43 protein-coding genes and 1 tRNA gene (1 of these 44 running past the window's edge) are annotated in these 57,671 nt (G+C 60.0%); 12 read left to right on the top strand and 32 right to left on the bottom strand.

Annotated features, from left to right (window positions below):
- The 4 genes from JSS95_07785 to JSS95_07770 form a co-directional block, all read right to left on the bottom strand.
- A protein-coding gene (locus JSS95_07785; GenBank protein ID MBS1799709.1) for an ABC transporter ATP-binding protein crosses the window boundary here: on the bottom strand, window positions 1–660 show its 5' portion. The gene continues 105 nt to the left of window position 1, outside the view; 660 of the gene's 765 nt are visible here — the first part of the coding sequence; the start codon lies at window positions 658–660; its stop codon lies off the left edge, out of view.
- An 8-nt stretch (window positions 661–668) separates the two neighbouring features.
- Window positions 669–1,568: an alpha/beta hydrolase gene (locus JSS95_07780; GenBank protein ID MBS1799708.1), complete on the bottom strand. Its 900-nt coding sequence runs from the start codon at window positions 1,566–1,568 to the stop codon at window positions 669–671.
- Window positions 1,569–1,732: 164 nt separating this feature from the next.
- Window positions 1,733–2,173 (bottom strand): hypothetical protein, encoded by a 441-nt coding sequence (locus JSS95_07775; GenBank protein MBS1799707.1) that lies wholly within the window; start codon window positions 2,171–2,173, stop codon window positions 1,733–1,735.
- Complete coding sequence (locus JSS95_07770; protein MBS1799706.1) at window positions 2,170–2,529, bottom strand: helix-turn-helix transcriptional regulator; 360 nt, start codon at window positions 2,527–2,529, stop codon at window positions 2,170–2,172. The genes JSS95_07775 and JSS95_07770 overlap by 4 nt, the downstream gene beginning before the upstream one ends.
- A 305-nt stretch (window positions 2,530–2,834) precedes the next feature.
- On the opposite strand from JSS95_07770, the gene JSS95_07765 reads away from it, so the two are divergent.
- Complete coding sequence (locus JSS95_07765; GenBank protein ID MBS1799705.1) at window positions 2,835–3,908, top strand: esterase family protein; 1,074 nt, start codon at window positions 2,835–2,837, stop codon at window positions 3,906–3,908.
- Between the two features lie 13 nt (window positions 3,909–3,921).
- Here the strand turns inward: JSS95_07765 and JSS95_07760 are convergent, their stop codons facing one another.
- The 3 genes from JSS95_07760 to JSS95_07750 all read right to left on the bottom strand — a co-directional run bounded on the left by JSS95_07760 (window position 3,922) and on the right by JSS95_07750 (window position 8,003).
- Window positions 3,922–7,272 (bottom strand): VCBS repeat-containing protein, encoded by a 3,351-nt coding sequence (locus tag JSS95_07760; GenBank protein MBS1799704.1) that lies wholly within the window; start codon window positions 7,270–7,272, stop codon window positions 3,922–3,924.
- Between the two features lie 98 nt (window positions 7,273–7,370).
- Window positions 7,371–7,610, bottom strand: a complete 240-nt coding sequence (gene yidD, locus JSS95_07755; GenBank protein MBS1799703.1) for a membrane protein insertion efficiency factor YidD — start codon at window positions 7,608–7,610, stop codon at window positions 7,371–7,373.
- 243 nt (window positions 7,611–7,853) lie between these two features.
- Window positions 7,854–8,003: a hypothetical protein gene (locus JSS95_07750; protein ID MBS1799702.1), complete on the bottom strand. Its 150-nt coding sequence runs from the start codon at window positions 8,001–8,003 to the stop codon at window positions 7,854–7,856.
- A 329-nt stretch (window positions 8,004–8,332) separates the two neighbouring features.
- Here JSS95_07750 and JSS95_07745 point away from each other — a divergent pair, with 329 nt between their 5' ends.
- Window positions 8,333–9,784 carry a bifunctional folylpolyglutamate synthase/dihydrofolate synthase gene (locus JSS95_07745; GenBank protein ID MBS1799701.1) on the top strand — a complete coding sequence of 484 codons (1,452 nt, stop codon included), beginning with the start codon at window positions 8,333–8,335 and terminating at the stop codon, window positions 9,782–9,784.
- Window positions 9,781–10,572 carry a 1-acyl-sn-glycerol-3-phosphate acyltransferase gene (locus JSS95_07740; GenBank protein MBS1799700.1) on the top strand — a complete coding sequence of 264 codons (792 nt, stop codon included), beginning with the start codon at window positions 9,781–9,783 and terminating at the stop codon, window positions 10,570–10,572. The genes JSS95_07745 and JSS95_07740 overlap by 4 nt, the downstream gene beginning before the upstream one ends.
- 31 nt (window positions 10,573–10,603) lie before the next feature.
- Here the strand turns inward: JSS95_07740 and JSS95_07735 are convergent, their stop codons facing one another.
- On the bottom strand, window positions 10,604–13,153 hold the full coding sequence (locus tag JSS95_07735; GenBank protein ID MBS1799699.1) for an ABC transporter permease: 2,550 nt from the start codon (window positions 13,151–13,153) through the stop codon (window positions 10,604–10,606).
- 254 nt (window positions 13,154–13,407) lie between these two features.
- On the bottom strand, window positions 13,408–14,487 hold the full coding sequence (locus JSS95_07730; GenBank protein MBS1799698.1) for a pesticidal protein Cry15Aa: 1,080 nt from the start codon (window positions 14,485–14,487) through the stop codon (window positions 13,408–13,410).
- A gap of 439 nt (window positions 14,488–14,926) precedes the next feature.
- Between JSS95_07730 and htpG the strand changes: the two genes are divergently transcribed.
- Window positions 14,927–16,828 (top strand): molecular chaperone HtpG, encoded by a 1,902-nt coding sequence (htpG, locus tag JSS95_07725; GenBank protein ID MBS1799697.1) that lies wholly within the window; start codon window positions 14,927–14,929, stop codon window positions 16,826–16,828.
- A gap of 96 nt (window positions 16,829–16,924) precedes the next feature.
- Here the strand turns inward: htpG and JSS95_07720 are convergent, their stop codons facing one another.
- Window positions 16,925–17,866 (bottom strand): alpha/beta hydrolase, encoded by a 942-nt coding sequence (locus tag JSS95_07720; GenBank protein MBS1799696.1) that lies wholly within the window; start codon window positions 17,864–17,866, stop codon window positions 16,925–16,927.
- Window positions 17,867–18,141: 275 nt separating this feature from the next.
- Here JSS95_07720 and JSS95_07715 point away from each other — a divergent pair, with 275 nt between their 5' ends.
- Window positions 18,142–19,782: an aminotransferase class V-fold PLP-dependent enzyme gene (locus JSS95_07715; protein MBS1799695.1), complete on the top strand. Its 1,641-nt coding sequence runs from the start codon at window positions 18,142–18,144 to the stop codon at window positions 19,780–19,782.
- A 338-nt stretch (window positions 19,783–20,120) separates the two neighbouring features.
- A complete protein-coding gene (locus JSS95_07710; protein MBS1799694.1) occupies window positions 20,121–20,819 on the top strand; it encodes a PEP-CTERM sorting domain-containing protein in 699 nt (232 codons plus the stop codon).
- A gap of 129 nt (window positions 20,820–20,948) precedes the next feature.
- Here JSS95_07710 and JSS95_07705 read toward each other — a convergent pair whose 3' ends face one another.
- The 8 genes from JSS95_07705 to JSS95_07670 all read right to left on the bottom strand — a co-directional run bounded on the left by JSS95_07705 (window position 20,949) and on the right by JSS95_07670 (window position 33,746).
- The gene (locus tag JSS95_07705; GenBank protein MBS1799693.1) at window positions 20,949–21,620 is read right to left on the bottom strand and encodes a DUF882 domain-containing protein; all 672 of its coding nucleotides are present in this window, start codon (window positions 21,618–21,620) and stop codon (window positions 20,949–20,951) included.
- Between the two features lie 273 nt (window positions 21,621–21,893).
- Window positions 21,894–24,086, bottom strand: coding sequence for a GH92 family glycosyl hydrolase (locus JSS95_07700; protein ID MBS1799692.1), 2,193 nt, complete (start codon window positions 24,084–24,086; stop codon window positions 21,894–21,896).
- A 693-nt stretch (window positions 24,087–24,779) separates the two neighbouring features.
- Complete coding sequence (locus JSS95_07695) at window positions 24,780–26,702, bottom strand: 2-oxo acid dehydrogenase subunit E2 (protein MBS1799691.1); 1,923 nt, start codon at window positions 26,700–26,702, stop codon at window positions 24,780–24,782.
- Between the two features lie 213 nt (window positions 26,703–26,915).
- Window positions 26,916–27,482 carry a sigma-70 family RNA polymerase sigma factor gene (locus JSS95_07690; protein ID MBS1799690.1) on the bottom strand — a complete coding sequence of 189 codons (567 nt, stop codon included), beginning with the start codon at window positions 27,480–27,482 and terminating at the stop codon, window positions 26,916–26,918.
- 215 nt (window positions 27,483–27,697) lie between these two features.
- Window positions 27,698–28,021, bottom strand: a complete 324-nt coding sequence (locus JSS95_07685) for a DUF4440 domain-containing protein (GenBank protein ID MBS1799689.1) — start codon at window positions 28,019–28,021, stop codon at window positions 27,698–27,700.
- Window positions 28,022–28,167: 146 nt separating this feature from the next.
- The gene (locus tag JSS95_07680; GenBank protein MBS1799688.1) at window positions 28,168–31,713 is read right to left on the bottom strand and encodes a TonB-dependent receptor; all 3,546 of its coding nucleotides are present in this window, start codon (window positions 31,711–31,713) and stop codon (window positions 28,168–28,170) included.
- A gap of 237 nt (window positions 31,714–31,950) precedes the next feature.
- Window positions 31,951–32,817, bottom strand: coding sequence for a peptide chain release factor N(5)-glutamine methyltransferase (prmC, locus tag JSS95_07675; protein ID MBS1799687.1), 867 nt, complete (start codon window positions 32,815–32,817; stop codon window positions 31,951–31,953).
- A gap of 116 nt (window positions 32,818–32,933) precedes the next feature.
- Entirely contained in the window at window positions 32,934–33,746 is an 813-nt protein-coding gene (locus tag JSS95_07670; GenBank protein MBS1799686.1) for a VOC family protein, read from the bottom strand.
- A gap of 306 nt (window positions 33,747–34,052) precedes the next feature.
- On the opposite strand from JSS95_07670, the gene JSS95_07665 reads away from it, so the two are divergent.
- Both JSS95_07665 and JSS95_07660 read left to right on the top strand, forming a co-directional pair.
- The gene (locus tag JSS95_07665) at window positions 34,053–35,420 is read left to right on the top strand and encodes an APC family permease (protein ID MBS1799685.1); all 1,368 of its coding nucleotides are present in this window, start codon (window positions 34,053–34,055) and stop codon (window positions 35,418–35,420) included.
- 213 nt (window positions 35,421–35,633) lie between these two features.
- A complete protein-coding gene (locus JSS95_07660) occupies window positions 35,634–36,599 on the top strand; it encodes a nucleoside hydrolase (protein ID MBS1799684.1) in 966 nt (321 codons plus the stop codon).
- Between the two features lie 168 nt (window positions 36,600–36,767).
- Here JSS95_07660 and JSS95_07655 read toward each other — a convergent pair whose 3' ends face one another.
- From JSS95_07655 to JSS95_07640, 4 genes are all read right to left on the bottom strand, one after another.
- Window positions 36,768–37,688 carry a 2-dehydropantoate 2-reductase gene (locus tag JSS95_07655; GenBank protein MBS1799683.1) on the bottom strand — a complete coding sequence of 307 codons (921 nt, stop codon included), beginning with the start codon at window positions 37,686–37,688 and terminating at the stop codon, window positions 36,768–36,770.
- Window positions 37,689–38,035: 347 nt separating this feature from the next.
- Window positions 38,036–38,842, bottom strand: a complete 807-nt coding sequence (locus JSS95_07650) for a glucose 1-dehydrogenase (GenBank protein MBS1799682.1) — start codon at window positions 38,840–38,842, stop codon at window positions 38,036–38,038.
- A gap of 77 nt (window positions 38,843–38,919) precedes the next feature.
- Window positions 38,920–39,963, bottom strand: a complete 1,044-nt coding sequence (locus tag JSS95_07645) for a galactitol-1-phosphate 5-dehydrogenase (GenBank protein ID MBS1799681.1) — start codon at window positions 39,961–39,963, stop codon at window positions 38,920–38,922.
- Between the two features lie 159 nt (window positions 39,964–40,122).
- Window positions 40,123–41,193, bottom strand: coding sequence for a methyltransferase domain-containing protein (locus JSS95_07640; GenBank protein MBS1799680.1), 1,071 nt, complete (start codon window positions 41,191–41,193; stop codon window positions 40,123–40,125).
- A gap of 319 nt (window positions 41,194–41,512) precedes the next feature.
- On the opposite strand from JSS95_07640, the gene JSS95_07635 reads away from it, so the two are divergent.
- Entirely contained in the window at window positions 41,513–42,571 is a 1,059-nt protein-coding gene (locus JSS95_07635; protein MBS1799679.1) for a radical SAM protein, read from the top strand.
- Between the two features lie 101 nt (window positions 42,572–42,672).
- Here the strand turns inward: JSS95_07635 and JSS95_07630 are convergent, their stop codons facing one another.
- On the bottom strand, window positions 42,673–43,356 hold the full coding sequence (locus JSS95_07630) for a thioredoxin domain-containing protein (GenBank protein MBS1799678.1): 684 nt from the start codon (window positions 43,354–43,356) through the stop codon (window positions 42,673–42,675).
- Between the two features lie 192 nt (window positions 43,357–43,548).
- On the opposite strand from JSS95_07630, the gene JSS95_07625 reads away from it, so the two are divergent.
- Complete coding sequence (locus tag JSS95_07625; GenBank protein ID MBS1799677.1) at window positions 43,549–44,961, top strand: TolC family protein; 1,413 nt, start codon at window positions 43,549–43,551, stop codon at window positions 44,959–44,961.
- Window positions 44,962–45,155: 194 nt separating this feature from the next.
- Here the strand turns inward: JSS95_07625 and JSS95_07620 are convergent, their stop codons facing one another.
- Window positions 45,156–45,611, bottom strand: coding sequence for a hypothetical protein (locus JSS95_07620; GenBank protein ID MBS1799676.1), 456 nt, complete (start codon window positions 45,609–45,611; stop codon window positions 45,156–45,158).
- 153 nt (window positions 45,612–45,764) lie between these two features.
- Window positions 45,765–47,078, bottom strand: coding sequence for an MFS transporter (locus tag JSS95_07615; GenBank protein ID MBS1799675.1), 1,314 nt, complete (start codon window positions 47,076–47,078; stop codon window positions 45,765–45,767).
- 402 nt (window positions 47,079–47,480) lie between these two features.
- Between JSS95_07615 and JSS95_07610 the strand changes: the two genes are divergently transcribed.
- Window positions 47,481–47,556: transfer RNA gene (locus tag JSS95_07610), tRNA-Ile, on the top strand.
- A 33-nt stretch (window positions 47,557–47,589) separates the two neighbouring features.
- On the opposite strand, the gene JSS95_07605 is transcribed toward JSS95_07610, so the two are convergent.
- From JSS95_07605 to JSS95_07585, 5 genes are all read right to left on the bottom strand, one after another.
- On the bottom strand, window positions 47,590–48,612 hold the full coding sequence (locus tag JSS95_07605; GenBank protein MBS1799674.1) for a tyrosine-type recombinase/integrase: 1,023 nt from the start codon (window positions 48,610–48,612) through the stop codon (window positions 47,590–47,592).
- Window positions 48,599–48,811 carry a helix-turn-helix domain-containing protein gene (locus tag JSS95_07600; protein ID MBS1799673.1) on the bottom strand — a complete coding sequence of 71 codons (213 nt, stop codon included), beginning with the start codon at window positions 48,809–48,811 and terminating at the stop codon, window positions 48,599–48,601. Before JSS95_07600 ends, JSS95_07605 begins: the two co-directional genes overlap by 14 nt.
- 25 nt (window positions 48,812–48,836) lie before the next feature.
- Window positions 48,837–49,235: a hypothetical protein gene (locus JSS95_07595; GenBank protein MBS1799672.1), complete on the bottom strand. Its 399-nt coding sequence runs from the start codon at window positions 49,233–49,235 to the stop codon at window positions 48,837–48,839.
- 52 nt (window positions 49,236–49,287) lie between these two features.
- Window positions 49,288–49,812 carry a hypothetical protein gene (locus tag JSS95_07590; protein ID MBS1799671.1) on the bottom strand — a complete coding sequence of 175 codons (525 nt, stop codon included), beginning with the start codon at window positions 49,810–49,812 and terminating at the stop codon, window positions 49,288–49,290.
- Window positions 49,813–50,021: 209 nt separating this feature from the next.
- Window positions 50,022–50,390, bottom strand: a complete 369-nt coding sequence (locus tag JSS95_07585) for a hypothetical protein (protein ID MBS1799670.1) — start codon at window positions 50,388–50,390, stop codon at window positions 50,022–50,024.
- Between the two features lie 98 nt (window positions 50,391–50,488).
- Here JSS95_07585 and JSS95_07580 point away from each other — a divergent pair, with 98 nt between their 5' ends.
- On the top strand, window positions 50,489–51,223 hold the full coding sequence (locus JSS95_07580) for a hypothetical protein (GenBank protein MBS1799669.1): 735 nt from the start codon (window positions 50,489–50,491) through the stop codon (window positions 51,221–51,223).
- Between the two features lie 956 nt (window positions 51,224–52,179).
- On the opposite strand, the gene JSS95_07575 is transcribed toward JSS95_07580, so the two are convergent.
- Both JSS95_07575 and JSS95_07570 read right to left on the bottom strand, forming a co-directional pair.
- Window positions 52,180–53,694 (bottom strand): hypothetical protein, encoded by a 1,515-nt coding sequence (locus JSS95_07575; protein ID MBS1799668.1) that lies wholly within the window; start codon window positions 53,692–53,694, stop codon window positions 52,180–52,182.
- A gap of 712 nt (window positions 53,695–54,406) precedes the next feature.
- The gene (locus JSS95_07570; protein MBS1799667.1) at window positions 54,407–57,622 is read right to left on the bottom strand and encodes an RHS repeat protein; all 3,216 of its coding nucleotides are present in this window, start codon (window positions 57,620–57,622) and stop codon (window positions 54,407–54,409) included.
- Window positions 57,623–57,671 lie beyond the last annotated feature (49 nt).

Genomic DNA, 57,671 nt, shown 5'->3' with positions numbered 1-57,671 from the left:
GCGCAGATGTTCGATGGAGTCGTCGGCGACGACCTTCCCGCGATGCAGGATGACGACGTGCGAACATATACGCTCCACCGTTTCGAGCTCGTGCGAGCTGAAGAGCACGACCTTGCCGCGGCGCGCGAGCTCTTCGATGAGCGAGCGCAGCACGAGTGACGATCCGACGTCGAGTCCGGAGAAAGGCTCGTCGAGCAGGACGAGGTCGGGGTTGTGCATCAGCGCGGCGGAGAGGAGAATCTTCTGCCTCATGCCCTTCGAGTACGACGACATGGGAACGTCGCGGTCGCCGTAGAGTCCGAAGAGATGCAGCAGGCCGCGGATGCGCTCACTCGCAACGTTGCGGTCCATGTCGCGAAGCTGCGCGACCATGACGAGGTACTCGATGCCGCTGAGATGCGTGTAGAGGTGCGGCTCCTCGGGGACATAGCCCATGCGCTGGCGAAAGGCCATGACGTCGTCGCGGATGGGACGCCCGTTGAAGAGGACGTCGCCCGAACTCGGCGCAATGAGGCCGGTGATGATCTTCATCGTCGTGGATTTGCCGGAGCCGTTGGGGCCGAGGTAGCCGGTGATCTCGCCGGGGCGCGCGATGAAGCTGACGCCGGTAACGACCGAGATGCTGGAGTAGCGCTTGTGAATGTCGCGAAGCTCAAGCATGAGTGACCTCAGTTTGTTGCGGGAAGCGTACTGATGAAGGCGTTCATCTCGCGGAGGACGTCGGCTTCGTTCGAGCGGAAGACATAGTGGTTAGCGTTTGGGATGCGAACGATGTGCACGGAGGGAGCCTGCGACTCGAAGGCGGCGATCTGAGTATCGGTGTTGCGTTTGTCGTTGGCTTCCATGGCGGCGCGGAACTCGGGCTTGTCCTTCATCATCTGGCCGAGATCGTGTGGAGCGGCGAAGATGACGAGTGCAGGAGCACTGATGGTAGTGAAGTGCTGCTGGCCAGTCATGATGGCGACCGCGAAAGGGGGAGCAGGGCGGCGAGGTCCGGGAGGCGGAGGCGGCATGTGCTCCATACTCTCCCGCTGCCGAATGGCATCTTTCTCGACGAGGCGAAGCTGGACGATAAATTCGTCAAGTCCCTTTTTCTGATCCTCGACAGGAGTGCCGCCAGGAAGAATCTGATTGAGCTGGTTACGCAGGTCGATGGTATCGATGAGTAAATTGCCGTTTGCCTTGTCGTACATGGCATAGGGGTAGCCAGCGTCGAGATAGATAAGGCCAGCGACTTTATCTGGGTGCCGGCTACCGAGGTAGCTGAGCTCCTCGCCAGCGACCGAGTGTCCAGCGACCACAGGTCGATCAATATGGAGCGCTTCGATCACTGCAAGAACATCTTCGCCAAGTCGTGCCGCCGTATAATTCGCAGTTACGAACTCAGGTTTGCTGGAGACGCCGAAGCCGCGTCGGGTGATTCCGTAGACATGGTAGTTAACAGCAAGCTTCGGCGCAAATTTATCGAAGACGTGCGCATTGTCGCCTAGGCCGGCAAGAAGGACGATGGGGCGTCCGGTGCCTCCCCAATCAAGCACTTCGAGCGAGACATCCTTTTCCACCTGCACCATCTGGATCTTGTGAGGCGTGGAATCGGGCGTGGAATCGGTGGATGCGCCCGGTTGCGCGTTCAAGACTGCGTGAAAGACAAACACTCCCACTGCAGCCGCAAGTCCTATGCTCGGCTTCCTCATTGCTGTCTCCGTCTTGTCGCTTGCGAATGTGTGTTGTGTTACCTGCTCATGAAGTGCTCAGGGTGGTGCTTCCATATCGTGTTGCTATGCGAGACCGTTGGCGTCGAGCTTCGGTGGACAGTGCTGTACAGCAGACGGCCGAGGGGCATGGCCACACCGGGCACCATCATGCTCATGAACATGGCGAGACTCAACGTGCAGCTTAGCGTGACGAGCCATTGCTGCGCGATGCGTTCGGCGGGAATCGTGGAGTCGATCTCGACGTAGATTCCGCCGACGGCTTCCGCGTGAGCGGTCTCCGGCCTAAACGTGTTTTGCACGACGATGGAGCGGACGCCGTCCCAAAGCAGCGGAAGCGCGTGGCCGTTTTGAGATTCTTCATCGAAGATCCAGAGCATCTCATCGGCAAACTCGGCGCGGAAGCCCGAGGGGTGCAGGCAGAGGATGACGCGATAGAGGGGACGAAGGAGGGTTTTCATGCGTTGCGCGGCCTCCTGGCCCGCAGACGTAACTGCGCTTCGACGACGATGTTGTGCAGGCGATCCACCTCGGCGGAGAGGACGGACTTCCCGGCAGGGGTAAGGCGGTAGAAGCGGCGGTCGTCTTCGTCGTCTTTGCCGCTGGTGTTGCGCGGAGCGTCGATGACGAGCTTCTGGTCCATCAGCTTTTTCAGGTTGTCGTAGAGCGTGCCGGGGCCGACACGGTAGTCTCCGTTGGTCTGGCGGGCGATCTCCTGGATGATGCCGTAGCCATGCAGGTCTTCGCTGGCCAGCGCCAGCAGGATGTACTGGGCCGCGGTGGAGAGCGGCGGCGAGGTTTTGGGGTCGTTTTTCATCGGTGCCTCTCGGTCGAAAACCGACTATATCGGATTTCGACTATGCGCGCAAGTGGATTGTCGCGTTTTTTTGAGGGGGCGACCGCAGCCCTGACGAGTCTGCGGCTGGAATGAAGAAAATGCGGGGATTCCTCGACTTCGCGCTGCGCCGCTCCGCTCGGAATGACACGCTCGCAGGTTGGTGATGCGGTGATATAACTCTCGCCGGATACAAATGGAGCATTGCGATGCGGCGAATCTTGCAGGTAGCGGTTGGAGTTGGATTGGCGGGGTGTGTTGCGTTTGCGACGGCGCAGGTCCCACAGATGGCAACGCCGACGCAGCCTGGGACGGCGCTGCATCCTCCGCGCCCCTCGATGCCGGTGCGCGACCCTCACTCTGAGGGGTATGTGGCGGCGAAGGTGCTTGCGGATGGTACGGTGCCCACCGCGAATGAAGACGGCGACTTCATCATCGGGCCGACGCACAATGCCGCACCGGCGATGCAGGTACGCGAGGGCGTGCCGCAGGGCACGGTGATCGAATTCACGATGAACTCAGCGGACAGCAAGATCTATCCCGGCATCGCGCGCGAGCCGTGGACCTTTGGCGCCCCCGACCCTAAGGACCCGGCGAAGCTGGTGGTGACGACGAGCCATCCTGCTCCCTACACGCGCAAGGTGACTGTGTATGTGCCGAAGCAGTATGTTGCGGGGACGGCCGCGCCTTTCATCGTCGGGGCCGATGGGCCGGACAAGATGCTGTTCACCGCGCTCGACAACCTGATTGCAGAGAAGAAGGTTCCGGCGATGGTGGCGATCTCGATCGCGAACGGCAGCGGCGATGCGCAGGGCTCGGAGCGTGGCCTCGAGTACGACACGATGTCGGGCCGGTACGCGGAGTTCGTCGAGACGGAGGTGTTGCCTCTCGTCGAGGCGAAGGCCCACGTGAAGCTGACACGCAACCCGGACGCCCGCGCGACGATGGGAGGAAGCTCAGGAGGATCGTGCGCGCTGATCATGGCGTGGTATCACCCGGAGTGGTATCACCGCGTGCTCACGTACTCTGGCACCTACGTGAACCAGCAGTGGCCGCCGAATGCGGAGACCCCGCACGGTGCGTGGGGGTTTCACGAGACGCTGATTCCTAACTCGCCGCCGAAGCCGATACGGCTGTGGATGGAGGTCGGCGACAGGGACCTCTACAACCCGAATGCGATGCGCGACAACATGCACGACTGGGTAGAGGCGAACGAGCGCATGGCGAAGGTGCTTAAGGCGAAGGGCTACCACTACCAGTTCGTCTTCGCGGAAAACGCAGGCCACACAGACAGAACAGTGAAGGCGCAGACTTTGCCGGAAGCGCTGGAGTATCTGTGGCGGGGGTACGCGGCGAAGTGAGTTTCCGACGCTGTTATTTGACGATCAGAGTCAGTGTGCAGGTGTGCAGGACTCCGTTAGGAATATCCGCACCTGTTATCACGAGGCTATAGGTTTTGGGTGGGTTGCCTGTCGTGCCGGAGGATGATCCGGAGCTGCTGGAAGAGGTGCCGGAAGAACATCCGGAGAACATCGTCGTGCCTAAGAACGCGCACAGCACGAAGAGGCCGATACGCATCTGCGGCGCCAGACGCAGCCGTCTTCTTCTGCCGGTCGCAAAGAGTAACAGTGCAGCGGCTGCCACAGGAGTGATACGCACGCTCGGACGGACAGCGGATGGCTTGGTGGTCTGAACCGAGTAGGTCACTGTGCCCGGAACTGTGGGGCTGACATACACCTGAGTTGTGCCGCAACTGTCTGCCTGGCATCCCATGGTGACATAGCCGGAGAAGTTATTGATGGAGGTGATGGTAACGGGCCAGGATGCCTTGTCGCCTGCGTTGACGGTAACGGTGTCGGGCGAGGCGGAGATGGTGAAGTCCGGCGGAGGGTTCGTTGTAATTGTCACTGCATCGGCAGTCGCAGGCAGGTTCGATGCGTCGCCGGGATAGCTCGCCGTGATGCTGTAGGTTCCTACGGTGGGAAAGTTATAGTTGAGCGTGGCGAATTCTGTCTGCACTGGCGCTGTGCCAATGGCATTGCCGTTCGCATAGAAGGTGACCAATGCTGTGGGGTTATACCCGTAAACGTGGGCCTTGAGCTGTGCCGGGCGCTGCGCAAGATAACTGCCCAGGAGAAGAAGGCTCATTACAGTCGGTTGTCGGGCGATGATGATTGATGTTGAAACCGGTCCTGTGGGGGCGTAATTGGAATCGCCCGAGTATGTGGCGGAGACAGAGTACGTTCCTTCAGAGGGAAAGGGCGTCTGGATCTTGGCCGTTGAATAAGCGATATCGACTGTTCCCAGAGCCTTGCCATCTTGTCCCGTAAAGGTGACCGTGCCAGTCGGAATTGGAGTGCCTGAGGAAGTTACGATAGCAGTGAATGACGCCGGAGCGAGGGGCCGCATCGGAGAAAATCCGGGGGCGAGAGTAAGGTTCGCAGTCAGGCCGCGCGTGGTGACGGGTGACGGGTTGTTCCGGTTGAACATCGGTACGGCTGCGCCGGATGTAAAGACGACGTAGTCGAGGCGCTTGCCTGAGTTTAGTGGCAGTGCAGAGTTGTTGAGCCGCGCAAATGTCGCGGTCACGGGCCGCACAGATCCGGTCGTGTATACATTCGGGTCAGTCGTGAAGTTGCCCTTTCCATCTCCGTAAGCGACCGTGAAGGTCGCAAGACTCGCCATGGACTGGATGACCAGATCAGGATTGCCGTCGCCGTCGATGTCTCCGGTGTTGGCGGTGACAAAGCTTGCTCCAGTTGGCGTAGCGATGGTGGCGATTGGCGTGGGAAGGAAGGTGCCGTCTCCCTTGCCTGCGTAAACAGCGTTGTCGATGACAATGTCGGCGAATTTGTCTCCATTGAGATCGGCGAGCAGAAGCGGAGTCCCTGTGGCGGGTAGAGGCAACGCGGTGAAGTTGTTATTGCCCTGGTTGATGTAGGCGTTGGCTCCCCAGATGAGATCGAGCTTGCCGTCGCCGTTCAGGTCGGCGGCGAAAGGACGGGAGTCGATACCAGCCGGTCCCTGCACCACGGTCGTTGAGATGGCCCAATAGGAGCCGTCCCATGCGAAGGTCCCATCGCCGTTACCTTGAATGATGACGAGAGCGCTCCGATGCTGGAGAACGGTGTCGTTGTAGGAGATGGCAACATCCATCTTGCCATCGCCATTGAAGTCACCTGCAACAATTCCCCGGGGATACGAATAGGAGCTAACCGGAGATGCGGAGCCGATATTGCCGTAGTTGGGGACCGAGGTAAAGGTGTGGTCGGCATTTCCCTTAGCGGACCTCAGCATCGAGCCGGAGCAGCAGGAGAAGGCAGGGCTCTCCGTGTCGGCCTGATTTACATACACAACATCGGGAATACCGTCGCCATTGAAGTCCGCGCGAACGGGAAGACTGCCGTAGGGCAGTACCGGAGTGCCGGTTGGAAAGGTAAATGTTCCGTCGCCGTGGCCGAAGATGGAATAGACCCCGCCTGCGCTCTCGGCCCCCGCAAGGTCCGTCAGGCCGTCTCCGTTGAAATCGCCAACGACCGGGCTGTCGGTGAAATAGATAGACGGTAAGCCATCAAAGACTCCCTTGCCATCGTTATGCAGGGTATAAAAGCCGGCGGGCGTGGCGTATACCAGGTCCATTCCCAAAGCGCCCTTGCGCGCGGTATAGAAGGTCCCGGGTGCGGCATAGGACTTTCCTACGGTAAACGCGCCTGTTCCATCGCCGAAGAGGATGGTGGCTGTATGACCGGCGAGGACGATATCGAGTTTGCCGTCTCCATTCACATCGAGGGGAAGGACGTTGGCTGTCCCCGAGCTAACGAGTGTCTTGACGGCATTTTTTCCGGAGTTTGGAAACTCGATAAGGATGTAGCCTGATCCAGAATTTATGCCGACAGCGTAACTGGCCATATCGGGCTTGCCGTCACCATCGAAATCGGCAACGGCAAGAGTGCCGGCCCCCAGGTTCACTCTTGTTGTGAAGTTTCCATTCCCGTCGCCAGACAAAACATAGGCAGCCCACGCACCAAAGTCATGATCATCTGCTCCGAGCAAAGCATCGGGCTTACCATCCATGTTGATGTCAGCGATAAGGATCTGATCGTTGCCGGCCGGAGTGGTGGGGTAGCTGGAGTAGGTGACAGGAGACGCAAAGGTGGGAATGGAAGTCCCTTTGTTAAGTACTACGACGTATTGATTCGGCTGATTGGCAAAAGGAGCAGCCTGAATGACGAGATCGTTAAATCCGTCTCCATTTAGATCGGCAGCCAGAACCTTTCGGCCGTAATAGGGAATTGCGCCCACCGCGGTAAAGGTGCCATCTCCGTTGCCGGTAAGGATGGCCACAGTGCCGATATTGTTGCTGTCGATGCAGGTGACGACGGCGTCGAGCTTCTTATCGTTGTTCAGGTCTACAAGGAGTATTGAGTTGGCCGTGGAGGCAATCGTCGTTGAGGTGGCGAGGGTGGGAGCAGCCCCTGGATTGGCGGAGCGTAAGGCTGCTGTCAGCGTCGTCGATCCTGCTGCAGTGGACGCAGAGGCGTAAAGCGTGTCAGTGATGCCGTCTCCGTTGAGGTCGCCTTCGGCCATAGCGAGAGGAGAGGTGACGGCGTAGGGCTCGTAGGTAAGCACCGGGAAAACCGGCGGAGTTGCTGCGAAGGCAGCAGCGGGGACACAGATACTTGCTAGCGCAACTAGGCGCAGGGTCTTCAGGCAGGAGATCATCAACTCGGCAAATCCTCACAACAAGATGGTGCAGGAGATATTTTGCTCAAGCGCAGGCCAAAAGAGAAGCAAAATCGTCGTAACTGCTAACCAACAAAAAGTTACCGGTCGGGAACGGGGTCGAGGCCGCCTTTGGCGAAGGGGTGGCAGCGGGCCAGGCGGCGCAGTGTGAGCCAGCCGCCTTTAACTGCGCCGAAACGCGTGAGCGCGATGTAGGCATACTCGCTACAGGTGGGGAGATAGAGGCACTGCGAAGGGCTGATGATGTGCAGCACGGGCGAGAGCACCGACTTGTAGAACCGGAAGATGGTGCGCGCGGCGATGGAGGGTTCTTCGGGCATCGTGTGTTGGTGGAATGATTTTAAGTGCGGTTCGAGCGTTCCACCCCACACAAGAGCGGTGGGGACCCGGACTTCGCTCGAATGATCCCTCGCATGAGATGAAACCGCATGCTGAGGAGCTTCCGTGAGGGATGGCAAAAGGAGGCGCAGAAAAAAAGGACCGCTGCCTTTTAGCCCTGGCTACGGTCCTTTGCTATATGCGCTCATTCAGTGAGTGCTGCAGTACAACCTCTTTACAGCTCTTTATGCTGTTTCGGCGAGCGAACCCGTTGCCAACTGCTCGGAGCGCTCGCGCTGCGAATGCTTCCTTAACCAGACGTTCGCCCGCCACCTGCCAATAAACGGCGCTACGATGATCAGGACGAACGGTAGAACCAATGCAATTTTCGTCATTTGAACTGCTCCTCTCTTTCTCCGCGACTACCGGCCGGTAAGGCTCAGATTGACCTGCGGAGTACGGGAGGTCTGCGGTCTTGCTGCCCCGCGGGCCCTCGTACGACTGATGCAATGTACTCACTATCGCGGAAAGAACCTCTGGCGATAATCCCTCGTAGGTGGCACCGGGTTTGCCATGGTTCGGCCCGCCGAATGCCCTATCTAAAATGCCGGTGAGAACCGGGAAAACCAGTAAACCTGCGCCTTTGCTTGCAGAAAGGGAGAGCAACTTGCCCTGATGCCATCAAGCTCCATCGACTACGGTCCGGTTCGCCTAAAATAGCCGTATGTCCTACGCAGCGGCGGTTGACCATCTCTATGCCCGTGGCCTTGAGCTTGCTCCCGGTTCGCCGTCCGCAGTGCGCCGCAAGTTCGATCTGGAGCATATGCGGGTGCTTGCCGCCGCCCTGGACGATCCGCAGAAGTCGTTTCCTTCCATACTGATAGCCGGGACGAACGGCAAGGGGTCGACGGCGGCCACGCTGGCAAGCATTCTGAGCGCAGCGGGCTACAGGACGGGGCTATACACCTCGCCTCACCTCATGCGGGTGAACGAGCGGGTGCAGGTGGATGGAGCACAGATTCCCGACGACGACTTTGCGCGGCTGTACTTCAAGGTAGATACTGCGGCCGAGGAGCTGGTGGCCAGGGGCAGGCTGCCGCACCACCCCAGCTTCTTCGAGACACTGACGGCACTGGCCTTTCTCTACTATGCGGAAAAGAAGATCGACATCGCCGTGCTGGAGGTTGGGCTGGGCGGGCGTCTGGACGCCACCAATATCGTCGATCCGCTGATCTCGATCATTACGGACATCTCGCTCGACCACCAGGAGTACCTGGGCCACACGATCGCCGAGATCACCCGCGAGAAGGCCGGCATCCTGCGGCCGCAAGGCACGCTGATTACGCTGCCGCAGCATCCTGAGGCCAACCAGGCGATCGGCGAGGCCGCCGCCGCATTGGAGCTGCACGCCATCAGCGCGGCCAACTACACGCCGCCGGCCGAAAAGCTGACAGATAACCTCCGGTCACCCCATCCCACGCACAGCGAAGGGTGGGATGAACAAACCCTGCCCCGCAACCGCTACACGCTGACCGTCGGCGGCCAACCGCTCACGGTGGATTCGCCGCTGGTGGGGCAGCACCAGCAGCGCAATATCGCCCTGGCCATCGCCGCAGTCGAAGAGTTACGTAACCCTCAAGGTTACAAGATCGCAAAAAGTAACCCGAAGAGTTACAGGATATCGACGGGAGCTATTGAAAAGGGTATCCGCGAGACGCGCTGGCCAGGAAGACTGGAGCATGTACCGCTGGAGGGATCGGCGCCGCTGCTGCTGGATGTGGCGCACAATCCAGCCGGGGCGTGGACGTTACGCTCGGTGATTGCGCATCTTCCGGAGTTGCAGCCGCGGACGCTGATCTTCTCATGTCTGAGGGACAAGGACCTGCGCGAGATGGCGCAGATTCTGCTGCCGCTGTTCGATGCGTCGTCGGACCGTCCGCAGGACCACATCCTCTTTGCTCCGATCCACTCGCCGCGAGCGGCTTCGCTGGAAGACCTGGAAGCGGCGGCCCGCGAGTTGGAGGTTCCCGTGGCCACGGCGGCCTCGCTTGCAGAGGCGTTGACCCAGGCTCGGGCGGTGACGCCCGCCGACGGCCTGATCGTCGCAACCGGCTCGGTGTATCTGGTGGGCGAGCTGCGCGCGCTTGCGCTCGAGGAAGGCGCGGCCCCCGCATGATCGACTCGCAGCTTGAGCAACAGGCACAGCCGTCCGCGCCGCCACAGGCGCCGGCGTTCTTCCGCTGGCTCACTTATATCCTGCTGATTCCGCTGATGATCGCATCGACGGCGTTCTTCGGGACGATCTCGTTAATCTGCGGGCTGTGGGACACGTCGGGGAGGCAGCAGCACTTTATTGCGCACCTGTGGGCGCGGTCGTTTCTGATGCTGTCGCTCTCGCCAGTGAGGCTGGTGGGAGCCGCGAAGCTGCACCTGCACGAGACGGCGGTCTACGCTTCGAACCACCTGAGCTACTACGACACGCCGGTGCTGTTTGCGCGACTGCCTTTTCAGTTCAGGATTCTCGCGAAGCAGGGATTGTGGAAGGTGCCGTTTATCGGGTGGTATCTGAACCGCTCGGGGCAGGTGCCGATCGACCAGTCGACGTCGCGCAATGCGGTGGCCAGCCTGAACCGGGGAGTGCAGACGTTGAAGGCGGGGCTTCCGCTGGTGATCTTTCCCGAGGGCGGACGCTCGGCCAGCGGCGTGACGCAGCCCTTTGTGGCGGGAGCGGCCTTCATGGCCATCAAGGCACAGGTGCCGATTGTGCCGGTCACGCTGATCGGGACCTACGAGCTGCTGCCGATCCACACCTACCATCTTTACCCGCGCCCGCTCGAGGTGGTGATCGGTGAGCCCATCGCGACCGAGGGACTCACCACGCGCGATGCCGATGCGCTCACGCAGCGGGTGCGCGATGTGATCACCGCGACGTATCTGGAGCGGCATCCGGCCAACCGCGGATAGAGGCTTCGACAGGACAGCCGCCTGTTTGCCGCTACTCCGTCCGCAGGGCCTGCATCGGTTCTACCGTCGATGCTCTGCGTGCGGGGACGGCGCTTGCGATGAGAGCGCTCAGCGCGAGCACAGCGCATGCTGTCAGCAATGTCGGGATGTTGATTCCTTTTACCTGGTAGAGCTGCGATTCGAGATAGTGCCCGGCGATCAACGCGATGGGTATGCCGAGCAGCAGACCGGAGGCGGTCTGGATTGCCGCGCTGCGCAGCACCAGCCGAACGACGCTGGCGCGGTCGGCGCCGAGGGCCATGCGCAGGCCGATCTCCGGGATGCGCCGCGCAACGCCGTAGGCGGTAACGCCGTACAGGCCAACCGAGGCCAGTATCAGGGCCAGAACACCGAAGATGGATGTCAGCCGGACCACGAGCCTCTGGCGTGTGAACCAGCTGCTCACCTGATCGTCGTACGTCGTCAGCTGATCGATGACCATCTCGGGATTGATCTGTTGCAGCGCCCTGCGCACCTCGGCTGTCGCGGCCGCCGGATCGCCGTCGTAGCGGACGATCAGGTTGGTCGCATAGTGCTTGAAGCGCTCGTTTTTGTTCGCCCCTTCGCGCAGCGACTGTCCGGCTGCCAATGCGTCGAAGTTCGTCAGTTGCGCCATCGGCGTAAAGAACATGGGGCGTACCTGTCTTGAAGGATCGCGGTATTTCGTATCGTCGACCACACCGACGATCTCGTATTCGGCTGTCATGCTTCTGTCCGGTCCGAAGTGCATTCCCAGCGGCGGCTTGCCGTTCAGGAACTTCTTCACAAAGGTCTGGTTGACCACCGCGACATGTACGCTGGTGGCGGAGTCACGCTCCGTAAAGGTGCGCCCCATCAGCACACGGGTTCCCACGGCATCGAAGAACCGCGGGCTCACCGAACTGTAGCTGACGTTGTTCTGCGCGTTGGGATCGCCGCCCGCAATGGTAACCCTCGTGCCCCAATTGTTGAAGGCCATCGGACCGTAGGTCGCATACGACATGTCATGCAGCCCGGGAATCGCCGTGAAGGTCTGATCGATCTGCCGGTACAGACTGTCCAACTGCTCGTATCGGTAACCGGTGGCCTGCAGATCGATGGAGGCGAACAGCCTTCCCTTGGTCTGGAAGTGGAAGTCTTGCTTCTCGAGCCGTTGCAGACTCAGGATCAGAAGGCCCGCGGTGCTGATCAGTCCGACGGAGAGCGCAGCCTGAAGGATGACGAGGGCGCGCTGCAACGGGCCTCCGTGGCCCGTGGTCCGGTTCGCGCCGCGCAGCGCCTCCGCCGGGTTCGCGCGCGAGGCGATCCACGCCGGTGCAATGCCAAACAGAATTCCCGTCAGCGCAGAAACTCCGAGTGCAAACCCCAGCACGGACAGCGAAGGACTCGCGCTGAGCGGATCGATCTCGGCCCCGCGCATGGCCAGCGCCAGTATTCCCTTCACGCCGGCATACGCTACAGCCAGGGCAAGCGCTCCGCCGAGCAGCGACAGCACAACCGCCTCCGTCAGCATCTCGCGGATCAGCCGCACACGCGATGCGCCGAGCGCCGTGCGAACGCTCAGCTCCTGCCTGCGCGCGATGCCGCGCACCAGCATCAGGTTCGCAAGGTTCGCACAGGCGATCAGCAGCACGAAGCCGGCGATCATCTGCAGCATCGTCAGGCTCTTCTCGTAGTCGTCGCGCAGGTCGTTGATGCCGTCGTTCGCCGGAGCAAGCTCGGTGGTCTGCTTTGCAATCTTCTCTTCTGTGTCGTGCGATGCAGGATCGCGGTTGACGCGAATCCACCGCAGCAGCTCCACCTTAATAGCGCTCTCCACCGTGGAGACGGCCTTGGGATCGCGTACGCGAACCAGGATGTCGAGCCAGTGGGCGTTCGGCTGTGTATACAGCTTGCGCTCCGGCTGGAACACAGGCTCCTGCGCAAGCGCCAGCCACACGCCTGCCGGGTCGCCCTGGTTCCGTTCGCCAAGAAAGCCTTCAGCGGCGATGCCAACGATGGTGACCGGATGGCCGGTGAACGTCAGCGTCTCGCCGACGACGCTCGGGTCGCTGTGAAACTTCAACTGCCAGATGGCGTGGCTGATCACCGCCACCGCCGGCGCGCCCTCGCGGTCGTCCTCGGGACGCATCAACCGTCCGGCAAAGGGCTTCACTCCCAGAACCGTAAAGTAATTGCCCGAGACGACGCGCAGATTCAGCGGCTGCGCGGCAGACTCTCCCTTGCGCCGCGCGCTTATTGTAATGCTCCCAGCCTGCACCGCGGCCATGCCATCGGTCCCCGGAGTCTGGTCGCGCAGCGTCTTGTACAGATCGTAGGAGAAGATCTTCCAGTCGCCCTGCATGCCGCCATCGACGCAGCACTCGATCTCCTTGCCGACCTTGTAGAGCTGTTCAGGATGTTCGACCGGCAGCGACTTCAGGATGACCTGATAGGCAAGGGTGAAGATCGCCGTCGTCGCGCCGATCCCGAGTGCCAGCGTAAGTATGGCTGTCGTTGCAAACCCGGGCGAGCGACGCAGTCTCCTGAATCCATACCGCACATCCTGCAGAATCGATCCCATCGTTGACTCTCCTTGACAGTTCCGGTGTCCGTGTACCGATGCTTGACGGTAATTGAGAAAGCACGATTGGTACCAATGCACACTAGCCATCTGGCCATGTAAAACCAGCGGGTTAGGCGGCCCGCTTCATGCGCGGCGCAGGCTCGTGATGTCCGGTTTTGTACCACAGCGTCCGTTAGTGGACATGGCATGGCACCCTGGCGTATCCAGGAGAGTTTCCTCTCTGCGTGAAAAGTGTGCACACCAGGCCAGTGTCAGTCCACCGGCGCGGTTGCGGCACCAACAAACGAGTCGGCGCAGCCGTAGTACATCCACCACTTGCCCTTGAAGACAACCAGTCCCTCGGCGAAGGTGGTACCCGCCGCATACTGTCCGCTCTGCTCGAAGGGGCGCTCGGGTTTGAAGACGGGCTGAGTGGTTCGCGCGATCAGCTTCGCGGGATCGTTGGCGTCGAACAGCGCCTCCTGCACACTGTAGGCCCCGGGGGCAAGAATCTTGTCGCGCATATCGTCCGTTGCGTTCTTCGCGTTCCCTTCTTTGTTCTTCGCGTTGTAGACGAGCACGATGCCACGCTCCGTCACCACGGCTGGCGGGCCTGTCTCCGGGAAGCCACTGTCTGAGAGCCCGGGGCGCGCCTCGAGCAGCGCTAGAGGCTTGCCGTTAGCATCCTCGACCGGCGTCCAGTGGATGAGGTCCGGCGACGTCGCGATGCCAACCTTGATCTCGCCCCAGTACATCCAGTATTTGCCGTTGATCTTCGCGGCGACGATCTGGGCGCCGCTGCGGCGCGTGACGATCCCCGCCGACTTATACAGCAGCGCGTCGTACTTGCCATTGCTCGCGCCCGCGAAGGCGGGGCCGTGCTTGGTCCAGTGCACGAGGTCGTTCGACGTTGCGATGCCGATGCTGTAGGCGTTGCGCTTGCGCGACCACTGCGTGTAGGTGAGGACGTACACCCCGTCCTCGGCCTCGACCACGCGCGGGTCTTCGACGCCTCCCGGCTGTTCGCGGTCTGCCTGCGCATCGTTGTCCGGGTAGAAGACCGGCGTCGCCATGCGCTCGAAGTGCACGCCGTCGGTACTGCTTGCCAGGCCGAGCCGCGAGACGTGCATGCCGATCTGCATCGCGCCGGAGTCATCCTCCGCGCGGTAGAGCACGTAAATTTTTCCGTTGCGCACGATCGCCGCGGGGTTGAAGGTGTGGAGCGCCTCCCAGTGCACGGGCCTGCCGCTGACGGGGTCGTTAAAGACGGAGGACTTATCAGGAGCGATCACCGGCGCGTCGGAGGCGCGCGTCCAGGGGCCGATGACCCATGCGGCCTGCTGCGCGTGCATGGGCGCCGCCAGCGTGAACGCCAATGCTGCAAACCCACATCTCAGGGTCGAGATGTGGGGTACCCGGCCTCCTGCACCTTGCGCCAATGCGCACACCCAGCTCCGCAGCAAACGTCTCATCTCGCCTCCCGTATACGACAGCTCGAATGATAATGCCGGGTTTTCGCTGGAAGCCTTGGGGCGTCTGCAAAACCCACATCTCAGAATCGAGATGTGGGGCACCCGGCACCCGGCACCCGGCACCCGGCACCCGGCACCCGGCACCCGGCACCCGGCACCCGGCACCCGGCGTTTGTGGCGGAGGTTCGAGAGCGTTCATCCCACCCTTCGCAATGCGAGGGATGGGCACGCGGCAAAATGCGGGGATTCCTCGCTGCGCTCGGAATGACATAGCGGGTGAATGGATGCGCCGCTCACTTTGTTTGGCGATAATAGATGTATGTCCAAGCGTGAATTTCAGACAGAAGTCTCTCAACTGCTCCAACTGATCGTCCACTCGCTTTACTCTCACCCCGAGATTTTTTTGCGCGAGCTGATCTCGAACTCCTCCGATGCGCTCGACAAGCTGCGGCACCTGACGCTGGTCGACGACAAGTACAAGGCGCTCGCCGGCAATGGCATCGACTCGCCGCGCATCGACCTAGAACTCGACGAGGAGAAGAAGACGCTCACTCTCTCCGACACCGGCATCGGCATGAACGAGGAGGACCTGGTCTCGCACCTCGGCACCATCGCGCGCTCCGGGACGAAGAACTTCCTCGCGCACCTGTCGGGCGACGCGAAGAAGGACTCGAACCTGATCGGCCAGTTCGGCGTCGGCTTCTACTCAGTCTTCATGGTCGCCGATAAAGTCGAGGTCATCTCGCGCAAGGCTGGAGATGAGAAGACCTTCAAGTGGACCAGCGACGGCAAGACCGGCTTCGACCTCGAAGAGGTGACGGGCGACGCCGCGCGCAAGAGCGCCGGTACCAGCGTCCACATCCACTTCAACGATGAGGGCGCGCAGTACGCCAACGGTTGGCGTCTCACCGAGATCGTCAAAAAGTACTCCAACCACATCGCCTTCCCCATCTTCCTCACCTACGACAAGAGCGAGTGGAACGTGGAGAAGAAGGAGTCGATCAAGACGCGCACGACCGAGCAGGTGAACGCCGCCAGCGCTATGTGGCGACGCTCCAAATCCGAGTTGAAGGACGACGACTACAAGGAGCTCTACAAGTCGCTGACCGGCGACTGGGAGGACCCGCTCTTCTGGTTCCACACCCGCGCCGAGGGCACGCTCGAGTACACGACGCTCTTCTATATCCCCGCGAAGGCGCCGCTCGACCTCTACCAGGCGGACTACAAGGGCGGCGTCAAGCTCTACGTTAAGCGCGTCTTCATCATGGACGACTCGCGCGAGCTGCTGCCGCAGTACCTTCGCTTCGTGCGCGGCATCATCGACTCGGAAGACCTTCCGCTCAACGTCTCGCGCGAGATTTTGCAGCAGAACAAGGTGCTCAACAGCATCAAGACCGCCAGCGTGAAGAAGATCCTCTCCGAGCTGAAGACCATCGCCACGAACGACCCGGAGAAGTACGCAACGTTCATCGCCGAGTACAACCGTCCGCTGAAGGAAGGTCTCTACGGCGACTACGCCAACCGCGAGACGCTGCTCGACCTCATCCGCGTCAAGTCGACGAAGGTCGAGGGCCTGACCTCGCTCGCCGATGTGAAGTCGCGCATGAAGCCCGAGCAGAAGGCCATCTACTACATCACGGGCGGTGCCGAGAACATGCTGCGGAACTCGCCGCTGCTCGAGATTTATAAGAAGAAGGAGATCGAAGTCCTGCTGCTCGACGACGACATCGATGAGATCGTCTTCTCGGGCGTCGACAAGTACGGTGACATCGAGTTGAAGGCCGTCAACAAGTCCGCCGCCGGCGAAGACCTCAAGGACGAGTCCGCGCCGGAGAAGGCCGCCGAGAAAGCCGAGGCCCTGAAACCGCTGCTCGAGAAGATCAAGGCCACGCTGGGCGACGCCGTCAAAGAGGTTCGCGCGTCATCGCGTCTCGCCGACAGCCCATCGGTCATCGTCTCCGACGAAGACGAACCCAGTGCCCGCATGAGGCAGATGATGCGCGCGATGGGACAGAATGAGATGCCCGAGCCCCAGCCCACGCTCGAGATCAACCCCGACCACGAGATCGTCAAAAAACTGCTGGCCCATCCAGACGGCGCCCGCACACAGGACGCCGCATGGCTGCTCTTCGACCAGGCGCTGCTGCTGGAAGGCGTGCCACTCAAAGACCCGGCCACGTTCGTGCAGCGGTTGAACCGCGTGCTCAACCAGTCGATCTAATCACTCCAAAGGCTGCAACGAAACGCCTTCCGAAAAGGAAGGCGTTTTTTTCTTTCGCAGGCGGGTTGTACAAGCGTTTAGCGGGAGTCAAAGCAGCTATTCCGAAGTGATTCCGATGGTAACCAGCCATATCTCGACCAGATGGGGCCACGCGGTCGTTGGCAGCTTCGTTCGTCTGAGTCCGAAGGCGTGCCCGCCTTGCGCATACAGATGCATCTCAACAGGGACTCCCGCTTTCTTCAGCCCGGCATAGTAGGACAGGGACTGTTCAACACCATCCACGAAATCGTCTTCGTTCTGCAACAGAAATGTAGGCGGAGTCTGACGAGTGAGGTGTTTACGGATGTCGGGATTCAGCCCGAAGCTATCCTTGGCCACTGACAGATGCCCCGGATAGATAGCAATCGCGAAATCAGGCCGGCAACTCACTCTATCGGCTGCATCAAGCTCAGGGTAGAGTCTCCTGTCGAAGTGCACGCTCATTGCGGCAACCAGATGCCCTCCAGCGGAGAAGCCGAGAACCCCGATCTTCCGGGCATCTATGTGGTACTCCCTCGCATGGAAGCGCACCAGTCCTACCGCTCTTTGCGCGTCCTCAAGAGCCTCCGGCGAGGACGGGTACGCTCCGGACTTCGGGAGCTTTGCTTCGCCAGGCACGCGGTACTTCAACAACACGCAGGTGATTCCTTTGGAGGTAAGCCAGTCGCAGACCTCTGTGCCCTCAAGGTCGATCGCAAGGATCTGGTAGCCGCCGCCGGGAAACACGACAACTGCGGCTCCGGTATTCTTCCCCTTTGGGGAATAAACCGTCATGGTTGGGCGTGACACGTTGTTGATATAGATCCATTGCCTGTCAGCGACCAGGTCCTTTGCGTCCGTCTTCAATGTTTCCGGCCCGGTAAAAGGGCGCGCGTCCGGTACGGTGCCGGGCCATATGGGGATCTGGGTGTGTCCTGCCGATGGCTGCCAGAGGGCTGTCTGTGCTTGAAGAGGATGGATCCCAAAGAGGACACAAAGAATTAGAAGCACTGGTTTCACGGCACTCTCCAAAGTCTACGTAGTCAGTCTTGCTTGGCCTGATCGTAGGTCGATGGGCCGAGGAGAAATCTGTGCAAAGCAACATTGCTCCCTCTGGAACCGAAGTGATCAACAGCGCGAGGTATGGAGCGGCTGCCTGCGCGTGGTATCGGTAATCCCATCCTGGGCCGGGTGCCGAGCGCCCCATTCATGCGCGCTCCTCAGCCGCGCTTCACGGCATCACCTCGCGGGCGATACAGTGGTAGACGCAAATTCAACAAGGGAGTGTGAGAGAGATGGCGGAGAAGAAGGGCTGGTCGCGGCGCGACGTAATCAAGGGCACGGGCATGTTGTCGGCGGCGATGATGACGGGCATCGACGCGGCGGCAGCGCCAACCAAGAGCGCGAAGGCTGCGTCGCCGGGCGCGCTGAAGGCGGGGCAGATTCTCACCGGGCACGAGGTTCCGTTCACCGACGGCGACTTCGCCGACAATCTTTTTACGCGCATCGGCATTCGCCCGCTGATTAATTGCCGCGGCACCATCACGGCCATCAGCGGCTCGACCTCGCTGCCCGAGGTGAAGCAGGCGATGTACAACGCCTCGCTGTATCACGTGCGCATGGACGAGATGATGGATGCGGTCGGCGCCGAGCTGGGCAAGCTGGCCGGGGCCGAGTGGGGTGTCGCCACCACTGGGGCCTGTACGTCGATCTGTCTCTCCACCGTGGCCTGCATCGCGGGCACCGACGTCGAAAAGTCACAGGCGATGCCCTATATCAAGAAGAAGGACCAGGTCGTCATCCCGAAGACCTCGCGCAACCCCTACGACATCGGCGTGCGCATGTGCGGGGTCGAGGTGGTCGAGTTCTCCTCGCCCGAGGAGCTGCGCGAGAAGATCGGCGAGCGCACGGCGATGATGTACATCCTCGCCAACCCGCGCTGGGACAACACTCCCATGAGCACGAAGAACCTCGCCGCCATCGCGAAGGAGCACGGCGTTCCCGTGTTCGTCGACGCTGCCGCGACCGAGCTCGACCTGCCGAATCCTCACATCGAGGCGGGGGCCGACCTCGTCGCCTACTCCGGCGGAAAGTGCATGAGGGGGCCGCAGTCTTCCGGTCTGCTCATCGGCAGAAAGGACCTGTGCCAGGCGGTGTACTTTCAGGGCGCGCCGCACCATAACTATGGCCGCGCCATGAAGTGCAGCAAGGAAGAGATGATGGGGCTGTTGGCCGCCGTGCGCGCATGGCGCAAGCGCGACCACGAGGCCGAGCAGGCGATGTGGACCGGCTGGTGCCAGTCCATCGCCGACAGGATGCAGGGCCTGCCCTCGGTGAAGGCCACAGTGCTGCCATCCGCGCCAAAGGGTTCGATCGACCGCAGCCCCGGCGTGCGCATCAGTTGGGACGCAAGCGTCACCGGCATCACGGGCTCGGAGATGGCGAAGCTGCTCGACGAGGGGACGCCGCGCATCGTGCTCGGCGGCACGGGCTCGCGGCCCGACCATATGCTGAGCGCGGTGACCATCTACTGCTACATCATGACTCCGGCAGAGGTGAAGATCGTCGCCGACACGATCTACAAGCACCTGAAGAACCCGCCACACTTCGAGAACCCGGTTGTGCCGTCCGGAACTCCCGCGTCCGTCGCCGGCGACTGGGAGGTCACGGTTCACTACGTGCGCGGCACCGGCGAACAACACTTTGTCCTGAAGCAGGACGGCAACAGCCTGACGGGCGAACACCACGGCGAGATCTACAACACGACCATCGCCGGCGCGGTCCACGGCAACGAGATCGCCCTGACCAGCACGCTGCCGGTCACCGGCTATCCTCTGACCTGCCGCTTCAAGGGGACGGTGGAGGGCAACCGGATGTCCGGCACCGTCAACCTGGCCGAGTACGGTGAAGTAAAGTGGGACGCGATACGGGCCTGAGCCTGCCAGCTTCAAGAAGTTAAACTAATAAAGAGGAGGCCGGACACTTGTCTGCCTCCTTCTTTCCTGCCGCAAGGCTTCTAAGAACGGCATGGGAAGCAGATTGCAGAACCAGCATTACCTATTTTGCAAATGTGCAATGATTTGCCCATCACCATGGGAAAACAATTTTCCTTTCCGCGGTAAACATGGAAAATTTATGGCATCTTCGGATGCAAGTTGCACACAACGTGTTGCTTGCCACATCATTTGGGGTTTGGAGTGTGAATTGCTTGTATCCAGGGTGAGTTCATTCTTTTGGACGGGTTGTAAGCCGTCCAGGGCCTTGGGTTACTTTGATGCGTCGTATATTGTTCGCCTTGGTTATTCTCCTCGCCTGTGCCGCCGCCACTACCGGTGTACGGTTGCAGGCATCGACGGAGTGCGAGCGCTGGATCGCCGAGTACCGGGACGCGCTGGCACACTCTCCCACAGTCCAACGGGTCAATGCGGCGCGCCACAGGGCGCGTCACTATGTGCATCGCAAGGTCGCCGCGCTGAACAAGCCGAAGTCGTCGCGTCCGAAAATCCTTCCGGCGCGCTACATGCGGCCCAAGATGACCCGCGAAGAGGCCCTGCGCAAGATGGAGTTTGCCTGTGGCTCGGTCGATCTCGATCAGCCTGAGCTAGGCAACCTGGTGGCGGATGTACCGATGTTTGCCGCAGGCCGTGGCCCCCTGGGCGAGACCGGGGAGGAGTTTGCCGCCCCGCCGTCCAGCCTGATAGCCCAGAACCCCACCTCCGGTGACGGTGGCTATCCAAATAGCGGAGTGCCCGTCCTGCCGTACATTCCCGGCGCTCCTGGTGGCGGTGGTGGCGGCGGCGGTAACAACCCTGGAGGAGGCGGCCCGAATCCTCCCGGAGATGGCGGCAATCCAGTGCCTCCACCAACGGGTCCCCCCACGGCGGAGGCGCCTGAGCCGGGCAGCCTGGTTCTACTGGCTACCGGTTTGGTAGCTGCAGCAGGTGTGCTTCGCAGGAGAGTTCGTCAGGCATAGCAAAAATGAAGACCGCAGCATGACACAAATGCCAAAAAGAGAGGACCTTAAAGGTCCTCTCTTTTCATCTGTCTTTGAGAGGATGGCACGGTTGGAGGGTAATGCGTGGGCTGCTCGAAGCAGCCTCACTCAGCCGCGCTTGGAGCGGATCGAGCGTCGCGAGTGACTGGCGTGGCGGGAACGCTTCGCGCGCGGAGAATACGTCCACTGACGAACCGGGCCGACATCCACATGCACGAACTGGCTCCGGGGGTAGTAGCCCACGCCGCCGGCATCGAGCGAGAGCGCGGCATCGCGCAAGAGCGGCGCCGAGACGCCGGGTACGCGAATGTCGAGCGCCTTGGCCTCGATGTGCTGCGAGTGCAACGCGGCGTTGGTTGTTCCACTCTCGCGCAGGGCGTCGTTGGTCTCCTGCGCGCGATACGCCGAGAGCACATCGACCGCTGAGTTGGTCTTGCCCAGCTTGGCCAGCATGGTGTGCAGCACGTCGAAGGTGCGCGGATCGTACTCGCTAACCTCTTCGTTGTGGCTGTCGCGGAGAAAGTCGTTCAGCTTGGTCAACGCATCCGGGATGTAGGTATCGCCGATGCGGTAGACCACGTTGAGGGCCTCGCCCGTGTAGGCGCGCACCAGCTTCAGCTCGTACTTCTGGCCATCGAGAGGCATCTCGTCGTCATCGTCAGGAAGAAGGCCGACGCCCGGCATCGTTACATTCACGAACGCATGGGCCAGCGTGTGCAACCGGGGATGTCTATGTGCCATCGATTTGCGCGGCTTCGCCGACGCCGGGACCGCTGCCATGAGCAGCACGGCGAGAAGGACGGCGAGACGGCGGGAAAAGACAGATGGCCGAAGCGATTCAGGCAGAGATAAAGACAAACCGGAAGTACTCCTGTTGTTGGCGTTGATAGGCGTGCTCAGATTGCAATTGGACAAATGCGGTTCGGCGATCCGCATTCGCATATTACGATTGTACCCTCTTGAGCGCAACCTCGCCCTGACGTCCAGGGGAAGGCGGCATGCAACGAATGGGTCATGTTTCCAGATCCTTACATTCGCTAACTGACAGCCCTGCTAGCGATACGCCTCCGGGTGAACGTCGAGCGAGTCCGGAGGAAAGCTCTCCGGCTTCGCTCCAAGCTGGCGGTTCGGTGTGTCGCCCATGGTCAGCTCCAGCCTTCCTCCATTGACGAGGTCGGCGTGGCGGAACCAGACGCGGTCGAGCGGCCTGCCGTTGAGCACAATCTTCTCGACGTACTTGTTCTGTCGAGAGGCGCCGGGCGCGGTGATGACGAACTCCTTGCCGTTCTCCAGGTTGATTGTCACTTTCTCGAAGACCGGGCTGACGATGTCGTAGGTGGGCACCGTGGGCGTCACCGGGTAGAAGCCCATCATGGAGAAGACGACGAAGGCGCTCATGCCGCCGCCATCCTCATCGCCGGGGATGCCCTGGTACGTGTCGGTGAAGAACGACTCCAGCAACATGCGCACGCGCTCCTGCGACTTCCACGGCGCGCCCAGCCGGTCGTAGATGTACGGTATCGCGAAGCTGGGCTCGTTGCCCATCGAGAACTGCCCCACCATTGAGGTGGAGTCGGGAAACTTCGCCTGGAACTCGTACTTCGAGCGCCCCAGCGGCTCGCGGAAGAGCTGGTCGAGGTTGGCCTCCGCCTTCTCCCTGCCGCCCATCATGGCGAAGAGACCGGCGTAGTCGTGCGCGACGTCCCATGTGTAGGTGTAGCCGTTGTTCTCGTCGTAGTAATCGCGCCCGCCCATGCCGCCGTCGAACTTCGGGTCCATCGGCTCGATCCAGTTGCCCTGGTCGTCCTTCGGCCACATCAACCCCTTGTCCGCGCGGAAGAGGTTCTTATAGTTGGCGGCGCGCTTCATGAAGAGCGCCTCGTCGTCCGGCTTCTTCAGCTCGCGAGCGAGTTGCGCAATGGCCCAGTCGTCGAAGCTGTTGCCCAGCGTTACCGGCACAGGCTGGCGCTTCTCGAAGGGATGCACTTCGGCGACGGTCTCCTTCTCGCCCGGCCGCAGCGCGGGCATGTAGCCGTGCGCGGAGTAGAACTCATCGAGCGAGGTGCGCGGCCCGAGCCGCCACGGCAGCATCGTCACATCGAGCGAGCGCTTGCGGATACCCTCGTACGCCACCGGCAGGTCGAAGTCGCGCACGCCCTTGAACCACGCATCCGCAAACCACGGCGCGGAGTGGTTGCCGTTCATGCAGGCATACGGTCCGGTGAGGATGGAGAAGGTCGGCATCACGCCGCTCTGCTCGTACATGCGCACGTACGATTGCAGCTTGTCGGCCTCCATGTGTGGGTGGAGCAGCGTCTGCAAAGGCTCGAGCGCGCGGAAGGTGTCCCACAGCCAGTTGTCGACGTAGAAGGGGCGCGGGTCGGTGTGCACCTTGTGGTCGTAGGCGCTGTAGTACTGCCCGTCTTCCGTGATGTTCACCATGCGCTCGGAGCTGCGATAGAGCGCCGTGTAGAAGACGCGCTTCTGCGCCTCCGTCCCGCCTTCGACGGAGATGCGGCCCAGCGTCTCGTTCCACTTTGCCTTGGCCCTGGCCTTGACGGCGTCGAAGCCCGGCGAAGGAATCTCGTGCACCAGGTTCTTCTTCGCCTGCTCCACGCTGATGAACGATATGCCGTAGCGGAACTCAAGCGTGCGCGCCTTCGCAGAGAGCGCAAGCCGCTGTCTGCCTTTGACGGCGGTCGACGCAGCCGCAACGGGTGCGCTGAACTCGCCGTAGACGTAGGCCTTCATGCCGTCGAACTGCTCTTCGCCTTCAACGAGGTTGCCATCGCGCAGTGCCAGCGTTCCCGCAATCCGGTTGGCGAGCACAAGGCTGGCATCGCCGCCGGGGAAGGTGAAGCGGAAGTAGCCCGCGCGCTCAGTCGCGGTGAACTCGGTGACGTCGCCCGACGCGCGCAGCCGCGAGGAGTAGAAGTAAGGCGTCGTCGTCTCCTGGTCATAGGCCGCCGGAGCGCCGTCGCCCGGCATGATGCTGAACAGCTCGCTGATGCGGTGCGAGCTGATGGTCAGCGGGAAGCCGTGAATGCGGTCGTCGAACGCATCCGCGCGCAAGGGATACATCCTGACCATGCTGTTGGGCAGATAGACCGCCGGCCGCGTGGGCACTAGCAGAATGCCAACGTTGCCGATCGTCGGATCGACGTACTCCACCTGCGCGCGCAGTTGTGCTGCCGCGAGAAGAGCGACGAAACAGAAAACATTAGCTACACCTTTTTGAGACAGCACCCACCTGACAGCAATCCGTAGAGACACGCGAAACCCCTCATGTTCTGAAACCAGATCATCATATCGTCTGGAAGCGACTGCACCACACTCGGCGCTTCGTCATGCAAAGCTTGCCCGCTCCCCACTTTGTCATCCTGAGCGTAGCGCTGAAAGCGCGTAGTCGAAGGACCTGCATTTTTGCACGTTTCCCCAAGGACACATCCTGCCGGTATGAAAATGCAGATCCTTCGACTCGCCTGCGGCTCGCTCAGGATGACAAAGTGGGGGGGGATGTGAACACTCCCGCTTATGATGATGACTGCAAATGTCAATCAGCGCTGACTATCATGATGACGAATCAGGTATGCCTCCGATGTGGAGAACTTCGATGAAGAACTCGGCTCTGAAAACGGCTGTAGTGGTTATACCTGGAGTATTGGTTCCAACCATCATGAGAGAGCACATCAGACTGAGGCATGGTTCGGAGCGGTATCCGCTGGCCTGATCGTATTTGCACTTATTCCACCGCGTTTGAGTGCAATGCGCTTAGGACTGCTACTTGCGATCACGGCCGCTAGTTACTTTGCTGTGAAGACATTTTTTTGAGGTAGACGGTCTACTGGAAATAAAAAGCGGCGGCCCAATGAAGGAACCGCCGCCTGATTCTTTGCACCGAAGGAGCGCGAAGCGCCCCTCCCGCCGTGCGCTTTGCGCTTAGCCGATGTCTTCCGACCAGTTCTCCAGATAGTTCTTGAAGTCGGTCATGAACTTGCCGGCGTCGGCTCCGTCGACGATGCGGTGATCGAAGCCTAGGGTGAAACGCTGGATGTTGCGGACGGCGATGGAGTCGTTGCCGTCCTTGTCCGTCAGCACCATCGGCTCCTTGTTCAGGCCGCCGATGCCGAGGATCGCGACCTGCGGCTGGTTGATGATCGGCGTGCCGAACTGCTCGCCGAAGATACCCGAGTTGGTCAGCGTGAAGGTGCCGCCGGAGACCTCATCGGGAGCCAGCTTCTTCGAACGAGCACGATCAGCCAGATCGACGATGGCGCGCGCCACGCCGAGGAAGTTCTTCTCCTCGCACTGCTTGATGACCGGGACGATCAGGCCCCAGTCCAGCGCGACGGCGATGCCGATGTTGATGTTCTTGTTGTAGAGAATCGCGTCGCCCTTGACGGCCGAGTTCACCACCGGGTGCTTGCGCAGGGCCACGGTCGCGGCGCGCGTGATGAACGGCATGTAGGTCAGCTTCACCCCGTTGCGCTGCTCGTACTTGTTCTTCTCCTTCTCGCGCAGCTTCACGATGCGGGTCATGTCGACCTTGAAGACCGTGTGCACATGCGGCGAGGTGCGCTTGGACTCGACCATGCGCTGCGCAATGATGGCGCGCATCTTCGACATCGGCACCAGGTCTCCGGGCTGCGGCTGCGCTGCGGCCGGTGCGGCAGTTCCCGCCTTAGCCGCCGATGAGACCGGCGTCGAAGATGGGGCACCCGCGGGTACGGCGGCTTTCGACCCACCGGCGAGGTGGCCGAGGATGTCTTCCTTTGTGATGCGTCCCGCAGAGCCGGTTCCGGCAACCTGCGCGAGATCGACGTTGTTCTCCGCCGCGATCTTTCGGACCAGCGGCGAGGAGCGTCCGCGTTCACCAGCTGAGGCCGAAGCGGCAGCAACCACAGGGGCAGCGGCAACTGAAGCAGCCGGTGCGGCGACCGGTGCGGCCGGGGCAGGAGCGGCAGCGGCCTTGCCTGCGCCTCCGCCGATGACGGCGACAACAGTGTTGATCCCGACAGTGCTGCCTTCGGGAACCTTGATCTCCGTCAGCGTGCCTGCGGCGGGCGAAGGAATCTCCGCGTCCACCTTGTCCGTGCTGATCTCAAAAATAGGCTCGTCGCGCTGGACCGTGTCGCCAACCTTCTTGAGCCACTTGGTGATCGTGCCTTCGGTGATGGACTCGCCCATCTGCGGCATCAAAACTTCTGTTCCAGGGCCCGCCGGAGCAGCAGCGGGAGCAGCGCTGGTTGCAGGGGCAGCCGCCGCAGGAGCGGCAGCGGCCTTGCCCGCGCCTCCGCCGATGACGGCGACGATCGTGTTAATCTGCACCGTCGAGCCCTCGGGAACCTTGATCTCCGTCAGCACACCTGCGGCGGGCGAAGGAATCTCGGCGTCCACCTTGTCCGTGCTGATCTCAAAGATCGGCTCGTCGCGCTGGACCGTGTCGCCGACCTTCTTGAGCCACTTGGTGATCGTGCCCTCGGTGATGGATTCGCCCATCTGCGGCATCAGCACCTCGGTGCCTGCGGCGGCCGGAGCAGATCCCACCTTAGCCTCCGGCGCTGCCGGAGTCGAAGATGGGGCACCCGCAGCAGGGGCTGGCGCAGGAGCAGCGGCAGCGGAACCCGCCGCGTCGATGACGGCGACGACGGTGTTGACGCCCACAGTTGCACCCTCGGCGATCTTGATCTCCTTCAGGACACCGGCCTCGGGCGAGGGAATCTCAGCGTCGACCTTGTCGGTCGAGATCTCAAACAGCGGCTCATCGCGCTGGACCGGGTCGCCGGGCTTCTTGAGCCACTTGGTAATGGTGCCCTCGGTGATCGACTCGCCCATCTGCGGCATAAGTACGTCTGTCGGCATGCATTTCTCCCTGAAGCAGTTACGGGCAGCGTTAAGCGACACCCCACCCCTGGCCCGGCCACAGCCGGACATACGAATCGGATTATACGGCGATTTCAACAGGGCTGGCGAAGACGGTGCGGTTAGCGACCGCCGCCTCTCTTTCGGCCGTGCCATGCCGATAGCTTGTGCACTTCTTCTTCAAATTCTGCGCAGCGCTATCAGGCGTGAATCTCAAGGCACTGCCGTCACGACTGCGGCTTTCGGCTTCTTGCAGGTGCAGTTCAGGCAGCCGTGCTCCGCACAGGTAGCGCAGGTTCGCAGAAGCTGTTTGCGTAGCGCAGCGCGCGCACGGTGCACGCGGACCCCGGCGTTTGTAGCGGAGAGGCTGTGCTGCCGGGCGAAGTCCTTCACGTTCTGCCCGCCAAGATCGACGGCGCGAAGAATCTCGGAGTACTCCGGCTTGAGGCCGTCGACAATGCCATGCAGACAACCGCAGACCTCGTTCTCAACCTCGGCCGATGGCTGTTCCGCGGTCTCCAACTCGCGCGCCCATTCTTCGAGCGCCCTGGTTTTGGTGGCCTGCCTGCGGTAGCTGTCGATGACGGCGTTGCGCAGCAGGCGGTAGAACCAGGCTGCGGCGGACTCGTTCTTCTGAAAGTCGTCCTGATGCTCGAAGGCGCGAAGATATGCGGTCTGCAGGATGTCTTCGGCCAGCCGGGGGTCGGAGACACGCCGCTCCACGAAGGCGAGAAACTGTCTTCGCTGGGCGAGTAGCTGGTCGAGAGGTGTGTCGGACATATCTATTGATTCAATGATATTGAGGGAGGAAGGCTTCGTCCTCCCACCGGAGTTGATGCAAAAGGGCCGAACGTTATCGACAAGCTTGGTTTGGATACGAGTTGTGAGGTTGTCATTCTGAGCGCAACGCAGAGTCCCTGTAGCTGTCTTTCCGGCTTCTCGTCTCTATTTGTGATCGTCCGTGTCAATCCGCGGCCGTCCTGCCGCGATGCTCTTCAGGCGGCGATCGTTCCCTGGTGAAAGAGCATCTGCCACTTGTTGTCGCGCAGCACCCAGATTGACGAGTGGTGCGACGTCGAGGTCGCTGTGGTGATGTGGTATGTCGTCAGGGCAGATGTGTCGCCAAGCGGCGTCACGTAGAAGTGGCTCATGGTCGCGGCGCGCGGCGCGCTGGCAAGCAGAGCGTTATGCAACTGATTGAGGTTGAAGATGCGTCCCGAGGTACAGAACTCCTTGAAGTCGGCCGCCAGCAGCGAGGTCAGATCGTTGCGGTCCGTCTCGCGGTCCGGGTGCAGCAGACGCTCTTCGAGGCTATGCAAATGCTCCTGTAGTTGCGCTTGGGTCATCGTCCTTATTTGACGGATCATAACCGAAATAAAGTTTCCTCGCCGCCATCAAAAGCAGGAAGGCCACCCCGGATGGAGGCGGCCTTCTGCTTTCGTTTGTTCTGTTTGGAGGCTGTAGGTTAGAAGTTGATCTTTATCGACCCCTGGAAGATGCGGGCCTGGTTGGAGGTGGAAGAGATCTGACCGAACGTGCTGGACGTAAGGGTTGCGCTGGGATTGCTGAAGTTCGGATGGTTCAGCACGTTGAACGCCTCCAGCCGCAGGGTCGTCGACAGGCTCTCGTGGATCGGGAAGATACGCGAGATCTGAGCGTCGAACTGAAGGCTGGAAGGTCCACGGAAGGAATTTTTGCCGACGTTTCCGTAGGTCCCGTAGCCGGGGCAGGTTGCGGGCGACAGCGGAGTGGTAGGGCATCCGGTTACGACCTGTGCGAAGGCGGCGGTGTTGAGATACTGCCGGTTCGCGGCGCCAGTGGATTGAATCTTGGTGCCGGTATAGACGGAGTTTCCAGATACCCGGTTCGGCCGGTCGCTGCCGATGGCTGTAAAGGAGTTGTCCTGTCCGGAGGTGACGTTGAAGGGCGCGCCGCTCTGGACATGGATCAGCGGAGCGAAGACCCAGCCGTTGGCGAGCAGAGCTTTGAAGCCCGTGAGGGGGAACTTGCTCGTGGTGATCAGCACGACGTTTTCGATGTGCCGGTAGTCTGAGCCGCAGGGACCGTAGTCCTGCGCCGGATTGTTGGGGTTCATGAAGCTGTTTCCGGCGGTGTCGCCCTGCGCATCGGAGAGGCCGAGGCACTTGGACCAGGTGTGGTTGGCCATCAGGCTGAAACTGGAGGAGAGACGGTGCTGGATGGTGGTGACCAGGCCGTTGTAGTTCGACATGCCGTTGGAGTTGATCAGGATGGAGCTGCTGCCGCCGGAGTATTGATTGCCTTGAAGCGGGTTGGCGACGGTGAGGGCATAACGCTGCGTCTGGTTGGCAACGGTAGAACACGGCGTTCCGGCAGCGCCGGCGGGTTTACCGGCAGGGCCGGTGGTTACGACTCCCGCGCAACCGGTGCCGCCTGCGCCCCAGACTCCGGGAACGTAGATCGCTGGGCTAAGCGGTGTTCCCGCCGGAGCGTGGACCGTATGGGCGCCGATGTACTGGACCTGTAGCTGCCATTGACCGAGCTGCCGCTGCACACTGGCCGTCCACTGCTCGGTATAAGAGGGGTGATAGTGCTCGGGCAGCACGATGTACTGCGACTGGGCGAAGAACTGTGCAATCGCGGGAGTCGGTATCTGCGGCTGCGGGAACGGGTTAGAGGTGACGGTGCCTGCCGTCCAGGGAGCGGAGAAGTTGATCGGCCCGGAGGTCGAGGTCTGCGTCTGCTTGATGGCGGTGGCGAAGGGCGGGTTCTGCTGGTTGCGCTGCGCGGTGAAGTAATTCACCTGGTCGTAGGCGATCGCGGCGCCGCCACGGATCACCGTCTTGCCCGAGCCGGTGGGGTCCCACGAGAAGCCGACGTTCGGCGAGAACTGCCAGGGCGAGTTCTTGGTGAAGATGTCGGAGACGCCGGGGTCGCCAAAGAACATCGCGCCTGCCGGAGCATTGGGGTAGACCGAGCTGACCTTGTTGGCAAGGAACGCTGTTCTGTCGAAGGTAACTCCGCGGTGGAAGTAGTCGAACGGCATGAAGTTGGGGCTCCAGCGCAGACCGGCGACCAGAGTGACAGCAGGAGTGGGATGATAGGTGTCCTGGAAATAGAGGCTGGGGATGGGGCCACGCAGGGCGTTCTGCTGCTGCTTGCTCTGCTCAAAAGCGCTCAGGCTTCCCACGAGGAAGTCGAGGTTGGGATCGCCTCCCGCAGAGCCGCCACCGGGCCCATTGGCGCCATAGCGTCCATCGAAGGTGAAGACGCCGTTGCTCTCATACGCATTGGCAATATTGAGCTGGTTGCGTGCGTATTCACCGCCGAAGACAAGCTGGTGCTTGCCCACCAGCATCGTGATGTCGTCATCGAAGGCAATAGTGTTGTCGTTGAACTTGGAGTTCGAGTTCGTGCCGCCGCCGATGGTGAACTTGTTCGACGTCGTCATCTGCAGGCCGTTGGGCTGGTTCTGATAAAGATTGACGCCCAGAGTAGCCGCATTGATGTTGTTGCCCGCATATCCGCGGTTGTTGCGGCGGCGCAGAAGGGTGATGTGGGCCGTGTTCACAATCTTCGGCGTGATCGTATAGGCATCGCCGAAGGTAAAGGACTGTACGCGCTGCGAAAGCCCGGCCTGCGTGGTGACGAGAATGTTGGTGGGATAGAAGAACGCGGGCTGCTGGTAGCCGTCGATGAAGTACCGGCCATACACGTTGTGGTTTGAGTTGATTGTGTAGTCGACGCGGGTAACAAACTGGTTGTCCGCCGACTGAAGCGGGATCGAGTATTTCACCAGGCCGCAGTTGCCGGTATCGGTTGCGGGATCGATCTTGGGCAGATAACTCAGCAGCTTAAGCGATTGAGCGTTGTACGACGGCGCAGTCGCATATTTGTTGCCCGGGAGCACCGCGCCGGTAAAAGGATCGCGGAGTTGCGTGTAGGTCGTGTTGCAGGAGCCGGCCGGGGTCTTGGAACCGACGGGATGCGTTGCATCTGCGACGGGGTCGGTAACTGAGAAGTCGCCTGCCAGATTGGCAGCCGTAGGCACAAAGGCCTGTGTCGATGCCTGTGACTGCTTCGAGCCGGTGCGCTGATATCCGGCGAAGGCGAAGAGTTTGTCTCTGAGGACAGGTCCGCCGAAGGTGCCGCCGTACTGGTTCTGGTGCAGCGTGTCCTTCGTGGCCGAAAAGAAATTGGAAGCGTTGATGTAGTTGTTGCGGATGAACTCAAAGGCCGTCCCGTGGTACTTGTTGGTGCCGGAGCGGGTCACCACGTTGACCAGGCCGCCGGCGTGCATGCCGTTCTGCGCGCTCAGGGCCGTCGATTCGACGCTGAACTGACTGACAGCGTCCGGGAAGGGGAACGGCAGGTTGCCGTTGGCCATGAAGTCGTTGTTGGGGCCGCCATCGAGCCTCCACATGGTGGTGTTGCCGCCGCCGCCCGCGATCGAGACAGAGATGGTCTGGTAGGTGTACTTGCTGCCGGTAAAGTCGCCGCCGGGGGCCGGGGTCGAACCGCCCGAGAGGGTGATCAGGCTGGTCATCTGGCGGCCATTGAGCGGCATCTCGGTCACCGTCTGCTGATCGATGGTCTGCTTGAAGGAGGCATCCTCTGTTTGCAGGGCGAGACCCTCGGCCTTGACCTCGATGTGCTCGCTCTGGCTGCCGACGGTCATGGGCACATTGATCGAGATGGCGCTGCCGACCTCGAGAACGATTCCCGTCTGCGTGTAGGTCTGGAATCCGGCCTTGGAGACGCTAAGCGTGTAAGTGCCAACGGATGTATTGGGAAAGGTATATAGACCGCCGTTGTCGCTGGTTGCCGTCCGCTTGATGCCCGTGGCGGTATTCGTGAGCGTGACTGCTGCGCCCGGAAGGACGGCGCCCGTCGAATCGGCGATGTTTCCCTGGATGCTGGCGTTTCCCGCGCTCTGCGCAAGGGCCGCTCGAACAGGGACAAGCAGGAAAAGGATTGGCAACAGGAGAAGGAGAAACAGCCCATTGGACTGTCCAATTCGGTTTCTATTCATCATGGTCAGGCCTCTAAAGTGGATCGTCGTCGAAAAATGATTGCCAGTTTGTAGCAAAGAAACTCGGCTTGTTTAGCGTGGAAAGACTATATGGAGACGATCAAAAGCCTGTCAACGAAAAATCTCCGGTGGATTGCCGCCGGGGTGGCGTCTCTGGTAACAGGTCAGACCATCTCAAACCACTGAGACGATTCAATACCGAATCCTGTTTCTATCGGGAAGCGGCAAACCCTGCATTCAATAGAGAACCGGGCTCCGGGCGATCGCCACCCGCGGAATCCCCTGGAGGTCGTCGATGAAACCAACGTTTGTCCAGCCCGCCAGCAAACCGGCGAGCGCGTCGCGCTGGCCGTGCCCGATCTCAAGCGCCAGCAGTCCACCCGGCTTGAGCGCCCGCTGTGCCTCGGGGACCAGGCGGCGGTAGATATCGAGGCCATCCGCCCCCGCATAGAGGGCCGTGGCCGGTTCGTGCTCGCGCACCTGCGGGTGCAGCGTCGGGGAATCGCCGGACGGCACGTAGGGCGGATTACTGGCGATCACGTCGAAGTACCCCGTCTGCTGCTCGGGAGGCAACGCCTCCAAAAGGTCGGAGAGCAGGAAGCGGATGCGCGTGTCGAGCGAGTGTGCGCGCGCGTTCGACTGGGCAACGGCGAGGGCGGCAGGGGAGAGATCGACGGCGATCACTTCGGCCTGCGGAAGGTTCGAGGCAAGCGCGAGGGCGATGGCCCCGGAGCCGGTACCGATGTCGGCGATGGTCACCGGACGGTCTTTGGGCAGATGGTCGAGCACGGCCTCGACCAGGTGCTCGGTCTCGGGCCGGGGGATGAGGACGGCGGGGGCGACGGCGAGGGTGAGCCCGTAGAACTCCTGTGTGCCGGTGATGTATTGGATAGGCTCGTGGCGGAGGCGGCGGGCGATGGCGGACTCAAAGGCAGCGATCTGCGCAGGAGAAAGCTCGCGGTCAGGGTAGGCGAGCAGGCTGGCGCGAGTCAGCGAGGCCGTGTGCATCAGCAGCGTCTCGGCGTCGCGGCGCGCGGTGTCTGCCAGATGTGCGGCGGCGGCGAGCTGGTTCGTTGCGGATTGGAGGGCCTGCTGGAGAGTCATGGTGTGGCAGGGAGTAAGGAATAGAGCGCAGCCTGCGGCCCGCTCCGGTTGACACATCAATTTAACTTAACGGAAGCATTGACTACTCCCTACCCCTGTTCCCTACCCCCTGCCCCTCACTGCTGGATCATGATCTGGTTGCCGTCGGGGTCGGAGACGGTGAGGGTGTCGGCGGACTTGATCGCTTTGATGTCGTGTTTCCGCAGAATGCGCGACGACTTTGAGAGGCTGGAGGTGCGCAGCGTGAACCGCGCCTTCGTGCCCAGCGAGACGGCGGAGGCGATCTCGATCTCCTGGCCGGAGTTGCCGGGCATATGCAGAAACATCGGGTCGTGCGCGATGGACTTGAACGAGAGCCCGTTCAGGTAAAAGTCGCGCGCGGCGGCGGGGTCGCGCATGGCGATGGCGGCGGAGAAGATGGTCTCGCCCACGCGGTCGTCACCGAGGTGCTTGCCCTGGTCGTTGGAGTGCAGCGAGCCGGGCTGATACTGCGTGTACTCGAGGTTCTGCGCCTTGCCGTTGGCGTCCGGGGGCCCGGCCAGAGTGAAGAGCAGGTTGCCGGCGCCCGCCTTGCGAACCGATGTCGGCGTAAGGCCGTGCGCGACGTAATCGTCGTGGATGGTCTCAAGGTCGTCGCCCTCGAAGCAGACGTGGAGGAAGCCGACGGGAGCGTTCTCGGGGTCGCCGGGGTAGAGCTCGAGGAACTGGCGATCGTTGATCTTGATGAAGCTCTCGCGAACGTTGCCGTCCTTGCCCTTGAGGTTGAAGGCCTCCTCGAAGCCGAGCTTGTTGTAGAACTCGCGCGAGGAGTCGAGCGAGCGGACGCGGATGGCGATGTGCGCGATGCCGGCCAGCGGCGGCGTCTGCTGTTGGGCGGGCGCAAAGGAGGCGCAGAGGAGGAGAACGGCCAGGGCGAGGATGCGGCGCATCGTGTGTTCCTTGAAGGGGCTTCGGTGGGTCTTCCTCAGAGATTGTCGCAGATTGGGTTCGCGCGTTGGGCGAATGAACCCACATCCGGCGATGAGCCTGCCAGATATGGGCACCTGTCAACCGGCGAAGATGGGCACCCCAGCAACAAGAAGCAATCAACCTCAACGCGGCTCGCCATCCCCCGATCGAGAAACTCCTCAGTCGCTCGAATCGTGAACGGCCCATTGCAGTCCAGCGCCATATGGCCGCATCCGGGAACCACCGCCAGCTCTCCACCGTGCTTCGTTCACGATACAGTTTCATTCATGCTCAATCGCGGTCGCGCGAACTCCAACGGCAGCACAGCGCGCAAGCTGCGGCTGCTGCCGTTGCTGGCGGCGACCTACTTCATGGTTTCCGGCGGCCCCTACGATCTTGAGGACGTCATCGGCTACGGCGGCTACGGTCACGCGCTTCTGCTGCTTTTTCTGCTGCCCTTCTTCTGGAGCTTTCCCACGGCGTTGATGCTCGGCGAGCTGGCCGCCGCCATCCCCGACGAAGGCGGCTTCTACGCCTGGGTGCGTCGCGCGCTCGGCCCCTTCTGGGGATTTCAGGAGGCGTGGCTCTCGCTCGCCTCCTCCGTCTTCGACATGGCCATCTACCCGACGACCTTCGTGCTCTACCTCCAACGCATCGCGCCCGCGCTCACTGTGGGCCATCGCGCCATTGCATTGGATCTGCTCGTCGTCGCTGCCGCCGTGTTGTGGAACCTGCGCGGCGCGGCGGCCGTGGGCGAAGGCTCCGTTAAGCTATGGCTCTTTGCCATCTCGCCGTATGTTGCGCTGGTAGGACTCGCCGTGTGGATCGGCTTCGGGTTCTACTCCTCGCACTTCCACTTCAGCGGACACGCCTCCATGGCCCGCCCCGCCAACGCCGACTTCAACACCGCCATCCTCGTCGCCATGTGGAACTACATGGGTTGGGACAACGCCACTACCATCGCCAACGAGGTCGACAACCCGCAGCGCAACTACCCGCGCGTGATCCTGATGGCGGCCTGCATGGTGATGCTGACGTACCTGATCCCCGTCGCCGCCGTCGCCTGGGCGGGCATCCCCTCGGCAAACTTCACCACGGGAGCATGGGTCGACGCCGCCGGCCTGCTGGGCGGTGCGGGCCTCGCTTTCACGGTGGTACTCGCCGGTTCGCTCGACGACTTCGGCACCTTCTCGAACCTCACGCTCTCGTACACGCGGCTGCCGCACGCGCTGGCCGAGGACGGCCTGCTTCCCGCCGTCTTCACCAAACGTCTGAAGAACGGCGCGCCGTGGGTGGCCGTGATCGCGTGCGGCATCTGCTGGGCGCTCGCGCTGGGCTTTACCTTCGAGCGCCTCATCACCATCGACCTTGTGCTGTGGGGTATGTCGATCGTGCTGGAGTTCATCGCGCTGATTATCCTGCGCCGCAAGGAGCCTGGCCTCGCGCGCCCCTTCCGCATCCCCGGCCCGGACTGGGTGCCCATCGCGCTGGCCGCAAGCCCCACCGCGCTCACGCTGTACGCCCTCTACGCCGCGCGTACCGAGCACGTTGCGGGAATGCCCGCCGTCGTCTTCGCGCTCCTCATCGCCGCGCTCGGGCCGCCGCTGTATCTGTTGGCGAAGCTGAACCGGCGCAAGGTTGCCGTCAGCGATTAAAACCGGGTGACCCATCTTCGCCGCAGTTTTATCGCAGCCAGGGTAGATGTGGCGGGTACCCCATCCTTGGACGCAAAGCGGCCAAGGGTGGGAGTGTACAACGCCCGGTGCCGTCATTCTTCATCCCACCCTTCGCGTTGCGAAGGATGGGGCACCCAATGGTCCGTATCCGGAAACAACGCGCGCGCGCGAGAAGCGTCTATAGTGTTCTCGATGCGAATTCGCCTGTTTGCTCTCGTCTTCCTGCTCGCGCTTGCCGCGAACACTCTTCACGCGCAGACCACGCCCGTCATTATCGACACCGACGTAGGCGATGACGTGGACGACGCCTTTGCCATCGCTCTCGTGCTGGCGAGCCCCGAACTCAAGGTTCTCGGCATCACCTCTGCCTGGGGAGACACGCAGCTTCGCGCCCGCATGATCGACCGTATGCTCTGCGAGACGGGCCGCGACGATATCGCCGTGAACGCCGGCATCCCCACCAAATCCACCACGCTGTTTACGCAGGCACCGTGGGCGAGGGCGGGCATCGACCGTCCGCACAAGGACGGCGTCGCCTTCCTGCTCGACCAGGCGAAGGCGCACCCCGGCGAGATCACGTTGCTTGCGATCGGGCCGCTCACCAACATCGGAGCAGCTATCGACCGCGACCCCGTGACCTTCCGTAAGCTGAAGCGCGTGGTGCTGATGGGAGGCTCGATCCGCATGGGCTATGGCCCCGCAGGCACGCCACCCGAACCCGAGTACAACATCGCGCGCGACCCTGCCTCGGCGCAGAAGCTGCTGCGCTCCGGGGTTCCGCTCTACTTTCTTCCGCTTGATTCGACGCAGATCATGTTCGACAACGCGAAGAAGGCGGAGCTGGCTTCCATCAGCACTCCCATGACCGACGCGCTGCAGATTCTCGTCGCCGAGTGGATGCGCGGCACAAAGAAGGCAGAGGAGACGCTCTTCGACGCCGTCGCCGCCGCTTATACCTTCGACAACGCAAGCTGCCCCATGACGCCGCTGCACCTTGAGATCGACGACAAGGGAATGACCATCCCCGGCAGCGGCACACCAAACGCCAGCGCCTGCCTGACCGCAAGGCCAGAGGCGTTCTTCAACATCCTGATGCCTCGCCTGCTCAACCAGAGACTCGTCGGCAACAAGGCCTGCCTCGCGCAGCCCGCGAAGTGAGGGCATTGGAGAGTTGCGCGGTGCTGCCCACACCCTTCGGGTGCCCCGTCCTTAGCCGCATAGTGGATAAGGGTGGGATGTAAACCGTTCGTGCCGGGTAAGAGGTGTTCATCCCACCCTTCGTTTCACGAAGGATGGGGCACCCGATTATTTGTGTCTGTGCGCGAACTACTTCGCAGCCAGCTCTCTCAGCAATGTTGCCGCCATATTGTTCGCCGGAGTCGCGATCCTGTGCTTCTTCCCCAGCCTGACGATCGCGCCGTTGCGCGCATCGATCTCCATCGGCCTGCCTGCCATACGATCGGCCAGCAGCGAGTTGACCGAGTCGACCGCGGCGCGCCGCGAGGCCGCCAGCACCTGCTCCGGAAGGTCGTCTTCGAGCATTGCTCCCTCGGCGCGTCCCACGGCAACGCACTCGCGCACCAGGTCGAGCGCGACCTCGCCGACCTCCTCGTCGCGCATCACGCCCGCGGGCTTCAGCAGCAACGCGGACAGGGCTCCCGCGGCGTTGTGACAGAGCTTCTTCCACGCGACCGTCGTCCAGTCATCAACAGCGTCCGCATCGGCCTGCGTGCCCGCAAATAACTCGACAAAACTCCTGCCCAGCGGGCCGTCCGGCACTCGCAGGCTCATCGGCCCACGTTGCGCGATGCGATCCACGCCATCCACCGCGGGTCTGCGCTCGGCCGGGCAGTCGACGATCACCGGCACAATGCGGTCTTCGGGAACATACGGCGCGAAGCGCTCGCGATGCTCGACGCCGTTCTGCAGCACGGCCACGGGGGTGTCTTTCTCGCGCAGCCACTCCAGCCAGCGCGCCGCCGAGGGCACGTCGTAGGCCTTGGTCGCCACCATCACCCAGTCGACCGGCAGCGCCTCTTCGGGCTGCGTCCATATCCTGGCCTCGATCTCGATCTCGGGACGAATCTCCACCATGTCGCTGCGCAGGCCGATGGCTGGCGACTCCACCACCAGCCCCCTCAGCGGACGTCGCGCGCAGAGCATCAGCTCGTGGCGGCCCGCCGACTGCAACAGCGAGGCCACGACCCCGCCGATCGCTCCCACGCCCACAATTGCGATTCGTGCCATGCGCGCCATTTTAGACCGCGGCAAGCCTCCGCACGTCGGCATTCTGACCCAGTCGAAGGATTCAGCGTGGTTCGCATACCGCCAGCGTTCGGATGCCCATCCTTCGCAGTCTCACCGCGAAGGGTGTGGGAAATCAATCATCTTCATCCAATCCGAAGAATTGTCATTCTGAGCTGATTCGCGTTTCATGGCGGATGCGCAGTCGAAGGATCTGCGGTTTGCCCGATTGGATCAATACTCTCCTTGGACAAAACCGCAGATCCTTCGACTCGCCACGCGCGCTCAGGACGACATTCCTTTGGGAATGAGCCTTCACATGGCGGATCCCAAAAAAGGAGATGAAATGCTCACGTGCGCTTCTTCACCGTCGCCCGCGTCGACCCCGTCGTGATGCCGCCGTCGACTAGAAGCGTCTGTCCGGTCACGTAGCGGCTTGCCTCCGATGCTAGAAAGACCACTGCGCCGTCGAGGTCGTTCGGTGCGCCGGGGCGCTTCATCGGGATGCGCTCTGTCAGGTACTCCACCCAGCCCGCATCCTCGTACATCACCGCGTTCTGTGCGGTCTTGAACCATCCTGGAGCGAGGCAGTTGACGGTGACGCCGTGTTTGCCCCAGTCGTCGGCGAGGCTCATCGTCAGTTGCTTGATGCCGCCGCGGCTCGCCGTGTACGGCGCGAGACCGGCGTAGCCGAAGACGCTAGTGACCGAGCCGATGTTGATGATGCGGCCGTAGCCGTGCGGAACCATCTGCCTTGCGATGTGCTGTGCGACGAAGAAGGCTCCGCGCAGGTTCGTGTCGAGCACGAGGTTCCAGTCGTCCCACGTCACATCGAGCGCAGGCTTGCGCACGTTGCAGCCGGCATTGTTCACGAGGATGTGGATCTGCGGGAAAGCTTTTGCCGCCTCCGCTGCCGTGGCCTCGATGCTGTCCTTGTCGCGCACGTCGAGCGCGAGCGCAACGGCTTTGCGTCCGAGCGCTTCGATCTCAGCGACGAACGCCGCGCAGTCTTCCTTGCGCCGCGCCGTGACGATCAGGTCAGCGCCTGACTTGGCGAGAGCACGGCCAAGGTACTGGCCCAGTCCGCGGCTGGCTCCGGTGACGAGGGCAACCTGCCCGGTGAGGTCGAAGAGTGGGTTCATCGTAAAGTTCTCCATTTGGGCAATGTAAGTTTGCGTCACGCAGGCGAAATACAGGGATTCTTCGCCTCACGGCTCAGAATGACGAACGGTTTCTAGGTTGCTTTGCGAGGGTCGAGCACAATCTTCATCAGGTTGGGCTCGCGTGCGTGCAGCCTCTCAAACCACGACGGGCCAGTTTCGAGCGGAGCGATCGCGGTGATCAGCGGAGCGACCTTGATCCTGCCATTGGCGATCAGCGCGATGGCCTGCGGGTACTCGCCTGCCGAGGCGCACGAACCCTGCAGGCGTATCTGCCGCGAGACCACCTTCTGCAGCGGGATCGTGACCTGCGGCGTGATGTTTCCGACGAGCGTGACGGTGCCTCCCTTGCGCACGCAGTCGATGCCGGTAGCGATAGTCTCGGTGGCTCCGACGGCCTCGAGCACGACGTCGACTCCGATGCCGCCCGTTAGCTCGAGGATCTTCGAGCTGAGCACTTCACCCGAGGCAAGGAAGGTCTGGTCTGCGCCGAGCGATGCGGCAAGCCTAAGCCGCGTCTCGTCGATGTCGGAGATGTAGACCTTCGAGCATCCGGCGGCGCGCGCTGCCTGCAACAGAAGCAGGCCGATCATTCCGGCCCCGATGACGAGCGCCGTTTCGCCGCCTTTGATCTCGGTGACGGCGATGCCGTGCAGCGCGACCGAGACGGCCTCGAGCATGGCGGCGTCGGCGAAGTTGAAGGCGTCGGGAAGCCTGTAGGCGATGCGCTCGGGGATGACGAGGTACTCGGCGAACGCGCCGTGGCGGCGATACTCGCCGCAGGAGACGCCGATGACCTGGCGGTCGTTGCACAGGTTCACCTCGCCGCGCCTGCAGAATTCGCACGCGCCGCAGTAGACAGTAGAGTCGAAGGTGATGCGATCGCCCGGCTTGTACGCGGTGACGCCCGCGCCGACGGCGGTGACGACGCCCGCAGCCTCGTGCCCCATGACGATGGGAGGAATGCGACGGCCGGTGGAGCCGTCGTATCCGTGCACGTCCGAGCCGCAGATGCCGCAGGCGGCGACCTCGACCAGAAGCTCACCCGCTGCCGGAGCGGGTGCAGGCATCTCGGTCAGCTCAAGATGGTTGTAGCTGGAGAGCAGAAGCGCCTTCACGAAGGGTCTCGACTTTCTCTGAGGTTGGCACGAAACATTATTGCAGGCTTCGCCGCCAAGAGGTTGAGCACCACTCGTCATTCTGAGCCCCCGCCCCGTCATTCTGAGCCGAAGGCGAAGAATCCCTGTAGTTCTTTCACTGTGCACTCAAGCTTCGCGTCAGGCCCTCGCTTCAAACACAAGATTGAAGGGCGTCTCCGCGGCGCGGCGGAAGCTCTTGAAGCCTGCCTGCATGATGATCTCGCGCATACGCGCCTCTCCCGCCTGCGCGCCCAGCGCGAGACCGACCTCCTGGGAGCGGGAGGCTGGCGTACAGAGCATGGTGGAGGCCGAGTAGAAGATCCTGCCAACAGGGTTCAGGTTGTCTTCCACCTTGTCGTTGGCAAAGGGCTCGACGATCATCCACGAGCCTCCGGGCGCGAGCGTCGAGAGCACATGTTTGGCCGCGCCCACGGGATCGCCCATGTCGTGCAGGCAGTCGAAGAAGGTGACGAGGCCGTAGTGGTTGCCTGGGAAGTTCTTCGCCATGGCGACCTCGAAGGTGATGCGGCTGGCCAGCCCCGCCTCTTCCGCCGTCTTCTCGGCCCACTGGATCGACGGCAGGTGATAGTCGAAGCCGAAGAAGGTGGAGTTCGGGTAGGACTTCGCCATCAGCATGGTGGAGGCCCCATGTCCGCAGCCGACGTCGGCCACGCGAATCCCCGACTTCAGCTTTGCGTCGACGCCGGTGAGCGCAGGGATCCACTGCGAGATGAGGTTGGCGGCGTAGTTCGGGCGGAAGAAACGCTCGGTGCCCTGGAAGAGCTCGGCGTCGTGCTCATGCCAGCCCACGCCCTGGCCGGTACGGAAGGCGTTCGTGATCTTCGGCTCATCGCGGATAACGGCACCGATGACCTGAAAAGCTCCGGGGAGAAAGGCAGGGCTGTCGTCGACGGCCAGAGCGAAGGCCTGCTCCGGTGGAAGCGTGTAGGTCGCCGTGGCGGGATCGTAGTCGAGGTAGCCGCTGGCGGCGTTGGCGTTGAGCCACTCGCGGACATATCGCTCGTTGGTCTTTGTCTTGGTGGCGAGTTCGGCCGGTGTCATGCTCCCGGCACCGGCCATGGCTTTATACAGGCCGAGCTTGTCGCCGATAATGACGAGCGCGGCGTGCATGGCAGCGCCCATATCCGCTACGGCCTGGTTCATGAAGGCGTTGAGTTTGGTTTCGTTCAGGGGGGATGCGGCAGCCATAACTTTCCTCCACTGCGTCAGCTGGACGCAGCATCGATGATTGGCCCCATTCGTAAGCTTATATCCTGCTACGCAAGGCTGGCGTTGGCAAGCGCCTCTTCACCCGCTCACTCTGCTTCGCCGGCTACAATAGCTCCGAGTGCGAAGCTGTATCTTATTGTTTTCAATAGTTTGGCGTTGCTAGCGCGTCCTCGACCTTTTGTTCGAGGAAAAGAAGCAGGTTTTGCTGCTATGGAGCTCTGCATCCGCGATCTTTCCCAGGGCTGCTCCAATGAAGGCAGGCATAGAGGCGGCGTCCGATATACTGGTATCTGGCGATATGTCCTCTCTTTCCACTCCTCCCGTGAAGCGCAAAATGACTCTCTCGCGTCGCCTGAAGGCTGCAAACCGTCTGGCGCGCGAGGTCGAATCGATCGCTTCGGCCGTCGCCTCGACGGACCACCCCTACATGGCGCAGATTGTGCCCATGCGACGCTGCAACCTCTCCTGCACCTACTGCAACGAGTACGACGATCACTCGGATCCGGTGCCCGTGGACGAGATGCTGCGCCGCATCGACCACCTGGGACGGCTGGGGACGAGCGTCATCACCATCTCCGGCGGCGAGCCCCTTCTGCACCCGGAGCTGGACCAGATCATCGCCCGCATCCGCAGGACCGGCGCGATCGCCGGCATGATCACCAACGGCTACCTGCTGATGCCCGACCGTATCGAGCGGCTGAACAAGGCGGGGCTCGACCACATGCAGATCTCGATCGATAACGTCATGCCCGACGAGGTCTCGAAGAAGAGCCTCAAGGTGCTGGACAAGAAGCTCCAGATGCTGGCCGAGCACGCGGACTTTCACGTGAACATCAACTCGGTCGTCGGCGGCGGCATCGCCAACCCCGACGACGCTCGCGTCGTGAGTGAGCGCGCGCTTTCGATGGGTTTCAGCACGACCATCGGCATCATCCACGACGGCACCGGCCAGTTGAAGCCGCTGGGCGAGGCCGAGCGCAAGGTGTGGGACAAGGTGCGCTCGATGACGCGCCGCAGCTACTCCCGCTTCAACCACTTTCAGGAAGCCATCGCCAACGGCACGACCAACAACTGGCGCTGCCGCGCAGGCGGGCGCTATCTTTACGTCTGCGAGAACGGCCTGGTGCACTATTGCAGCCAGCAGCGCGGCTATCCCGCGATCCCGCTGGCCGACTACACGACCGAAGACGTGAAGCGCGAGTTCCTGACGGAGAAGTCCTGCGCTCCGAGCTGCACCATCAGTTGCGTCCACCAGGTGAGCTTCATCGACTTCTGGCGCGCGCCGCAGAACGGCGGTTCAGTCACTCCCGGCTCGTCGCACGGCGGCGGCACGCAGGAGCTGGTCCAGATCCGGTAGTCCTGCATGAACGGCGATTCGCCATCTCCCCTCCGAAAGAACGCACAAAAGAAAAGGCCCCGCATCCAAAACGGGGCCTGTCTTATTTCAAAAACCGTTACTTACTTCTGCGGCGTGACCGGGCGGCGCAGCTTCGAGTTGCCCGTAGCTGCTTTTGCGGGGGTGCTCTGCGCTACCTGTGCCTCCAGGCTGTCGATGGTGGAGTAGAGCTGGTTCATGTCCGTCACCTGGACCCAGGTCTTTTGCGTCACGACCCAGACGGTGGGGGTCTGCGAGATGCCGATGCGGTCGCCGAGGGTACGGTCAGCCTGAACTTCAGCGGCGAAGAGGCCTGCGGGATCCATCACGAAGGGCATATTGAGCTTGTGCTGCTGGAAGAACCTGCGCGTGAAGTTCTCCAGATCTTCCTTGGTGGCGATGGACATCTGCGCGGCGAAGACGGCGCCGCGGAACTCCTCGGCGGTAGCGGGAGAGACCTTATCCTGCAGGTAGCGTGCGGTGATGGCAGCGTCGCGGCTCCAGATGTGCGCTCCGCCGAGCGGGAAATCGTAGCGGACGATGGGAATCTTGTAGCGGTCGGCAGCGGCGTGCACGATAGGGAAGGCATGCGCGCAGGCCGGACACTCGAGGTCTTCGAACTTGATAATCGCGATCTTCGCCCCTGCGGGAGGTTTGATCAGCGAGGTGTCTTTAAAAGTGTTGCCGGTGTTGGGCGGTGCCGAATATTGTGCGACGGCGGGCAGACTGGCAAAGAGAAGGGAAGCGACGAGCACGAGACGGGTCATAGGGTTTGGACGCATAAGGGTGTCGTAAGTATTTTAGACGACAGGGTGGAAAGGTCATTTAAAGCCGTCAGATTTCGCAACCCTGCCCAGTGCCGGGTAATCTAATCCACTGAAGCGAAGTTTGGCTTGTCCTACCTTGAAATGAGAGTGGAGCCCCGTTTTTTCATGAAGTTGACTCTTTTTCCGGCGGCGATGCTGTGTTTTGCGCTGGCCGGGCCTATTCAGGCACAGCAGCCCAAAGCAGACGACCTGCCGCTGGCTCCGGCTCCGAACCCCTCCGTCATGCAGTTGGCCGGGGGAGTGACCGTGGAACGGGCGACCCCCGGCGCTTTGCCGTTGAGCATCGACGAGGCGATCAATCGCGGGCTGAAACACAATCTCAGTATCGAGCTGAGTGTGCAGAACCAGAAGCTGGTGCATGGGCAGGTGCTGACGGTAAAGAACAACCTGATGCCCAGCATGACGGCAACGGCGCGCACCTCCACGCAGGAGACCAACCTGGCGGCGATGGGCTTCAAGCCGCAGAACATCAAGATTCCCGGATTCACCGGGACCTTTCCCGAGATCGTCAAGGTTGATGTGACGGCCGCGCAGTTGAACCTGAATCAGCAGCTCTTCAACGTCCCGGCGTACTACATGTATCGCGCGGCACAGAAGGCCGATGAGGTAGCGTCATGGTCGATGCTGAACCAGCGCGGCACGGTGGTGCTGAACGTTGCCACGCAGTATCTGCGCGCTGTTGCCGATGCGGCGGAGATCGAGAATGCCCGCTCCCTGGTGAAGGCTGACGAGGTGGCGCTGCATCAGGCGGAGGCATCGCACGATGCCGGTGTGGGTACGCACCTCGATGTGCTGCGCGCGCGGGTACAACTTCAGACGCAGCAGCAGACGCTGATCAACGATGAGAATGTCTTCGCCAAGGACAAGATTGCGCTGAACAGGCTGATCGGCCTGCCTGCCGAGCAGGAGTTGACGCTGACCGATCCCGCGCCTTATGCGGAGTTCGCAGAGCTTCCTCTGGACCAGGCGATGGCGCTGGCGTTTGATCGCCGCAAGGACCTGCGCAGTTTGCAGGCCCAGCAGGAGCTTGCGGGGCGAACGGTAAAGGCGGTGAAGTACGAGCGTCTGCCTTCGCTGGCGTTCGATGGCAACTACGGTGTGCTGGGTGAGACGACGGGGCTCTATCACGGTGTCTTCTCCGCGGCAGGCAAACTGACGTTCCCGATCTTTCAGGAAGGACAGCTGCGCGGTGAGCGCGAGGTCGCCCAGGCGCAGGTCACCGGGCTGCGGCAGCAGGTGGCGAGCCTGAAAGTTTCGATCGAGCAGCAGATTCGCGCGTCGATGATGGATGTTGCGACGGCGCAGGCGCTGGTGCAGGTGGCGCGTTCCAATGTCGACCTTGCTTCGCAGCAGCTTCAGGACACCACCGACCGCTATATTGCCGGTGTAGATGACAATCTTCCAGTCGTGCAGGCACAGGCAACGTTGGCAGCAGCCAAGAGCAGGCTGGTGCAGACGCTGTATCAGTACAACCAGGCAAAGCTGAACCTGGCCCGCAACACTGGCGTGGTCGAGACGCAGTACAAGACCTATCTGGGAAGATAGTTTTCAGGAAGATGGTTTTAGTGGCGCTTCAGAGAGGTTCGAGCTTCGCTCGAATGAACCCACATCTGCGGCGAAGCGGAAGAATCCCTGTATTTTGCTTGTGAAATGAAATCGCCATGGGCTGCGCTTGAAGTTTGCGGCGCGAGCAGAAGCGACATGCTCGCGTCTTTGTTCGTGCGCTGCATCGTTCGGCTTTATTTGACGTAAGTAAATGTCCCGCAGAGATTGGTGGAGTTCTGCAACGCCTCGAGCGTGAAGACGGGAGGCTTGGCGTCGGAGAAGAAGGCAACCTTCAACGTTTTGCCTTCAACGTAGGTCGCCATCCACTGTGTCTCGTCGGAGCCGCAGAGCGTGTTTTTGTGGAGGAACTTCTGGTCGGGCGGGATGCTGAGGCGGTAGAGACTGCCGGTTCCGGCGGCGGTTGCCTCCGATGCGAAAGCCGAGATCTCGGCGGGCTGTAGCGCGCGGATGCGCGACATGGTGAAGCGCGCGAAGTTGATGAATATCTTCTCCGGTGCGATGCCGATGTCGCCGGTGATCGACTTCGCGGTCTGGTTGGCGGCACGCCAGTTTCCATTCTCCTGCGCGAAGGCGGCGAAGGCGCAGAGAAGAAGGGCGGCGATGGAGCTTAAGAGAGAAACACGCTTCATGGTGTTAAGGATGACACCATGAAGCGTGTTTGAGGAAGTGTTGCGGTGCGCTACAAGTGAAATGCAGGTCCTTCGACTTCGGCTGCGCCTTCGCTCAGGATGACACTTCTTCCAGAAGAGGCATGTTGCCAGAACGATCATGCAGCGAGAGCATTACGCAGTCTGCCGCGGCGACTCGATAGGCTCGATGCGGCCAAGCAGAAAGATGTAGCCCGCGATACCGATGAGAAGGTAGATCGCCGCGACCCAGAATGCCCACGTATACGAGTGCGTGATGGCAACAATGTAGCCAGTGACGACCGGCGCGAAGATTCCGGAGAGCTGGTTCGAGAAGTTGATGATGCCGCCCACCGACCCCACGCTTCCGCGTGGTGCGATGATCGACGGAACCGACCAGCCCACGGGCGCCGCCGCCGACAGGCCACCGAGCGAGATGCTGATCCAGAGGAGCGCCTGCATCGCCGTGTGCGAGTACGCCGTGCCGATGATTCCAAGGCCGCACGCCAGACCGCCGATCAGGTACGCCTTGCGCACATTACTCGCATCGTAACCGCGCTTGATGAGGTGGTCGGCAGACCAGCCTCCGAGCACATCAGTGAAGGTGGCAAAGAGCCACGGCACTCCCGTGTAGAGAAACGAGTGCAGCAGGTCGATGCCGAGTTCGCTTGAGAGATAACTGGGCAGCCACGTCAGCAGCAGGTAAAAGACGTAGTTGTAGGAGCCGAAGCCAAGCGAGAGCCCGATGACCTTGCGTCGGGTCAACAGGTATCCAAGTCCCACACGCTGCTCGGGCTCAGTCTCAAGCGGGGTCCATTCGGAGGAGACCGGCCCTGCGATGTGTCGCTTCTCGATACCGCTCAGCTCGGGATCGTCGCCGGGGTCGCGGTAGAGCTTGTAGAACGCGAAGAAGTACAGCAGGCTGACGAGGCCGGTGAGAAAGAAGCTCCACCGCCAGCCTGCCTTGATCAGGATGACGCCCAGCAGCGGCACTCCCAGCGCGGACGCAAACTTTGCCGCGGCATCGAAGATCGCCGTGGCCATGCCGCGCTCTTCGGGAGGAAACCAGTAGCCGGTGGCCTTTGCATTTGCCGGAAACGTCGGCGCTTCGCCTACGCCAAGCAGAAGTCGCGCACCAAACAGCGAGCCGAGGTTGGGAGAAGCCGCCGCAAGCAGAGATGCCACACTCCACATGAAGGCGCTCACCCGCCCAACCTTGCGTACACCGAAGCGATCGAGCAAAACGCCGACTGGAAGCTGGCAGAGAGCGTAGGTCCAGTTGTATGCGGCCGACAGAATGCCGAAGGTGATGTCCGATATTCCGAACGCCGTCACCAGCGCCGCGTGCGAGACCGAGAGGTTGACGCGGTCGAAGTAGTTGACCAGCACACCGATGCCAAGCAGCCACGCGATGCGCCAACGGCGCCGGGGAACAGGCTGGGTTATCTCTTCAGGATTGCCTTGCTGCATGGAAATACGAGTGACCTCGGCGACAAACTTCAGCCGCAAGCATACCGTTCCGAATGCAAATTGACCACGCGGGTGCGGATCCCGCCACGAGCACGGCTCCGAGTATGTATGCGTACGACCCGGACGGGGAGAATGACCGCCGCATCAAACGCAGGCCTCGCGAATGACCGCTCCAACGGCGTTTGTACGAATGCTTTGCAGCGCCCCGATCAGCGCAAGCGTCGACGTATCGTCGAAGAGGCCGTCGACCCATGAGGGCCTCACCAGTCCCACGAGTTGGCTGCTGTCGAGCGGCTATGCGAGACTAAGAGAGCAACCGGCACTACTCCTGAAGCGCCTACCAGAGCCGCCGAGCAAAGACTTCACCAAGCTTTTTGCTTTCTGTTGCAAAACCCTCCTAAAGGGCCTGTAGCTCAACGGTTAGAGCAGGGGACTCATAATCCCTTGGTTGGGGGTTCAAATCCCTCCGGGCCCACCAAACAAATCAACGCTTTGCAGCGATTTGCTTCTGCTACATAACAACCGTGTGACGTGAATTGTGACTTAACGGTATGACTAAGTGATTTTCATTCACAACATTACGCACCGTTTCGAGACTCGGATGCTGATAGATCATGGCCGTCTGCGCGTTGGTGTGACCCAAGGCACGCATGACAAGGGAGAGATTGCCGGTAGCTCCCATGATCTTCGTCGCGAACGTATGGCGAGCACTGTAGAGAACAATATCCTTGGACAACCGTGCTTTGGCTCTCGCAGTTTCAAAAGCCGTGGCAACGGTTGTGATATGACCGACTACGGAGTCAGAGGGGAATACCCAGCCTTCTGTCGCATCCTTCCTGCGAGTGTGGAGAGCCTTTGTGACTCTTTCACTCATGGGAATGAATCGGCGTGAAAGCTTTGTCTTACCTCGCGGAATGAAGATCATTCCCCCATCCCAATTGATGTCTTCCCAACGCATCTGGAAGACCTCACCAGGACGCATCCCGGTATCGAGAATGATGGTGAGAATATCGCGAAGAGGCTGAGTCGCTACCGCAAGCAACTTGAACTCCGCCTCAGCGTCGATAATCGCAGACCGCCCATATTCCTTTACGAGCTTGATACGGGGAGAAGCCGCGATTACCCCCCATTCCGCTGCTTTGCCTAACATCCTACGTAAAGTACGCAACGCCCGGTTGGCATTCGCAGGCGAATGCTTAAACCGAAGCGCTTCGGCTTCGTCCGTGGTGATGTGTGCAAGTCGCACACCGGCAATGGGCATCCCAGAAAGCATTCTCCATCCCGACTGGTAATACTTCTTCGATTCCGGTTCCAGCCGGGTGCTTTCCACCCAAGCAAGAAACCGCTTTGAGAACTCAGCGAGCGTTAGCGTTCTGCGCTGTGCAGTCAGCTTTCGCTGCTTTGCATCTTGCATCAACTTGGCTTCGATCATGCGGGCCGTCGAAGCGACCTTCTCCTTTGTCGTCCCGCGATAACGTCTGCCGTCCATAGTGAAGTCGTAATGAAAGACTCCACCCCTTTTATAAAGAGCCATTGCGTTCCTCCATGTACGCCCGCACGGAAGGAATACGACGATTGCTCTCAACGTAAGTTTCTACGTCCCGAACATCATACCGGATGGAACCTTCTAGCTTGTGCCACACAGGGCCAAGTCCAACATTGCGCCAATAACGTAGGGTTCCATCTGGAACTCCAAGCATGAGAGAAAGCTGTTTTGCTGTCAGTAACTTCATGTGCTTCATCTCCGATTTTTGGGGTCTAAGATTTTACGAATGGATTAATCGCCCTGTTGATTCGTGTGCAGACTTCACCGCTCCATTCAGAAAATGGGACGGTATTATCGGTTGTAAACGGTTCGTTGGGGATAATTATGTCGTCTTCACAAAAAGTCTCGATATACCCTTGGAGCTTTTCCAGATCATCAGACAGCGCTTTTTGTTCGGAAACGGATAAGCCGTGTGATTTTGCGTTCTTCGTATCTGGCAACTCGGCACTCTCCAGCAGAACAACCAAGCGTTCCCGGCCAGCGGCTCCTCGTATAAAGAATTGCGTTCCGCAAGGCTCGCAGATAAAGTACGGTTTGTTGTTTTTATCAGCCCGTTGGTCGAGCAAGCGACCGCAGAGTGCGCAAGGTAAGGTTTTGGTTTTTGGTTTCATGTCTTCCTTTCGTTCAACGTATGTAACGTTGTATTCGTTATTGCGATAAACGTTATGCAGCATTTGCGAACACGGTGAATGCAGACAGCGATCCCTCGATTTCGCAAAACTTCTCATTGACTACTGCGGTAAAACGAAGCCGCAGAACGTCGATTGGCCCTTTCAGCAACTCCCAGTTGGAGTCTGTCTTAGGTTTCTCGAAGAGATGAATATCGCGCGATGTTGTAATGCGCCGTGAACCTTTCGGGGCAGACAGCAAGAGGTCTTTAGTTAGGTATTTCGTAAGGTATCCGACAACATTACGAATCTCGACCATGCTGATCCAAACGTTCCACCCATCTCCCACCGCTTGCCATTCTGCGCGAAGCCAATGAATGTCGATGAATTGATTGAGGAGGAGGTGACAATGGGCTGTGCCGTTCACCTGATACTCAAGAACCCGGATGTAGCTCAGCGCTTTTCCATACTTTCTGTGCAAGACGCTTCTAAACTTCGCAAAAGTCCGGCTCAGATACTTGGTAGAATCCTCACCATTCAGCTTCTTAGGGTCTAGTGTTAGGGTTACGAACCGGTTCAAGCGAAGCGTCTCCGCCCATCGCCTAATGGAATGTTTGCAACGTTTTGTCCGCCGAGGGCCACAATACTTGCATTCCCAGCACTTGCAATTTAGGCGAATGAACGTTTGCTGCTTGGCATCGAAAGACGTTCCTTTGACGGTCCAAGCTCCACAGCCTTTTTTGCGGCCTCGCTTGTCATGGGAATTGGTTAGCTCCTTGAGCTTTTCCGCTACGTCGCACTCCAGCCGGATTCCCTGTCGCGGGAGAAGAGGTTGGCTGTGCAAAGCTCGTCGCCAGTAGTGGCGTCATCGGCTGTGACGATTAGTCTCTTATCGATAAAACAAGATAGAGGCACAGCGCCTGCGGCGCTGTTGAGGACTCCGTCCTCAAACTCCTGCCCCCTTTTAGGCTGAAGCGTGTTCCCGGCATGGCGCAATGCGCCATGCCGGGAGTTCAGATGAGCCGCAGGGGTTTGTTCTGCTGTCGGTGGAAGTGTAGATTCCTTCAGCCCCGGACCGGAGGGGTCAACCGGCTCCCCGGACTTGAGATGAACCGCATCCAGCTCACCTGAAATCGAATTTGGATTTTCTAACCCCATCTCTCAGGGGCATACTAGGGTATGTCTTCCAGCAGGGAAGCCTTTGTAAAAAGAGCGATTTGCACATATGAGGGAGATACTGAATATCGGGTCGATTTATGAGGAAGACGAATAAAAACAAGGCTAATTTCGTGCAAGAAATCTCAGTTGCATCCTTGACAGAAAAAGTCGATCAGCTTGAAAAACGGGTTGCGGCATTGGAGAAACACTTCATTCTGCCAGGTGGTAATGACAGTGCCATTGATCTCTCCGATTCAAGATGCAAACTCACTCCGGATGGAATTGGAGAACCTGCCAAGATTGCGGCGATTGCAAAGCGTGGCAGGCCTCGACGCATTCCGCTGGACCAGTTTGAGCGGCGACGCGATGAGCTGGTTATCTTCATCGAAGTGAGGTGGCCGGATTTGCGCGATGCGATGAGAAAGGTTGAGAGTATTCACCACCTTCTCGATGCGCTCAAGAGAGCTTCGCCTGGCGCGCTCACCAATTGGCCATATCTTCATCTGAAAGAAAATATCGGAAAACTATGGGAGTTTCTTCACGATGGACGGTGCAAGGGAGAGCCGCGACAGATCGCCTATGCGATGGCTGGCGTTCCCGAGATGGCTGCCGCTCATCGCTCAACGATTGCGGCAAACATCCTTCCCTCTTGCCGATCTCTAATGACTGTCCGTGATGGAGTACAGATAGAGCACATTCGACACGCGCTGGTATGCGATGAAGATTGGCTTCGTACTGCTTGCTACTATCCTGAGTTCGTTCTGGAACGCGCCATAGTCGGTTGGGTCTTTTGCAACAGCGGCAACCTGTGGTGTTTCGGCCCTCCATATTGAGAATGAACTCGCCACAGATTTGTTTTCCTCGCTGAACCAGTTTCTTTTGCTGATTCCCGTGAAGCCTACGACATAGGTCTTGTCCACGACACCCACTGCGTAATGAACACCGGTTAAAGGCGAACAGTATTCACGAGAAATCGCTCGCGTCATTGGATCAACGGTTAGGATACAGTCTTTCTTGTTGTCCGCGAAGGTGCTGGTCGCAACCAGCATTTGCCTTCCTAGGAAGCTGATCTGTGACACTGCGTCGATTTGAGCGATCTTAGTGCAGGCGAGATTCGGGGCATCCGCACACGTATAAATATCTGCTTTGTTCCCAGAACGGTTAGCCACATCTAAAGAGACTCCGACCTGCCCAGTTCGGAGACCAACAGCAAGACTCATTCTCGTGGCATTGATGGTCGGAAAAACCGCCTCCTGCTGCTTCTCTCCGTTTAGCAGAGAGTAACTGGCAAGATGCACAGATCGATCTCTTTGTGCGGATAGTACAAGCACCCTACCGTGCGAGTCATCAACTGCGAAGTCGGTAATGATTTGGCCGTCCGCTTGAGCCATCGTTCCAACCGTCGCCAAGTTGTCTGGGTCGATGACTTCCAGATGTGACCCTGCGCTGCATACGTAAACCCGATGTAAAGTTGCAGATGTTTCTACGCGACCACACGGGAACGCCGATGCACCAGTTGGGGCTTCTGGGAAGATCCGCTGCTTTATCAGAGAGTGGTTCTGAAGCCCCCAAGATGTTATTTGCAGATGTGAGCTGATACCCCGCCCATTTGCACCTGGCGATAACATACTCTGTTGGACGAAAAACATTCCCTGAGCTTCATCCAAAGCGACTCCAAGAACATTGCCGTCAGGAAGAGGAATTCGGACGCTATAGATGTCTATCTTTTGCGCTTTCATGCGGAACGCGGAAAAAGCCAGGAGGAGTGCGGCTATATATCGAATCATGGCTAGCACCCCGGGTCCAATCGGGCGCTATGGTGAAAGAGAAGATTACCGATGCCGAGGTCCCAGATGCCATGAAGAATCAGCCCACTCCCGTAACCAGCAGCAGGATTGAAGACATCAAAGTGGCCCTGGACATTGATTACACCAGAGCCTCTGCCATTTAGCTGAGCACCGTTCTGACCATTTACATGAACCTGCAAGAAGAACGATCCGTTTCGATAACCGTTTGAGAAGATTCCCAACGCTTTGAACAGAGCGAATCCGTCTGCGGCAAGGTCAGCTGTATTCACCGCAAAGTTGAATTGCTGATGGCCCCCTACGGGATTTCCGACTCCAGTAAATTGCGCTCCGGGAATGGCGTTACCTACGCGCTGAGCAAGACACGGTTGGGGCGTCGTTGGATTTCCGTTATTTGGGGAACCTCCTGATCCAGAATAATCTAGCGCACTCCCATCGTCATACCCGCTAAAGGGATCGAGCGGTATGTAGGGAGGCAAAGGTGAGTATGGATCATAACTCTTAATCGGGTCATCTGGAGGAGCAGGACCACCATCGCAATGTGCCAGGCACATACCTGTATTGTTTGGAAGAGGCTCGTATATCCAGGTTCCTCCAGCTTGCGCACAATCTGATGGGCTCTGATAAGCCGTACCACTACTTACCGTGCAATAATCAAGCCCGCTAGGATCGACCATGCCAAGAGGATTATTTCTCACGTAGGTGTAGCGATTGAAGCTCTGCGGATCGGATGCGTCGTAACTGCCGTCGTAAGGGTCGGGACTCAACCATCGTCCCTGCGTGGAGGAGTATTGGCGGAACTGGGCATGGTGCGTATCGTCGGCGTCACGGTCCAGTGCGGCGAAGTGGTAAGCGTCATTGTCGGTGCCCGATGCGCTAAAGCCATCGCCGAACGGAAGGGATTGATAGGTGCCTTCCACAGCGCCTGTTGAGTCGGTTCGCACTCGCTCGGTGCCCAGCCAGTCCTGGTGCTGGAAGTGAATAGCTCCCCCCTGATAGAAGGCCACCGGGCTGCTTCCCCAGTAATACTGTCCGCTGATTTCAGAACGGGTGCTGCCGTCCCACACCGAAACCCTCTGCCCCAGGATGTTGTAGACGTATTCGGTTGACGAGCTGCCGTTTTCCGTGCGGACCCTTTGGTTGAATGCGTTGTAATAATAGTGGATGTTGTTGTCCACCTGGATGACATTGCCCTCCGCATCGTAAACGTAGGTGTGAGTCAGGCCATCGCTCATCATGTTGCCCGCCGCGTCATATTGTATGCCGGAGATCTGATTGTTCCCCGTGTTGATGGCGTATGACGTTGTGGGCCCGCTCCCATTGCTGTCCTGCGTGATGCTCTGGCTCACGCGATTGCCATAGCGGTCATAACCGTAGCGGTAGTACGTCAGCGGGTTTCCCTGCGCCCACAACTCGATGTTGGTTTGCGAGATTCTTCCAAGGTCGTCGTATTGATATTGCGTCCCAGCCTGCATCACGTTGTCGTCAACCCAGCTCACGTTGCTCCCGGCCCAATAGACGTTGACGCTCGAATGCCCACATCTGGCGATAAGACTGCCAGATATGGGGCACCCGATTGTGGTGCGCGGTCAGATGTGGGCCACCCGGCCTATATTGCTAACGCTGAATCCTGGCGGAGCGGGGAAGCTAGCCCCAGTGCTCGTGGTGCAATTCAGATGGTTTGCGGGAAGTGGCATTCGCTGGAAGTTATTTGGGGCAATACCAAATGCACTAAAGGCGGACGTCACCGTACACATGCCGTCGTCCTCTGTCTATTGAATAGTGCTTGTCGTACCATTAGAGAGATCGCGGACAGAGATGTCGATTCCGCCACATTTGATTGCCTCGAAGTCAACCGACGCTGGTTGTTTGTACGTGATCTCTAAGCGAGAAGGCGAGAGCCAGTTCAATTTGAGGTCTATTGACGTCGCATCTTGCGATAGCTGCAGAACTTGCACAGGATCTTGTGGTCCCTTTACACGCTTCAGAGACACGGTAGATTGTATGCCTGCAGCCCCGGGGCCTCCATATTGATCAGTGTGGGCACTCGCAATCCACAGTCCGTCTGGAGACCGGGATTCAGTGGACCAGATCGTGTCGGCTGATCTGCAGCCGGACATGAATGCGCATAAAAGTACGATCATGAGCCAGAACAGTGAACGGAAACCTGCCGCACAGTTTTTCATAAATCTCCTCTACTTCCTCCCAAACTCATCCGCCTACATGGCATGTGGTTCCATTCGCTTGTGCAGTAAATCCATTCTGGATGTTCGTGATATTCACTTGTGGCGTAAACGGCTCGTTGGGGCCAGCCATTGGTGTGTTTGCCGGATACCGGCTTCTATACTGAGCGTATGTATCCGCTAGGGCTAGAGCCTGGCTCAGGGAGTAACCCGCCGCACTCATATAAACCCCGAAAACATAGTTGGCATAGGATGGCGCGCCCCCATATCTCACTTGGGCATCTAACGCACCACCTCGCCTAAACTGAGAAAGGTAGTAAGCGTCCTTGAGCGCATTGGAAGAAGCGGCATTACCTTTCTGTGCGTACACGCTTGGATCGGGAGCACGACCTGCGTGAAGACAAGGGTTTGCAGGCGTCAAGTTATTTGGGGCACCTCCTGATCCAGAATAATCTAGCGCACTCCCAGCGTCATACCCGCTAAAGGGATCGAGCGGTATATAGGGTGGCAAAGGTGAGTATGGATCATAACTACGAGTCGGGTCATCTGGAGGTGCAGGACCACCATCGCAATGTGCCAGGCACATGCCTGTATTGTCTGGAGGAGGTTCGAATATCCAGGTCCCTCCAGCTTGTGCACAATCTGATGCGCTCTGATAAGCCGTACCACTACTTACGGTGCAATAATCAAGCCCGCTAGGATCGACCATTTCCAAAGGATTATTGAGCACATAGGTATAGCGATTGAAGCTCTGCGGATTACTAGCGTCATAGCTTCCGTGGTAAGGATCGGGACTCATCCATCGTCCCTGCGTCGAGGAGTATTGCCGAAACTGAGCATGTTGGGTGTCGTCGGCGTCACGGTCCAGTGCGGCGAAGTGGTAAGCGTCATTGTCGGTGCCCGATGCGCTAAAGCCATCGCCGAAAGAAAGGGATTGGTAGGTGCCTTCCACAGCACCCGTCGAGCTGGTTCGCACTCGTTCGGTGCCAAGCCAGTCCTGGTGCTGGTAATGAATCGTTCCTCCCTGGTAGAAGGCCACAGGTGTGCTGCCGGAGTAGACCTGATTGCTGATCGGGTTGCCGGAGCCGTCGAAGCTGGCCACCCGCTGCCCGCTCACGTTGTAGGCATACACGGTCGTAGTCCCATTTTCTACAGTCCGGACGCGATGATCCAGAGCGTCGTAGGTGTAGCTGGCTGTCGTGCCCCCATCCACCTGAAGCACCTTTCCTTCGGCGTCGTAGGTGTAGCTGTGAGAGCTGTCGTTCGCCATATTGCCAGCAGCGTCGTAGGCGAAAACAGAAATCTGATTGTTGTTGGGGTTGACGACATAAGACGGGGCTGGACCGCCTTGCGGGGCGTTCTGCTGCAAGCGATTTCCGTAGCGGTCGTAGACGTAACCGAAGTTCTTCTGCGGAGACGAGTTCCAAGAGTTTATCTGTGTCGATAGCAGGCGATTGAATTCGTCATAACTGTAAGCGGAACTAGTCTGTGTCATCAGATCATCCACGTGAGTTACATTTGATCCGCTTCGAAATGCATCATTAGCGTATACCTGATTTGGGCACGCGGCGGATGGGGAACTCGCACATACTCTCGTCTGGAAAGGGCGACCCGCCCAGTCATAGCTCTCGAAACGATTCAACCCATTACCTAAACCCCATGTCGTTGGCCCATTCGGTCCATTCTGTATGTTGTTCATGATACTACCCGAGCGAGTATCGCTGATGGAGGTCAACTGGCTAGCGGGATTGTAGGTATAGTTGGTCTGAATCTGCGTCCCCACAGCGTTGTTCGTCATGTAAGCAAACTGCTTCATATTGCCAGCGAGATCGTATTGGTACCACTGCCACACATCCAATGCAGAGTTTGTTCCGCAAAGCCCAGGCATGCACTGTATGGTATTTGCGACTCTGCCCATTGAGTCATATGAAAACTGAGTGGCCCTTCCATATCCCTCTGCATATGTCAGATGTCCCTTGCTTGCGCCCATTGGGACACTACCCCAATAGGGAGTCGTTTGGTCATAGACGTAGGCTTTGTTTGTTGTAATGCCATCGTCATAGTAGACCGCTACGACACGGCCAACTTTATCGTATTGCGTGATGGTCGTTGTCTTTACGGTTGGATCAGGCTGATTTGCTTTCGGCCTCGTGCGGTATACCGCCAAACCATCGGTAGCGTAAACATAGGTGTACGTCGTCTCTCCCCGCTCAGGCTCGCTGGTGTAGATGGTTCGACCGAGCGCATCCGTCTGGAAGATACGTTGCTGGTGTGTGCCTTGCGTGATCGTCGTTTTGTGATTGACGAGATCATAGGCGTAGGTTGTGAGGAACCCTGTTCCAGCGATGTCAAGATTGCAATTGACCGGGTTTTCTCCTTGCTGCGCATTCGAGGAAACCTCGCATACTGCCGCGATTCTTCCCAGAGCGTCGTACTGCGTGATCTTTACGACCTGGTCGACGCTGGTGGTCTTCACCGCGCGTCCGACATACTGATAGGTCGTATTGCCGTCGTAAGTATTGATATTGGTGATGCGGCCAAGGGCGTCATAGGTGTACGTGGTTCCTGTGCTGGAACACTGTTTCGTCGTGCTCCATCCGTTGCCTTGGTAACGCGCGGGTTGAAACTGAAGCCTTCCTGTTACGTCATAGCAATAGTCGACCTGATACCACGGGTTTGTCGATTGGCCGTTTGCCACCGCAACTCTGTTGATGCGGCCATAGCCATCGTACTGAGTCTCCGTATCTGCGCTTTGTCCGGATTGCATTGCAGTCACGACTCCGACCTGAAGAGCTCCAGGCCAATAGCCGTAGTTGTACGTCGTGCTTCCGCCGTCCACAGTGTTAATCTGTTTTGGTCTCAGCAACCTGTCGTATTGGGTTAATTGCACCATCGGCGTGGTGGTGTTATTGGCATCCGATGCTGAAAGCGGAATACCTGAGGCGACATCATAGCTTGCTGTCGCTGGCAAAGATACGCCGCTCGATGGAGTCGGCGGTGTTATCTGAGTTGCAAAGCCCTGCGTGGACTCATAGCTGTACTGTGTCGTGCCATTGGGATCGGTGGAGCTAACAGGAACACCGGTATCGTAATATGTAGCCGCTGTATCGAGCGTCGCCCCGCCGACAACCGGATTGATTACGGTATGCGACGATGTCAGGTTCCCACGCGGACCTGAGACTGCATTGTGTTGTGGAAGCCCCGAAGTCGCAGTCGGTGTTTGCTCGTCGTAGCCATAGGTCACCTGGGATACAGTATGGCCTGCGCCATCCTGTACCCAAACACTCGAAACT

The organism is Acidobacteriota bacterium (assembly GCA_018268895.1).
Classification (GTDB): Bacteria; Acidobacteriota; Terriglobia; order Terriglobales; family Acidobacteriaceae; genus Edaphobacter.
The sequence above is the reverse complement of the archived record's forward strand: the minus strand, read 5'-3'. Positions and strand labels throughout refer to the sequence as shown.

Bases quoted from the DNA above. Each gene is read 5' to 3' on its own strand.
- JSS95_07775 (MBS1799707.1), bottom strand. From the start codon at position 2,173: ATGAAAACCCTCCTTCGTCCCCTCTATCGCGTCATCCTCTGCCTGCAC.
- JSS95_07770 (MBS1799706.1), bottom strand. From the start codon at position 2,529: ATGAAAAACGACCCCAAAACCTCGCCGCCGCTCTCCACCGCGGCCCAG.
- JSS95_07765 (MBS1799705.1), top strand. From the start codon at position 2,835: ATGGCAACGCCGACGCAGCCTGGGACGGCGCTGCATCCTCCGCGCCCC.
- yidD (MBS1799703.1), bottom strand. From the start codon at position 7,610: ATGCCCGAAGAACCCTCCATCGCCGCGCGCACCATCTTCCGGTTCTAC.
- JSS95_07750 (MBS1799702.1), bottom strand. From the start codon at position 8,003: ATGACGAAAATTGCATTGGTTCTACCGTTCGTCCTGATCATCGTAGCG.
- JSS95_07745 (MBS1799701.1), top strand. From the start codon at position 8,333: ATGTCCTACGCAGCGGCGGTTGACCATCTCTATGCCCGTGGCCTTGAG.
- JSS95_07740 (MBS1799700.1), top strand. From the start codon at position 9,781: ATGATCGACTCGCAGCTTGAGCAACAGGCACAGCCGTCCGCGCCGCCA.
- JSS95_07735 (MBS1799699.1), bottom strand. From the start codon at position 13,153: ATGGGATCGATTCTGCAGGATGTGCGGTATGGATTCAGGAGACTGCGT.
- JSS95_07730 (MBS1799698.1), bottom strand. From the start codon at position 14,487: ATGCACGCGCAGCAGGCCGCATGGGTCATCGGCCCCTGGACGCGCGCC.
- htpG (MBS1799697.1), top strand. From the start codon at position 14,927: ATGTCCAAGCGTGAATTTCAGACAGAAGTCTCTCAACTGCTCCAACTG.
- JSS95_07715 (MBS1799695.1), top strand. From the start codon at position 18,142: ATGGCGGAGAAGAAGGGCTGGTCGCGGCGCGACGTAATCAAGGGCACG.
- JSS95_07710 (MBS1799694.1), top strand. From the start codon at position 20,121: ATGCGTCGTATATTGTTCGCCTTGGTTATTCTCCTCGCCTGTGCCGCC.
- JSS95_07705 (MBS1799693.1), bottom strand. From the start codon at position 21,620: ATGGCAGCGGTCCCGGCGTCGGCGAAGCCGCGCAAATCGATGGCACAT.
- JSS95_07695 (MBS1799691.1), bottom strand. From the start codon at position 26,702: ATGCCGACAGACGTACTTATGCCGCAGATGGGCGAGTCGATCACCGAG.
- JSS95_07690 (MBS1799690.1), bottom strand. From the start codon at position 27,482: ATGTCCGACACACCTCTCGACCAGCTACTCGCCCAGCGAAGACAGTTT.
- JSS95_07680 (MBS1799688.1), bottom strand. From the start codon at position 31,713: ATGAATAGAAACCGAATTGGACAGTCCAATGGGCTGTTTCTCCTTCTC.
- prmC (MBS1799687.1), bottom strand. From the start codon at position 32,817: ATGACTCTCCAGCAGGCCCTCCAATCCGCAACGAACCAGCTCGCCGCC.
- JSS95_07670 (MBS1799686.1), bottom strand. From the start codon at position 33,746: ATGCGCCGCATCCTCGCCCTGGCCGTTCTCCTCCTCTGCGCCTCCTTT.
- JSS95_07665 (MBS1799685.1), top strand. From the start codon at position 34,053: ATGCTCAATCGCGGTCGCGCGAACTCCAACGGCAGCACAGCGCGCAAG.
- JSS95_07660 (MBS1799684.1), top strand. From the start codon at position 35,634: ATGCGAATTCGCCTGTTTGCTCTCGTCTTCCTGCTCGCGCTTGCCGCG.
- JSS95_07655 (MBS1799683.1), bottom strand. From the start codon at position 37,688: ATGGCACGAATCGCAATTGTGGGCGTGGGAGCGATCGGCGGGGTCGTG.
- JSS95_07650 (MBS1799682.1), bottom strand. From the start codon at position 38,842: ATGGAGAACTTTACGATGAACCCACTCTTCGACCTCACCGGGCAGGTT.
- JSS95_07640 (MBS1799680.1), bottom strand. From the start codon at position 41,193: ATGGCTGCCGCATCCCCCCTGAACGAAACCAAACTCAACGCCTTCATG.
- JSS95_07635 (MBS1799679.1), top strand. From the start codon at position 41,513: ATGTCCTCTCTTTCCACTCCTCCCGTGAAGCGCAAAATGACTCTCTCG.
- JSS95_07630 (MBS1799678.1), bottom strand. From the start codon at position 43,356: ATGACCCGTCTCGTGCTCGTCGCTTCCCTTCTCTTTGCCAGTCTGCCC.
- JSS95_07625 (MBS1799677.1), top strand. From the start codon at position 43,549: ATGCTGTGTTTTGCGCTGGCCGGGCCTATTCAGGCACAGCAGCCCAAA.
- JSS95_07620 (MBS1799676.1), bottom strand. From the start codon at position 45,611: ATGAAGCGTGTTTCTCTCTTAAGCTCCATCGCCGCCCTTCTTCTCTGC.
- JSS95_07615 (MBS1799675.1), bottom strand. From the start codon at position 47,078: ATGCAGCAAGGCAATCCTGAAGAGATAACCCAGCCTGTTCCCCGGCGC.
- JSS95_07605 (MBS1799674.1), bottom strand. From the start codon at position 48,612: ATGGCTCTTTATAAAAGGGGTGGAGTCTTTCATTACGACTTCACTATG.
- JSS95_07600 (MBS1799673.1), bottom strand. From the start codon at position 48,811: ATGAAGTTACTGACAGCAAAACAGCTTTCTCTCATGCTTGGAGTTCCA.
- JSS95_07595 (MBS1799672.1), bottom strand. From the start codon at position 49,235: ATGAAACCAAAAACCAAAACCTTACCTTGCGCACTCTGCGGTCGCTTG.
- JSS95_07585 (MBS1799670.1), bottom strand. From the start codon at position 50,390: ATGGGGTTAGAAAATCCAAATTCGATTTCAGGTGAGCTGGATGCGGTT.
- JSS95_07580 (MBS1799669.1), top strand. From the start codon at position 50,489: ATGAGGAAGACGAATAAAAACAAGGCTAATTTCGTGCAAGAAATCTCA.